The sequence below is a fragment of the Dapis purpurea BLCC-M126 genome, assembly GCF_050015975.1.
Taxonomy (GTDB): Bacteria; Cyanobacteriota; Cyanobacteriia; order Cyanobacteriales; family Microcoleaceae; genus Trichodesmium.
In genome coordinates this window covers 1-57,671 of sequence record NZ_JBNHER010000219.1, presented here as the reverse complement: position 1 = coordinate 57,671, position 57,671 = coordinate 1, and the positions used below count along the sequence as shown (strand labels likewise).

46 protein-coding genes and 1 pseudogene are annotated in these 57,671 nt (G+C 34.7%); 25 read left to right on the top strand and 22 right to left on the bottom strand.

The annotated features are described in order from the left end of the window. Nucleotides 1-192 precede the first annotated feature (192 nt). Nucleotides 193-1,554 (bottom strand): peptidylprolyl isomerase, encoded by a 1,362-nt coding sequence (locus tag ACP6PL_RS19625; protein WP_426546958.1) that lies wholly within the window; start codon nucleotides 1,552-1,554, stop codon nucleotides 193-195. A 648-nt stretch (nucleotides 1,555-2,202) separates the two neighbouring features. On the opposite strand from ACP6PL_RS19625, the gene ACP6PL_RS19620 reads away from it, so the two are divergent. Beyond that, a complete protein-coding gene (locus ACP6PL_RS19620) occupies nucleotides 2,203-2,754 on the top strand; it encodes a peroxiredoxin (RefSeq protein ID WP_426546957.1) in 552 nt (183 codons plus the stop codon). Nucleotides 2,755-3,024: 270 nt separating this feature from the next. Here ACP6PL_RS19620 and ACP6PL_RS19615 read toward each other — a convergent pair whose 3' ends face one another. Continuing rightward, nucleotides 3,025-3,240, bottom strand: coding sequence for a hypothetical protein (locus ACP6PL_RS19615; RefSeq protein ID WP_426546956.1), 216 nt, complete (start codon nucleotides 3,238-3,240; stop codon nucleotides 3,025-3,027). A 195-nt stretch (nucleotides 3,241-3,435) separates the two neighbouring features. After that, complete coding sequence (locus ACP6PL_RS19610) at nucleotides 3,436-3,645, bottom strand: hypothetical protein (RefSeq protein WP_426546955.1); 210 nt, start codon at nucleotides 3,643-3,645, stop codon at nucleotides 3,436-3,438. A gap of 210 nt (nucleotides 3,646-3,855) precedes the next feature. Here ACP6PL_RS19610 and ACP6PL_RS19605 point away from each other — a divergent pair, with 210 nt between their 5' ends. Continuing rightward, entirely contained in the window at nucleotides 3,856-4,893 is a 1,038-nt protein-coding gene (locus ACP6PL_RS19605) for an AI-2E family transporter (protein WP_426546954.1), read from the top strand. Between the two features lie 146 nt (nucleotides 4,894-5,039). On the opposite strand, the gene ACP6PL_RS19600 is transcribed toward ACP6PL_RS19605, so the two are convergent. Beyond that, nucleotides 5,040-5,888: a prephenate/arogenate dehydrogenase gene (locus tag ACP6PL_RS19600; protein ID WP_426546993.1), complete on the bottom strand. Its 849-nt coding sequence runs from the start codon at nucleotides 5,886-5,888 to the stop codon at nucleotides 5,040-5,042. 36 nt (nucleotides 5,889-5,924) lie between these two features. Here ACP6PL_RS19600 and ACP6PL_RS19595 point away from each other — a divergent pair, with 36 nt between their 5' ends. From ACP6PL_RS19595 to ACP6PL_RS19565, 7 genes are all read left to right on the top strand, one after another. After that, nucleotides 5,925-7,478, top strand: coding sequence for a pentapeptide repeat-containing protein (locus ACP6PL_RS19595; protein WP_426546992.1), 1,554 nt, complete (start codon nucleotides 5,925-5,927; stop codon nucleotides 7,476-7,478). 671 nt (nucleotides 7,479-8,149) lie between these two features. Then, nucleotides 8,150-9,703 carry a pentapeptide repeat-containing protein gene (locus tag ACP6PL_RS19590; protein ID WP_426546953.1) on the top strand — a complete coding sequence of 518 codons (1,554 nt, stop codon included), beginning with the start codon at nucleotides 8,150-8,152 and terminating at the stop codon, nucleotides 9,701-9,703. A gap of 1,151 nt (nucleotides 9,704-10,854) precedes the next feature. Continuing rightward, the gene (locus ACP6PL_RS19585; RefSeq protein ID WP_426546952.1) at nucleotides 10,855-12,372 is read left to right on the top strand and encodes a pentapeptide repeat-containing protein; all 1,518 of its coding nucleotides are present in this window, start codon (nucleotides 10,855-10,857) and stop codon (nucleotides 12,370-12,372) included. Nucleotides 12,373-12,377: 5 nt separating this feature from the next. Then, nucleotides 12,378-13,916, top strand: coding sequence for a helicase C-terminal domain-containing protein (locus ACP6PL_RS19580; protein ID WP_426546951.1), 1,539 nt, complete (start codon nucleotides 12,378-12,380; stop codon nucleotides 13,914-13,916). Between the two features lie 529 nt (nucleotides 13,917-14,445). Next, nucleotides 14,446-14,658: a DUF2839 domain-containing protein gene (locus ACP6PL_RS19575; RefSeq protein ID WP_426546950.1), complete on the top strand. Its 213-nt coding sequence runs from the start codon at nucleotides 14,446-14,448 to the stop codon at nucleotides 14,656-14,658. A 905-nt stretch (nucleotides 14,659-15,563) separates the two neighbouring features. Then, nucleotides 15,564-15,929, top strand: coding sequence for a DUF1815 family protein (locus tag ACP6PL_RS19570; RefSeq protein ID WP_426546949.1), 366 nt, complete (start codon nucleotides 15,564-15,566; stop codon nucleotides 15,927-15,929). A 1,143-nt stretch (nucleotides 15,930-17,072) separates the two neighbouring features. Next, a complete protein-coding gene (locus ACP6PL_RS19565) occupies nucleotides 17,073-17,951 on the top strand; it encodes an alpha/beta fold hydrolase (protein WP_426546948.1) in 879 nt (292 codons plus the stop codon). Nucleotides 17,952-18,084: 133 nt separating this feature from the next. On the opposite strand, the gene recA is transcribed toward ACP6PL_RS19565, so the two are convergent. After that, complete coding sequence (gene recA, locus ACP6PL_RS19560) at nucleotides 18,085-19,167, bottom strand: recombinase RecA (protein WP_426546947.1); 1,083 nt, start codon at nucleotides 19,165-19,167, stop codon at nucleotides 18,085-18,087. A 1,156-nt stretch (nucleotides 19,168-20,323) separates the two neighbouring features. On the opposite strand from recA, the gene ACP6PL_RS19555 reads away from it, so the two are divergent. The 5 genes from ACP6PL_RS19555 (at nucleotide 20,324) to ACP6PL_RS19535 (ending at nucleotide 28,826) form a co-directional block, all read left to right on the top strand. Beyond that, on the top strand, nucleotides 20,324-21,490 hold the full coding sequence (locus tag ACP6PL_RS19555; protein WP_426546946.1) for a DegT/DnrJ/EryC1/StrS family aminotransferase: 1,167 nt from the start codon (nucleotides 20,324-20,326) through the stop codon (nucleotides 21,488-21,490). Nucleotides 21,491-22,225: 735 nt separating this feature from the next. Then, a complete protein-coding gene (crtB, locus tag ACP6PL_RS19550) occupies nucleotides 22,226-23,119 on the top strand; it encodes a cyanoexosortase B (RefSeq protein ID WP_426546945.1) in 894 nt (297 codons plus the stop codon). A gap of 389 nt (nucleotides 23,120-23,508) precedes the next feature. Next, nucleotides 23,509-24,228, top strand: coding sequence for a cyanoexosortase B system-associated protein (locus ACP6PL_RS19545; protein WP_426546944.1), 720 nt, complete (start codon nucleotides 23,509-23,511; stop codon nucleotides 24,226-24,228). A gap of 416 nt (nucleotides 24,229-24,644) precedes the next feature. Continuing rightward, nucleotides 24,645-26,162, top strand: coding sequence for an SLBB domain-containing protein (locus ACP6PL_RS19540; RefSeq protein ID WP_426546943.1), 1,518 nt, complete (start codon nucleotides 24,645-24,647; stop codon nucleotides 26,160-26,162). A gap of 459 nt (nucleotides 26,163-26,621) precedes the next feature. Next, nucleotides 26,622-28,826: a GumC family protein gene (locus tag ACP6PL_RS19535; RefSeq protein WP_426546942.1), complete on the top strand. Its 2,205-nt coding sequence runs from the start codon at nucleotides 26,622-26,624 to the stop codon at nucleotides 28,824-28,826. Between the two features lie 152 nt (nucleotides 28,827-28,978). On the opposite strand, the gene psbV2 is transcribed toward ACP6PL_RS19535, so the two are convergent. The 6 genes from psbV2 to ACP6PL_RS19505 form a co-directional block, all read right to left on the bottom strand. Beyond that, on the bottom strand, nucleotides 28,979-29,479 hold the full coding sequence (psbV2, locus tag ACP6PL_RS19530; RefSeq protein ID WP_426546941.1) for a photosystem II cytochrome PsbV2: 501 nt from the start codon (nucleotides 29,477-29,479) through the stop codon (nucleotides 28,979-28,981). A 145-nt stretch (nucleotides 29,480-29,624) separates the two neighbouring features. Then, nucleotides 29,625-30,113, bottom strand: a complete 489-nt coding sequence (psbV, locus tag ACP6PL_RS19525; protein WP_426546940.1) for a photosystem II cytochrome c-550 — start codon at nucleotides 30,111-30,113, stop codon at nucleotides 29,625-29,627. Nucleotides 30,114-30,294: 181 nt separating this feature from the next. Further along, on the bottom strand, nucleotides 30,295-30,483 hold the full coding sequence (locus ACP6PL_RS19520; protein WP_426546939.1) for a translation initiation factor IF-2 N-terminal domain-containing protein: 189 nt from the start codon (nucleotides 30,481-30,483) through the stop codon (nucleotides 30,295-30,297). Nucleotides 30,484-30,555: 72 nt separating this feature from the next. Then, the gene (gene accD / locus ACP6PL_RS19515) at nucleotides 30,556-31,536 is read right to left on the bottom strand and encodes an acetyl-CoA carboxylase, carboxyltransferase subunit beta (protein ID WP_426546938.1); all 981 of its coding nucleotides are present in this window, start codon (nucleotides 31,534-31,536) and stop codon (nucleotides 30,556-30,558) included. A 353-nt stretch (nucleotides 31,537-31,889) separates the two neighbouring features. Next, the gene (locus ACP6PL_RS19510; protein ID WP_426546937.1) at nucleotides 31,890-32,717 is read right to left on the bottom strand and encodes a prepilin peptidase; all 828 of its coding nucleotides are present in this window, start codon (nucleotides 32,715-32,717) and stop codon (nucleotides 31,890-31,892) included. Nucleotides 32,718-32,936: 219 nt separating this feature from the next. Further along, nucleotides 32,937-33,197, bottom strand: coding sequence for a hypothetical protein (locus tag ACP6PL_RS19505; protein WP_426546936.1), 261 nt, complete (start codon nucleotides 33,195-33,197; stop codon nucleotides 32,937-32,939). A gap of 409 nt (nucleotides 33,198-33,606) precedes the next feature. On the opposite strand from ACP6PL_RS19505, the gene uvrB reads away from it, so the two are divergent. The 4 genes from uvrB to ACP6PL_RS19485 all read left to right on the top strand — a co-directional run bounded on the left by uvrB (nucleotide 33,607) and on the right by ACP6PL_RS19485 (nucleotide 36,882). Continuing rightward, nucleotides 33,607-35,604 carry an excinuclease ABC subunit UvrB gene (gene uvrB / locus ACP6PL_RS19500; RefSeq protein WP_426546935.1) on the top strand — a complete coding sequence of 666 codons (1,998 nt, stop codon included), beginning with the start codon at nucleotides 33,607-33,609 and terminating at the stop codon, nucleotides 35,602-35,604. Between the two features lie 154 nt (nucleotides 35,605-35,758). Next, entirely contained in the window at nucleotides 35,759-36,268 is a 510-nt protein-coding gene (locus ACP6PL_RS19495) for a hypothetical protein (protein WP_426546934.1), read from the top strand. Nucleotides 36,269-36,346: 78 nt separating this feature from the next. After that, entirely contained in the window at nucleotides 36,347-36,592 is a 246-nt protein-coding gene (locus ACP6PL_RS19490) for an addiction module protein (protein ID WP_426546933.1), read from the top strand. After that, complete coding sequence (locus tag ACP6PL_RS19485; RefSeq protein WP_426546932.1) at nucleotides 36,589-36,882, top strand: type II toxin-antitoxin system RelE/ParE family toxin; 294 nt, start codon at nucleotides 36,589-36,591, stop codon at nucleotides 36,880-36,882. The genes ACP6PL_RS19490 and ACP6PL_RS19485 overlap by 4 nt, the downstream gene beginning before the upstream one ends. Before the next feature lie 141 nt (nucleotides 36,883-37,023). On the opposite strand, the gene ACP6PL_RS19480 is transcribed toward ACP6PL_RS19485, so the two are convergent. From ACP6PL_RS19480 to ACP6PL_RS19460, 5 genes are all read right to left on the bottom strand, one after another. Next, nucleotides 37,024-37,215 (bottom strand): putative toxin-antitoxin system toxin component, PIN family, encoded by a 192-nt coding sequence (locus ACP6PL_RS19480; protein ID WP_426546931.1) that lies wholly within the window; start codon nucleotides 37,213-37,215, stop codon nucleotides 37,024-37,026. Beyond that, the gene (locus tag ACP6PL_RS19475) at nucleotides 37,169-37,447 is read right to left on the bottom strand and encodes a PIN domain-containing protein (RefSeq protein ID WP_426546930.1); all 279 of its coding nucleotides are present in this window, start codon (nucleotides 37,445-37,447) and stop codon (nucleotides 37,169-37,171) included. Before ACP6PL_RS19475 ends, ACP6PL_RS19480 begins: the two co-directional genes overlap by 47 nt. Continuing rightward, on the bottom strand, nucleotides 37,437-37,646 hold the full coding sequence (locus tag ACP6PL_RS19470; protein WP_426546929.1) for a hypothetical protein: 210 nt from the start codon (nucleotides 37,644-37,646) through the stop codon (nucleotides 37,437-37,439). The genes ACP6PL_RS19475 and ACP6PL_RS19470 overlap by 11 nt, the downstream gene beginning before the upstream one ends. A gap of 140 nt (nucleotides 37,647-37,786) precedes the next feature. After that, a complete protein-coding gene (locus ACP6PL_RS19465; protein ID WP_426546928.1) occupies nucleotides 37,787-38,824 on the bottom strand; it encodes an NADP(H)-dependent aldo-keto reductase in 1,038 nt (345 codons plus the stop codon). A gap of 558 nt (nucleotides 38,825-39,382) precedes the next feature. Continuing rightward, nucleotides 39,383-39,925 (bottom strand): 1,2-dihydroxy-3-keto-5-methylthiopentene dioxygenase, encoded by a 543-nt coding sequence (locus ACP6PL_RS19460; protein WP_426546927.1) that lies wholly within the window; start codon nucleotides 39,923-39,925, stop codon nucleotides 39,383-39,385. A gap of 14 nt (nucleotides 39,926-39,939) precedes the next feature. Between ACP6PL_RS19460 and ACP6PL_RS19455 the strand changes: the two genes are divergently transcribed. Continuing rightward, complete coding sequence (locus ACP6PL_RS19455; RefSeq protein ID WP_426546926.1) at nucleotides 39,940-40,077, top strand: hypothetical protein; 138 nt, start codon at nucleotides 39,940-39,942, stop codon at nucleotides 40,075-40,077. Here ACP6PL_RS19455 and ACP6PL_RS19450 read toward each other — a convergent pair. Continuing rightward, nucleotides 40,056-40,367: pseudogene (locus tag ACP6PL_RS19450) on the bottom strand (class II aldolase/adducin family protein); the annotation flags it as partial. The gene ACP6PL_RS19455 and the pseudogene ACP6PL_RS19450 overlap by 22 nt on opposite strands. 172 nt (nucleotides 40,368-40,539) lie before the next feature. Between ACP6PL_RS19450 and ACP6PL_RS19445 the strand changes: the two are divergent. Both ACP6PL_RS19445 and radC read left to right on the top strand, forming a co-directional pair. Next, entirely contained in the window at nucleotides 40,540-41,040 is a 501-nt protein-coding gene (locus ACP6PL_RS19445) for a tellurite resistance TerB family protein (protein WP_426546925.1), read from the top strand. Between the two features lie 361 nt (nucleotides 41,041-41,401). Further along, nucleotides 41,402-42,133 (top strand): RadC family protein, encoded by a 732-nt coding sequence (gene radC, locus ACP6PL_RS19440; protein ID WP_426546924.1) that lies wholly within the window; start codon nucleotides 41,402-41,404, stop codon nucleotides 42,131-42,133. Nucleotides 42,134-42,313: 180 nt separating this feature from the next. Here radC and ACP6PL_RS19435 read toward each other — a convergent pair whose 3' ends face one another. The 5 genes from ACP6PL_RS19435 to ACP6PL_RS19415 form a co-directional block, all read right to left on the bottom strand. Further along, nucleotides 42,314-44,833 carry an HD family phosphohydrolase gene (locus ACP6PL_RS19435; protein ID WP_426546923.1) on the bottom strand — a complete coding sequence of 840 codons (2,520 nt, stop codon included), beginning with the start codon at nucleotides 44,831-44,833 and terminating at the stop codon, nucleotides 42,314-42,316. A 30-nt stretch (nucleotides 44,834-44,863) separates the two neighbouring features. After that, nucleotides 44,864-46,003 carry an ADP-ribosylglycohydrolase family protein gene (locus tag ACP6PL_RS19430; RefSeq protein WP_426546922.1) on the bottom strand — a complete coding sequence of 380 codons (1,140 nt, stop codon included), beginning with the start codon at nucleotides 46,001-46,003 and terminating at the stop codon, nucleotides 44,864-44,866. A 1,034-nt stretch (nucleotides 46,004-47,037) separates the two neighbouring features. Next, complete coding sequence (gene aroQ, locus ACP6PL_RS19425; protein WP_293098334.1) at nucleotides 47,038-47,487, bottom strand: type II 3-dehydroquinate dehydratase; 450 nt, start codon at nucleotides 47,485-47,487, stop codon at nucleotides 47,038-47,040. A 28-nt stretch (nucleotides 47,488-47,515) separates the two neighbouring features. Next, nucleotides 47,516-47,650 carry a hypothetical protein gene (locus tag ACP6PL_RS19420; protein ID WP_426546921.1) on the bottom strand — a complete coding sequence of 45 codons (135 nt, stop codon included), beginning with the start codon at nucleotides 47,648-47,650 and terminating at the stop codon, nucleotides 47,516-47,518. A 275-nt stretch (nucleotides 47,651-47,925) separates the two neighbouring features. Next, a complete protein-coding gene (locus ACP6PL_RS19415; RefSeq protein WP_426546920.1) occupies nucleotides 47,926-49,203 on the bottom strand; it encodes a competence/damage-inducible protein A in 1,278 nt (425 codons plus the stop codon). Nucleotides 49,204-50,169: 966 nt separating this feature from the next. On the opposite strand from ACP6PL_RS19415, the gene ACP6PL_RS19410 reads away from it, so the two are divergent. From ACP6PL_RS19410 to ACP6PL_RS19395, 4 genes are all read left to right on the top strand, one after another. Continuing rightward, complete coding sequence (locus ACP6PL_RS19410) at nucleotides 50,170-51,756, top strand: helix-turn-helix transcriptional regulator (protein WP_426546919.1); 1,587 nt, start codon at nucleotides 50,170-50,172, stop codon at nucleotides 51,754-51,756. Nucleotides 51,757-51,939: 183 nt separating this feature from the next. Further along, entirely contained in the window at nucleotides 51,940-53,613 is a 1,674-nt protein-coding gene (locus tag ACP6PL_RS19405; RefSeq protein WP_426546918.1) for a protein kinase domain-containing protein, read from the top strand. After that, nucleotides 53,610-54,770: a tetratricopeptide repeat protein gene (locus ACP6PL_RS19400; protein ID WP_426546917.1), complete on the top strand. Its 1,161-nt coding sequence runs from the start codon at nucleotides 53,610-53,612 to the stop codon at nucleotides 54,768-54,770. The genes ACP6PL_RS19405 and ACP6PL_RS19400 overlap by 4 nt, the downstream gene beginning before the upstream one ends. A gap of 265 nt (nucleotides 54,771-55,035) precedes the next feature. Then, a complete protein-coding gene (locus tag ACP6PL_RS19395; RefSeq protein WP_426546916.1) occupies nucleotides 55,036-57,588 on the top strand; it encodes a CHAT domain-containing protein in 2,553 nt (850 codons plus the stop codon). Nucleotides 57,589-57,671: the final 83 nt, after the last annotated feature.

Genomic DNA, 57,671 nt, shown 5'->3' with positions numbered 1-57,671 from the left:
TGTGTTGCGAGCAACAAGCGAAGACCTCTCCCCTAACCGCTCTCCTGCTTTTGATAGGGGATAAATCCCCCCCAAGGGGGTTAGGGGGTTAGGTTTTTAATCCACATTTTCAAGCTTGACGCGCCATTCTACAATTTAAGATGAAACAATCCACTACTGCTATTAAACTTTTCAATTTATAGCTAAAATTAATTATCCAATTCTCAAAGCAGCATCTCCAAAAGGTAGTGCATCAGGGACAGAAATAGTAGTAAAATCAAAAAAGAAAGTCGCACTTCTAACTTCTTCTGCCACTGAATTATTCACAGTACCAAGAATAATATTATTTTCCTCTTCTTCAGCTTCTATTTGAATAATCGTACTATCGCCTTCTTGAATAAAAGAAAGAGTAGATATTTGCTCCGAAACACCAATTCTATCCCCTTCAGAAAAATTAAAATCTTCTATCGTATCAGCATTATCTTCTTCATTGTCAATTACTGCCAAAACAAAAGTATCTGCACCAGCTTCCCCTAGCAAATTATCTGTACCAGCATCACCAATTAAAATATCATTTCCTTCACCACCAGTTAATACATCACTATCTTTACCACCTCGTAAAAAATCATTTCCTTCATCACCAAATAAAGTATCACTATCTAAATTACCATTCAGAAGATCATCATCTAGACCACCAGATAACAAATCTAATCCTTTTCCACCTCGAAGATAATCGGAACTATCTCTACCATCTAAACTATCATCTCCCTGATTACCATTAATAACATCATTAATTATTGAACCTGTAATTTCATCATTTCCTTCCAATCCCAATACACCAAATACTTCTTGAGATAATTCTGTAGAAATTTCAAAAATATCATCTCCTTCTGTTAATACTTGAAAAAAATCAATAGGTAATGGGATATTAGCGCGATTAACAATATTAATAAAATTATTGAGCAGGGATGTATCAGTAATAATTTGTGAAACTCGGCTAGGAATTATTCCTTGTGTAACTCTAGCAGCAGTAATACTATCGCCTAATTCTATTTCTTCTATGACATCTAACCCATCTATTACATTACCAAATATGGCAAATCCACCATCTAATACTGATACATCATTCAAGGGAATATAAAATTGAGAAGATGCTGAATTTAAAACCTGTGTACGAGCCATTCCAATAGCACCTGCTACATTTGGTAATTGTACGGGAGGAGGAACTATTTGATTGTAAAAAATTGGTTGTCCTAGCCCTAAAGGCTTAATTTCTAATGGAATAAATCGAAATTGATTTGTTATTGGATCGATAAAATTACCACTGCCTAAAAGTTCCAAAGGGATATCTGGATTTCTACTAAAAGGATCGCCTCCTTGAACTAATGAAAATTGTGGTTGATTTTCTATACGATGAAATCTCACACCATCATAAAAATTTCGTTCTACTAAATCAACAAAATTACCTCCAGTTATTGGTGCATTGAATCCATCAATCTCGATGGTAACGATTTGATTGTCAATGATCATTAATACTGTTGCTAGACCTGATATTTGCAGTAAATTTTCTTCCATTTTTATTTAATTTAATCGGAAATTTTTTTGTACAAGTTATTTATTTTAGAATAAATTTTAATTCTCTCTCAATACTATCAATAACTAATTCGACTTGTACCTGACAATAATTTAATCACTTTCTGACTAATAGTTGATGGTTGTTTGCGCCGCATTCCGCAGGAAATGCTTAACCATATTTTTCCTGATACCATTTCTCTGTAACAATGTACTTGATAATTCTTATCTAGATCTGAATTTTACTGACAGCTATTATCTTTATATTAAGTGTAACCTTATAGAGAAGTTCCATTAGGCGTTTTGCTGCGAGACATGAAACCCTTAGTGGTAGGTAGCACTATCACTACTCTTACCAATTTATCTAAAATCTAAAAACTGTTGCGCAATAGTTAAATACTGAAGTTGATTTTTTCATCCCCTAGAATTAGGGGAAGCTGGAGACCTTATCTTTTAGTCAATTTTCAAATAATTGGTTAAGACAGTTACTAGAAAGACAGGGGAGAAAATTTAATAGCTTACCCATCAAATCAATCTTGACAAACTATTTAGATCCTCATCTAAATGGGACAATACATAGGCAATTTTCTACATAAAATTTGTTCCCAAATTTATGTAAACTTATATGAAGTAGAGTTTTTATCATAAATTATGACATCTCGTCGGCATTTTAATACCATATTTTTAGCTATTTGTCTAGCTTTGATAACTTGGTTTAACTTTATTCCCAATGTTTGGGCACTTGGAGGTAAACTACCTGAGTTATACCAACCAGCACCAGAATTTACCCTACCGACTAATACAGGAGATGGGGAAATTTCTTTATCAGATTATCGTGGTGAGTGGGTAGTGCTTTATTTTTACCCCAAAGATTTTACTTCTGGTTGCACAATTGAAGCGCGTAGGTTCCAGCAAGATTTACCAAAATATATTTCTAGAAATGCTCAAATTTTAGGCGTTAGTGCAGATGATATAGATTCTCACGCAGACTTTTGTGATTCTGAAGGTTTAAAATTTCCATTGTTAGCTGATACTGACGGAACTGTTAGTAAAGCTTACGGTTCATGGCTAAACTTTTTTTCAATGAGGCATACTTTTATTATCGACCCAGATGGAATGTTGCAGGAAATTTTTCTAGGAGTAAGACCGCCTATTCATAGTCAAGAAGTTTTAGCTAGTTTAGATGAATTGCAGCAGAGTTAATTAATATAGTAGGGAATAGGGAATAGGGAACAGGGAAAAGTTGGAAAAACATTTCCTAGTCTAAGATTTATCATCAGTCTATGTCCTAAACCAATTCTTTCTTAGCTATATCAAATTTTGTAAAATCATAATTAAAGTAGAGATGTTTTATTAAACATCTCTATATTATTACTTCTTAAACTTCTTCGTTAATCCTAACAATAATTATTCATTATTAATGGTTGATAGCTGATAGCTAAGAGCTGTTTCGCACCATCCGGTAGGAAATCCTTACATTACAATTAAATTATCTGGCTGTATTTCACATTGTTTAAAGACAAAATTTACTACAGCAAATAATTTATCTAGTTCATAGATAATACAAGGAGTAATATTTGTAGTAAATTTGTCAAATCCTAATTTGCTAAATTCCCATGTTACACCATTAGAAATAATACTAAAAACAATAATTGTATTTTCTCTATTTAATCTTTGAGCAGCAATCATCTCTGCTAAACATTGTGCCGAATCTGTTTCAAAGTTATCTTGTTTAGCTTCAACTCAAATAAAATATGGTCTATCAAAAAAACTTTACCTAAAGGCGAACTTTTAGGCAAAATATATTCAGGAAATCCTGATAATTGTTCATCACAACTTTAAAGATTGATGACTCCATCAAATAAAATTTTGGCGGTAGATTTTCTAAACTTCCTTGAGAATGGGATAAATAAGATTTTCACAGATAGCAAATTCTGAATTATCAACAACAGAATCCCGTATGGTAAGTTCTAAATCTTCACGGAAGTAATCAGAAATATTAAAGGGTATTTCGCTGATAAAATTTTCTTCAGTGTAAGTAAATTGAAATTTTTTAAGAACTTCACCAATAGTCTTGAAATTACTCAAAGGCATTTTTTACCTCTTCAATAATTGATTTTGTTGCTTGCCAATTTTATAATCAATTCATAAATTCACAACAGAAGTTCTAAACAAATAACTACTTTTGATAAATTTAATTCAGTCAATTTGAACAGGTTTTGACTATTTATAGAACTACAAAAAAGTGTTAGGACATTGATACAATAGTATTTTCTCTTTTCTACTCCCTATAAAAACTAATTTATGCTGAAATTACTTAATAAAAGATTATTTTGGTACTTAGCATTACCAATAATTGTAATAAATGGTTGGGCTTTACTACAAATATTCCAATATTTTAGTCGAATAATTACAATAACTGTATCTGCAACATTACTCTCTTTTCTGCTAGATTACCCAGTACTTTTTTTAGAGAAACATGGAGTTAAAAGACATAGAGCAGTTATTTTAGTATTTTTAGTGGCATTAGTAATAATATTAGTTTTGGGAGTTATTCTAATTCCCTTGCTATTAGAACAACTGACTGGATTAATTGAAAAATTTCCTAGTTGGCTCGAATCAGGAAATCAACAATTAGAATTATTTGACCAATGGGCATCTAAGCGTCAATTACCGATTAATTTCACAGTTTGGACAAACAGATTTACAGAAAGTTTATCTTCTCAGTTGGAATATATTACAGGAGAAATTATTAGTTTTGTTCTGAATACAGTAGGTAGAATTTTTGATATTTTAATCACCATAGTTATTACTTTTTATCTAATGCTACACGGCGATCGTCTTTGGAATGGAATATTTAATTGGTTCCCTAATCACCTAGAGATTCATATCCGCAAATCATTTAGACAAAATTTTGAAAATTATTTTATTGGTCAAGCAACACTAGCTTGTTTGATGGGTGTTTCTATGACCCTAAGTTTGTTATTTCTAGGAACTCCTTTTGGTTTATTATTTGGTATCGGAATTGGGTTTATGACTTTAGTTCCTTTTGGTACTGCTTTGGGTGTAACTCTCGTCAGTTTATTAATAACTTTAGAAAATTTTTGGCTCGGAATAAAAGTTTTAATTGTGATAGTCTTAATCGAACAAGCAATTGAAAATTTTGTTGCCCCTAGAATACTAGGAGGGTTTACAGGTCTCAATCCTGTTTGGATTTTACTAAGTTTATTAGTGGGGGCGCAAGTATGGGGAGTATTAGGTTTATTAATCGCTGTACCTGTGGCAGGTTTTGTCAAAAATACTGTTAATTATCTCCGCTACTATGCAGAATTTAATCCATAGGAAAATCAATAAGTCAATCTACTAGAGGCATAATTAATTTGGAGATTAAAAAAGCTAATTTCATCATCTAATAGTATTTCTCAATGGCTTTGTTGTATCTTAAATCCCAAACTAATTCATTCTTTTTCGTGACTCCTTCTTAAATTTCAAATTTCATGCTGCAAAAAGAGTCTTCTATTTTGCTCTGTGTACCTTAATTTTTCTTCAATAGTCTGCCAATCTTCTTGTTCAAGATCTTGAATAAACCCATCAATTTGGTCACGAAAAGAATAGAGCGATCGCAAAACCTCTAAACGATTATATTGGGCCATCATTCGTCCTAACTCTGGATTGCCTCCTCCCACCCGGCTAGTGTCACGGAAACCAGAACTAGCTAACTCTTGTGCTAACTTAACAACAGTAGCATTACTCTCACTCATACAAGCAGAAATTAAACTAGCACTGGCCATCACAGGCAAATGAGAGATCCAAGCAACAGCTTGATCATGTTCGTGGGGGTTACAAAAATAAACTTGACTCTTGAGCAACCTAGCTATTGCCTCAACTTTCTCCACAGACTCCAGGGGAGTATTTTCATTAGGAGTCAGCACATAAGGTCTATCTTGAAATAAACCCAATTGAGCCACTTCAATCCCACTTTCTGCTTTGCCAGCCATAGGATGTCCACCTACAAAATTAGGCCAAAGTTGAGAAACACCTTCGAGAATAGGTGTCTTAACAGAACCCACATCAGTTAGAATTGCAGAGGGAGAAAGAAAAGGAATAAGCTGTTCTAGAGTAGGAATAATACCTGATATGGGAGTACAGATAAATATTAAATCAGCAATAGATAGTATAGATAGTTCCAAGCTAGCTTCATCAACAGCTCCAAGAGCAATTGCCTTTTGACAAGTTTGTTCTCGACGAGAGACCCCTAGAACACGATAACCCAAGGTTCTTAAATCCAATCCGATTGAGCCACCAATTAAACCTAATCCGACAATACCTATATTAATCATAATGTAATGGGTATGATACAAGGGTGCGCCCTAATGATAATCGAAGAACTTCAAGAAAAATATGCTGCTGGTGAAAGAGATTTTACTGACCTCAATCTTTTTGAGGCCAATTTAACTGGGATTAATCTCAGTGGCGCAAATCTTAGTGGCGTCAACCTCAGTGTTGCCAATCTCAGTGGTGCAAATTTAACTGATTCTAATCTTAGTAAAGCTAAACTTAATATCACTAAACTTAACGGGGCGCATCTTAGTGGCACAAACTTAAATGGCGCTGATTTAAATGTAGCTAATCTAGTTTTAGTTAATTTGAAAAAAGCTCAATTAATTGCTGCTAAATTGATTAGAGCAGAGTTGATTAGGGCAGAATTAAGTGGTGCAAATCTTTCTTTAGCTGACTTAAGTGGAGCTAGTCTTGTTGAAGCTACACTCAGAAAAACTAATCTTAGTGGTGCTAATTTAAAGGGAGCTAACCTGCGTTTTGCTTCTCTTACAGGATCTAATCTAATAGAAGCTAACTTGCAAGGAGCAGATCTTAGTGGTGCAGACCTTAGTGGTGCAGACCTCAGTGGTGCTGAATTGAGACAAACTAATCTGACTGGTGCTAATTTGAATGGGGCTGATTTAAGTGGGGCTAACCTACGTTGGGCTGATTTAAGTGGAGCTAAATTGAAGTCGGCAAGTCTCAGTGATGCTAAACTCAGTGGTGCTGATCTAAGTAGAGCAGATTTATCCCAATCTAACCTTTTAAATGCTAGTCTGGTTCATGCTAATTTATCAAGTGCCTGTTTAATTGAAGTAGATTGGATTGGAGCAGATTTAACGGGGGCAACTTTAACAGGAGCCAAAATTTTTGGCGCCTCTCGTCTCGGAATTAAAACAGAAGCAGTAAGCTGTGAGTGGCTTGATTTAAGTCCTAATGGAGATAAAAGTCAAGTTTATTCTCTTAATTCTGGCAAAATTAAAAGTTTCTTTCATGAAACTCTTCCTCAAGTGAAGATTATTGTTGATAGTTCCTTAGATAGTTCTAGTCATTATGCTCTAGCTGCAACATATTATCAAATCAGTAAGTATTTACCAGAGCTAAATCAACCTCCTTCTATAGAAGTTAATTCTTGCAGAACAATAATTTCGTTTCCAATGAACAGTGATGAAAAGCTATTTGCTATTGCTTATATTGCTATTATACCTTTTCATGATTCTACTAAAACCCAAGAGAATATTATCAGTATTGTGAAAATACTTAAGTCTCAAGATATAAATTATTTAACTCCTGTAGTAGCTCAAACAATTCGGCAGTTAAGTACAGTTTTAACTAAATCAATTAAACAAGTTAATCAAATTAAGAAGGACAAAGCATTGCTGAAATTTTGCAATGGAATTAAATTTTTTCAGACAGCAACAAGAATAACTATAATTAATTCCAGTAGTCAAAAATTTAATGTCTACCATCATCCTACATTTGGTAAGCGAATAGTAAATAAAGTTAGTCAAAATCGTGAAGTAGAAACCATAACTCAAGTACCTCAAACAGAACCATATTCTATTAATACAATTATTGATTTTATTGATGGCTTTCATAAATCATAAATTTAATCTTTAGAGAATAATTTTTGAGTAAATATGGAAATATAAGTATGAATAACTAATTCCTCAGCTATTATTTTTTATCTTTCAAGGCTAATTTGAACTAGTCACTTAATTAATAAAACTAATATTATACAAGCTAATGTGTAAAAAATAATATTAGAAATAATACAGGTAAAGAAGAAGGAAAAAATTAAGTTAGAATCAATTCATAGAGAAGGAATAAAAATTATATAACTGTGTACAAAAAATAATCAGTGATATTCAGAGCAACCCTTAATTTGCAGTCAAGATTAGTAAATTAATTATAAATAGAAAATACTGCATACAGAATCTCTACATAAATTCAATATTTTTTATTATTTCAAATTAAATTAATAGAATATTAAAGTCCATTATGTGGTGTATGACATACAGTGGCAGTAGGTTAAATACAAGTTTTTTTAAGTTTCAAATTAACGATTCATTTTTGTTAGGATAATATACTATAATTACTGTACGATATTTACATATAATAGACTGTATAATGTAAAAAAAATAAAGTCAAACAATATCAAAGATTTTATTTTTTTATTTCCCTAGAAATACAGTAAAGTAAAAATAGTATATTTTAACTATTCAAATCTATGATCAGAGCAAAAAAATCAACTTTCAAATAAATATATTCTAAAAATATGAATCGAGAAGAAATACTTCAACAATACACAAAAGGAGAAAAAAACTTTACAGGTATTATTCTGTGTGAAGCCAATCTTAGCAAAGTTAATCTCAACCAGATTAATTTAAGTCAAGCAGTATTAAATCTGACTAATTTCAGTGAAGCTAATCTTAGTGAAGCCAACCTAAATGGAGCCAAACTAAATGTATCCAGACTTACTAAAATTAATCTAACTAATGCCAAACTTAACGGTGCAAATCTCAATCTTGCTAACCTAATTCAAGCTGATTTAAGCAATGCTGAATTAATTGAAGCTAAGTTAATTAGAGCAGAATTAATTCGGGTAAATATGAGTAATGCTAATCTCAAAGGTGCTAATTTAGCAGAGGCTGATTTAAGAGAAGCTATTTTAAAACAAGCTAACCTACAATTAGTAGACTTACATTCTGCTCGTTTACGAAGTTCTTGCCTAGCTGATGCTAACCTAGAAAGAGCTAATTTACATAAAGCAAATCTTGGTAAAGCTGATTTGAGAGGAGTGAACTTTAATAATGCTGAACTTAGACAAGCTAATCTCTCTCTCTCTAATTTAAGTCAGGCTAATTTTAAAGGAGCTAACTTAACAGAGGCTGATTTAACAGGAGCTAATTTGAGTGGAGCTAATCTTGATTCAGCTATACTCAATAGCGTAAATTTACATGGGGCAAACTTGCATAATTCTAATTTGTCTAATGCTGTTTTAGTTAATGCTGATTTAACCAAAAGTAATTTAATTCATGTTAGTTGCGAAGGAGTAGATTTAACATCAGCAACCCTAACAGGTAGTAAGCTCTATGGAGTATCACGATTTAGGATAACTGCGGAAAATATTACTTGTAATTGGGTTGATATGAGTTTCAATGGTGATGGTAGCAAAATTATCAACTTGACTCCAGAACAATCTAAGCTTTTTTTTAATGCTAGTCAACCCACTATAAAAGTTAAAGTTGATGCACCTTTAGATCCTGATTCTCATTTAGCTTTAGCTGCTATCTATCGTCAAATTTATAAACAGTATAATCTCTTGGGATTACCTCCTAATATTGAAGTAAATTATAAAAAAACTATATTATCAATTCGAGTAGATAAAGATGAGCAATTATTTCCTACTGCATATCTAATGATTTATCCATTTAAAGTATCTACATTAACTCAAAATTATTTTTTCAAATTAATCGATCAAGTTTCCCAATACTACTCTAGAAATTTAGATGTTAGAACATCCAATCGTTTTGCGAAGATTAGGGTAAGCCTTAATAAAATGAAAAGAATAATTGATGAACTAAAAGCTAATAATACTCAACCTCCTCAAATACAAAATTTAAAGTTTTTTAGTTCCCTTCTTAAAATTAAGATAGTTAATTCAATAGGAGAAGATTTTTGTCTAACAAATAGTTTAGGTTATAGCGAAGCCATCTCTAATTTTTTCATCAAAAAAGACATAAATCAAGAATACTTAGTTAACTCTTTTATAGATAATCAAGAATTTTATAAAAGCTTAGTATTATTTGTCAAAAATCTTGCTGAATAATTGAATTTCAAGGTATAGAGTTTGGAGCTAATTAAGGCGAAAAACTAATTTGAAAAAATTTCTAATACCAAATATCAAAAATTTTGCTACATTCTCCTGAGAGTAGGAAGTATAGTTCAAGCGAATAATACCAATTTCCATGCATTAATCCTATGTTTTATTAGTTTTAAAGAAGGTATTGCATTATTTTTGGGAATTGGTATAATACCAAATATCAAAAGTTTTACTAAATATTTTTTGTCGTCAGGAGTGATAAGTTAACATTTTTAAATACCAAGTAATAAAGAAAACATAGTCAAAATCAGTAATGTTTGGTATTAGGTTTTGGCTAAAAGTACCTGAATCATTTTTTTATATAGGTTTTCAGGTAGATGAATTATATAGTCAAAACGATAACCCTTGTAGGGACGTTCAATGGAACGTCCCTACTTTGTTCTACTAGAATGAAAACTGCTGTAATTTATCATACTGATAGTAATAAATCTGTAAAAGAGCCAAATCCCGAAATAATTTAATAGCAATTTGATAAAAGAATGTTAAAAAACTTTGTTTATAGGAAATAGAGAATAGGGTATGTCAGTAGATATTTATTAAATCACGAAGTTAAAAACCCTTGATTTCTACCTTGACCGAATAATTAATAATTATTAATTAAATACCTTGGTTAAAAGACTCTCATTGGATAGAGGAAAAAGCAGTTGTTTCGGAGCATTCCGAAGGATGGGATGGCGAGGTTTCCCCCTCTTCATAGAGCCGCTCCGCTTTTCATGTCAGCGACAGCCGAAGTGCGTTTGCGCTAGCATTCCGATAGGAAAGTTGTGCGCTAGCTAAACGCCATATCCAATCAACCAAGAGAAAAGTGCTAGGATATTTCCTTATATTCAATTCCGTTACGGTTTTAACCAGAGGTAATTATCTATTATCCATTAATGAACCAGCTTATACACAGGTTTAATTTTTTATTGACAAATACGCTCTAATTATAGTCATCTTAAAACAATTGAAAAAGCTATAGGGTTTCGCAGGAAGCGTGAAGTAAACTTTTCTTTTTTATTTTCTTTTCCCTATTCCCTATTCCCTAACACCTAGAATTTTGTACATCACCAGTATAAGAATTATTATATTTAGTAAACTTGACTACTCAATAACAAATGTCAGAAGAAATATTAAAAAGATACGAATTAGTCAAAAAATATGCACAAGGAAAAAGAAATTTTGCTGCCATCAACTTGACAGAAGTTAATCTGAGTCAGATGAACTTGAGCAAAACTAATCTCAGTAATGCTATTTTATTTGTCTGTAATCTCAGTGGTGCAAATCTTAGTGAAGCCAATCTTACGAAAGCTAATCTCAATATAGCCCGCCTCAGTAGTGCCAATATGAAAAAGGCTATATTAAATCAAGCAACTCTCAATGTGGCCAATCTAGTCCGAGCTAATCTGAGTGAAGCTCAATTAGTAGAAGCTACCTTAGTTAAAGGAGAATTAGTTAGAGTAGAATTAACTCTAGCTAATCTTACCCAAGCCAATCTCAGTGGTGCCGACATGAGAGAGGCGAATATCACAGAAGCTAACTTAAGTGAAGCCAACCTAAGTGGCGTGAACCTCAGATTTGCTTTAGGACAAAAAAGTAATCTAGAAAAAGCTGACCTTCATAATGCGGATCTAACAAAAGCAAATCTAGAAGGGGCTAATTTTACTAATTCTGAATTGAGACAAGCCCATCTAAGTATGGCTAATCTCACGAATACTACATTTAATGGGGCTAATCTGAGATGGGCTATTCTCAATGGAGCTGACTTAACTGATGCTGACCTCAGTAATGTTAAATTAAGTGGAGCTAATCTTCGTGGAGCGAATTTAACTAATACAAAATTAACGAATGCTAGCCTAGTTCATGCTGATTTAACTGAAGCCAATTTAGTCAGAGCTGATTTAGTGGGAGTAGATTTATCGGGAGCAATTTTAACCGGAGCAAAACTTTATGAAGTTCCTAGATTAAATCTTAAGGCCGAAGACATTGTTTGTGAATGGATTGATGTTAGTCCTGATGGAGATCGTAGTCAAGTTTATCACTTTAAATCATCAGCAGAATCTAAAAGATTTTTTAATCACAAATCCCCAATAGTTCAAATTATTGTTGATTCAACTTTAGACCTGAAAGCTAATGTGGCTCTTACTACAACTTACTATCACTTGGCTAAGGATTACGATTTTATTAACCGTCCTCCCAGTATTGAAGTTCACTATCAAAGAACTATTTTGAGTTTTAGAGTAGACAGTGATGAACTATTATTTATACTAGCATTTATAGCTATATTACCTTTTGCTGATGCTAAAAAAGCTCAAGTTAACATTATAGAAATTGTCAAAAATAACCCTTTACAAAAAATCAATGCCAAAATTTTAGAATTAGAAATCGGTATGGAACAAGTCATCCAAAAAAATCAGAGAATTAAAAAAATTATTGACTCTGTTAGACGCAAGATTACTTTTTTTTCAGCCCCTACTCAGTTAATTTTAAATAATTCAAGTGGTAAGAGTTTAGTAGTAAGTAGCAATCCAGATTTTGGGAAAAAAATCTGTAAAAATATAGATGAACAAAAATTCTCTTTACCCCCTGATAATAAGGTAGCTGATTTTATTAATAGCTTTTATCACTTTGGTTAAAATCTGTGATCGAAGTAGAAGTCCATCAATCCCTGTTGAATTTCCTGCAATCGCAAAATCAACCTTACTGGCCTCATAATTTAACTATGGCACGGCTAGTAGCAAGAGCTTTGCGACTTGGGCGTAGTGCTTTAATTCAAACAGCTTCTCCACCAGGTAGCCATAATCAACAATATCAATTAAGTTATCTGCTACCAATCTTAATGTGGCCAAGAAAAACAATATTAGTCGCTCCTCAGCCAGTACAAGAACATTTACTCACTGTCGAAATTCCTAGATTACTAGCAAATCACTCTCAGATTAGTTCATCAATCCCTAATAAAGCAATCCAAACCTATCCGCCACAAGACCCCGATTTTAATGGACTACTACTAATGACCCCCGAAGCTTGGTTAGTTAGCCAATGGCAGGATAACCAGTTTTCTAAAGGTATTCCGACAATTATTGATTGGGCAGATAATCTAGAAACTTGGGTACAAAATTATTTAACCACTAGCTTTTTACCTACTGACTGGAATCAACTGATGGAAGTTTATTCTGCTCAAACTGACTTAATTCGTCAGACAAGGATCAACTTAACGCGATCGCTCTTCCAACATCCAGCTAACCCCTACAGTTGCTACTTAATTGAACAACATGAGCAAGAGATTTTACAAAATCTCATCGAAAGTTTGTCATTGCCTTCAGAAAATGAGGAATTACAGACTAATCATTTGAATCATGATTTTTGGTTTCAGTGGCAAAGCAATGGACAACTAAGGTGGGCAGAAATTCATCGCCAAAGGGGATCATTTTCTTTGTACTGCACTCCTTATGATTTAGCTGAAGCTCTCAATAATATTTGGACTAAACAACCTATTGTAATTATTGGAGGAGCATTAGACTTAGAAACACAAGCTTATAGCTACAGACAGATGATGGGGCTAGGGGATCTAACCTGCGTTAAATTTTCCCCTGATCGTCGCAATGAGATGATTCAACTATATTTGCCCAATGGCTTACCAATGCCGAATACACCTCAATTCCAAGCAGCATTAATTGCAGAGATTCAGACTTTACTGTATATCAGTTCCAGTGCTATTGATGGATTAATAGCGATCCTCATCGGAGATGTACCACTTAAAAATCAAGTGGGTGCTATTTTGGCCTCTGAATTTGGTTCCCGAGTTCAAGTGGAAACTGTTTCTCCTGAAGAAAATGGAATCTTAATTACTGGTTGGGAGTTTTGGCAACAACATCAAAGAGAACTCAAAGCACCTAAATTATTAATAATTACTACTTTGCCCCTTCCATCTTTGGAACATCCGTTAGTATCTGGACGAGTAAATTTTTATAAGCAACGGGGTTTAGATTGGTTTAGATTATACCTTTTACCAAAGGCACTACAAGAGTTGCAACGTGCTATTGCCTCTGTGCGAGAATCTCAAGGTGTCGTTGCTGTGTTGGATAGTCGTGTGATTCATCGTAGTTATGGCAAGCAAGTTTTAGCAGCTTTTAGTCCCTTTGCCAAAATTGATTACTTAGATACTACATGGTTAAGTTGAAGAAGGGAATAGGGACTAGGATTAATGATTATGGGGATTGAACTACAAGAAAATTATTGTATCATTTAGACCTTTGGATCTGAAACCCAAGGGTGGACTGGTCTGATTCAAAGGTTCCCTGGCCTCGCCCTACCTACGAATCCCCTACAAGAAGTCCTTAACTGAAGGTAGATAACCTTAACGAAGTCAGAAGTCAGAAGCGAGTGTGTAATTCTGAGGTCCCCGTTTCCTGCGGAAACGCTTCGCGAACAGAATGTAAGACACACTCAAGACAGTCATTTTTGTAACGGGGATTAGAGCAACCCTCCAAAAACATTTTGCCTTAAAAGGCGGGGTTGAGCGACCCAATTATTTTGATAACTATAAATTTAGTTAGTACTGCTTGATTAATCAATAGATTAAGAACTAATTCTTAAAGTAAACTTTTTTGATACTATTTTTAAATAGATTTAACAAACTGACTTTATTTTTACTAATAATTATTGTTATGATCTAGATAGAAATTACAGAATAAAGGTTGAGATAATCTATGGGTGAAGCAAAGCGTCGTAAAGAAGCACTAGGAGAAGATTACGGTCAAGAAGAACGGTTTATTTCTTGGTTGCCAATTACTAAAAGTCAAAGTCAACAATTTATACAGTTAACTACAACTGGTGCATGGATTGGTATTGGATTCCTTATTTTTGGCTGGTTAACAGTTAGATTCATTGGTCCTGCTTTTGGATGGTGGCAAGTTGAATAAGTTTTGATCTACCTTAGTAGATCAAAGTTAGAAAAAAATCTTAACTAATTCCTGATTTTTAATTGGGTAAGAATTAATAAAATTAGTTCTATTGCTAAGATACTTAAAAATATTATATTCTCCGGGATATTGGTTTGATGAAATTAATGAATATCTACTTATAATTAAGCAAAAATTAGTATTAATACTTGCTAAAATTATTGATATTTATTAATCTTGAAAATCAAGAGAAAATTTGTGACAAAATCTTATCAAGAATGATAATTTTGACCCCAGATTAATTTCTCATGAATACGTATTAAAAAAAACAACTGACAAAATCAAATATTCAATAGTTGGTTACTAAACTAAACATTTGCTATTTATAACTTGAAGTAACTAGATCGGACTGAAATTAGCAAAATTAATAAGCATCAACATGATTTTATCTTCCTAAATCCTGATTGAATCTAAATATTTTGTTTATACCAAAGTCTTCAATAATTGCAAATGCAAAAATAATTAACCCCTAGGAAAACTTAGATTTGATTTAGTTAAATAAAACTACGATTGGATTCCGATTAATAACTCTTGCTTATAGCTATTAATTTGTCTAGATAGTATTTGACTTATAGCGATAATTAATTATTTATATAATTTCCGAATTTGAGTTTCTCAATCCCTGATTTGAGAAGTTAAATTTAATAGCTTGAGTCTAGAAAATACAAGCATTTAGCTGAATGTTGTGGTTGATACTTTGCTTAAAAATCCTATCAGTTAAGTTAAGAGATATAGTATTAAAGGCCATTTCATAGGTATGCGATAAAAGATAATTAGGTTTATACTATTTCAGAAGTTAAACAGCAAAATTTTATAAAAACTTAACAAAGTATAAAATCTAGGGTTGTGGTGATAGGAGGATCATTGTGTTTCAGAGACTTGCAGAACAACATCGTCAATTTGTACAAGACCTGGTAATGAATTTACAAGCTCTGGCAATTGTGCTAGAAAATAGAGGATATTTGGCATCCTGTTACACTTGTGGAGGTCAAATGAATAGTGCATCATTTATGGTCAGCCTGGGAGAAAATCATCTGATCCGTTTCCTTGTATCAGATTATGGAATTACATGGACAGAGATGCGAGATGACCGTGAATTAATGAAATTAGAAGGAGCTGAAGCAATTAGCCAGTTACAAGAACTAGCTAATTTGGTGAAAAATCAGATTCAGCCTTGTCAAAAGCCTAATCAACTTAGAGAGGAAGACTTAAGTCTCAATAAGGCCATTTAGTCTAATAGTTATTCTGGTTTAGATATTGTGGTCATAATACTAAATTTAAACCAGATAGTTAAATTAGAATAGATGCAAAACTTATAACAGACTTCCTGCCAACTATAAACCTGTAATTAAAACTATATAATTGGCAGAATAAAGAATTTATTAAACTTATGGGACTGTTTTTACTCCATTAGTGGGAGTTTAACTTTAAATCACGAAAAATGTTGTGAATCCATAATTCCTGAATCTATCATTCTGAATCCTGACTCCTTTCAAGCAAATACTGTGTAGTAGTATTTTTTGAAACTCATATAACCCAGATTTTACACTTCCAGAAATTTACTGTATCTATAATATACATTATCTAAAAGAAAAACCAAAAATCAATTAAGGCTAATGGATGATTTTTTACGCCTTTCAGAATTAATGGAATAATTTGTAGCTATACCCAATTCAAGTGTTTAAAATTGGCACAAGCTGAAAAGCTATTTTAGTAAACTTTTTTACAAATATAAGTTCCTGACTCATAGGGAATTTGCAGGAAACCTCATCTCTACCTACTCTGCTTCAGGTAATCACAGGAGGATTAAACCTAGACATTTCATCACACTTATTGATAGATGATGCCATTATTATTACATATCTGGGCAATACTCCTAAGTAAATCAGGAATTACTGATGGGAATCTAGAAACCCATTTCTTTAATATATATATAGAACCCCTAAGCGTATCTTTTGAGGAAAAGTAAAGCCTTCAGGAAAGCCGTTTGAAGTAGCTTAATAACTGTAGGGGTTCAGGAGACCAAAAAATTACGAAAAATGGCTGCTAGAATCATCAAACCCCGATGGCTGTTGGACTTGCAACTTGTTAAATAGATACCAAATGGCTTCTATAAATTGAAATTGTTCAAACAAGCAATTTCTCCAAGCAACCGGGTTTCTTTTGATAAGTCCTATAAGTATAAAAATTGGCAACCTAATAATTGCTCTAACCCAGAGAGTAAAAGCTACTTGTCTATCAATATTACAATGTGGCTTAACCAGATGTTAGTATTATAGATATAGATAAGTTAAAAATTTAACATTAGCTGGACACAAATTACTACTAACAAAGTATACAGAGGTCTGGCAAGATAGGAGAGTTGATTGCAAACTATGAGTCTTCTGGAATCTCAATGGCAACATTTCTTTGTAGACACCAATAATATTCGCCTACATTGTGTTACTCAAGGTGAGGGAGAATTAGTCATACTCCTTCATGGTTTCCCAGAATTCTGGTATTCTTGGCGCTATCAAATGCCGGCATTAGCACGTCATTTCAAGGTTGTAGTTCCCGATTTACGAGGCTACAATGATTCGGACAAACCAGATAGTGGTTATGACTTAGATACTTTAGCTGCTGACATTCGAGGACTAATTGAACGTTTGGGTTATGTCAAAGCACATATTGTTGGCCATGATTGGGGAGGAGCGATCGCATGGCACCTAGCTCAAAAATTTCCTCAATACTTAAACCGTCTAGCAATCTTGAATGCAGCACATCCACAAAAACTGATTCAAGAACTGGCAGGAAATGTAGATCAAATACGCAGAAGTTGGTATATATTAGCTTTTCAAGTTCCAGGAATTCCTGAATGGCTAATTCAGCAAAACTTAAGAGAATTTATCAAAGGAGTTTTCCAAGGACAAGCCATTCGTAAAAGCGCCTTTACTGCTGAAATTACTCAGATATACCAAGCAGCATTAGAAAAACCAGGAGCTTTAGTCGCTGCAATTAATCACTATCGTCAATTTCTTTTGCCTCAAAACTGGCTAAAAAACTTCAACCCTAAGCAACAACAAGTTACAGCACCTACTTTAATTTTATGGGGTAAAGAAGATTATTTTTTAAGTCAAAAACTTACAGAAGGTTTAGACAAATTAATTGCTGCTCCTTTCTGGTTAAAAGTTATTCCTGACTGTGGTCATTGGATTCAGCAAGAAGTACCCCATACAGTAAATCGAGAGTTGCTGAATTTTTTCGGGAAAAAATAATCAAATATTCTATAGGCACATTCTATAGAATGTGCCTATTCTTCGACATTTTTAAATTAATATAGTTTAATGCTGACATCTCATACCATAATCTGTGATTTGGGGTGAGATGACACAAAGCTCCAGCTAAAATTTACTCTTCCTCTAGAGTTTCATCCTCATCTTCGTCGTCTTCTATTTCATCAACCCGCGCTACAGAATTAGCAGAAACCACAGCACCGTCACTTAACTGCTCCCGAACTTTATCTTCAATTTTTCTGGCAAAGTCAATATTTTCTTCCATATAAGCAATAGCTTTTTCTCGACCTTGAGCAAAATTACTTCCTTCGTAGCTGTACCAAGCACCTCTACGTTTTATTACATCTGTCTCTTCTGCTAAGTCAATAATACAACCGACATTAGAAATTCCTTTACCAAAAATAATATCAAATTCAGCAATGCGGAATGGAGGAGCAACCTTATTTTTAGCAACTTTTACCTTAGCATGAATACCATATTCCTCTGAAGATTTCTTCAGAGTTTGTGTACGACGAATATCAAGTCTGACCGAAGCATAGAATTTAAGAGCATTACCACCAGTAGTGGTTTCTGGGTTACCATAAACAACACCTATTTTTTGACGAAGTTGGTTAAGGAAAACTACCGTACAACCAGATTTACCAATATTACCTGTAATTTTCCGTAGGGCTTGACTCATTAAACGAGCCTGGAGACCCATGTGAGAATCTCCCATATCTCCCTCAATTTCAGCTCTAGGTACCAATGCTGCTACTGAGTCAACAACTACAATATCAACAGCTACAGAACGAACAAGGTGATCCACTACTTCCAAGGCCATCTCACCAGTATCAGGTTGAGAGACCAATAAATTTTCAATATCTACTCCTAATGCAGCAGCATAAGTAGGATCTAGAGCGTGTTCCGCATCTACAAAAGCGGCAATACCTCCAGTTTTCTGAGTTTCAGCGATCGCGTGTAAAGCAAGAGTTGTTTTACCCGAACTTTCTGGCCCATAAATTTCAATAACTCTGCCCTTGGGTAAGCCTCCTCCCAATGCTAAATCTAAGGTCAGTGCTCCACTAGGGATTGTTTCTACCTTCATGCGGGTAGCATCTCCCAAACGGACAATTGACCCTTTACCAAAACTTTTTTCTATCGTTTTCAGGACTGAATCTAAAGCTTTTTGTTTTTCTTTATTATCTGTAGCTGAAGCCATTTGTTTTTTTTCCCAACTTACACTAGATAATGGCTACCCATAAGGGTATATGTAGTTTTTCATACTGCATAATCGTAACATTTTTAAAATTCTATTATTCGATAATACATATAAAATATTATTAAGATTATATAACTTAGGCGAAGAGACCTGATTGAGAAGATAAATATAGAAAAAAATGGACTTTATAGAACCCATTTGGGATCTATTGAAAAATAGATGGTGTGATAGAGAGATGGGGTGTATTGGAATATTTTTCCATCTTTTTGGTGTATTTGCTATATGCTACAGATGACTCCGTGCCTCAAAAATTTAGTCCCAAGCAAAGATACCAAATGGCTTCTATAGGTTATCCTTGGTAATTTCTAGTAGTCCACGAAGGCAACTTGAGGGACTTAGAGATGTTTGAGGTCATTTCAGTTATCAATTAATAGTTCAAAGTACCTAATCGAATACGGAGCCAAGAAAATTCTGTACTATCTTTTTCTATCCCCTTCAAAGGTCGAGCTTGAGACTTTATTTTCTTGCGATCAAAACTATAACCAGTGTCGATCCCTGATAAATTATTGTGGTGAAGCACCAGATTATCATTGATGATTATTTTATAAACGCATAAGCAAAATTAATTACTGGTGGATAATTGATAATTAATCAATTCAGTTTTAAGTCTCTCTTTTCCAATGGATAATTGATAATTAGAGATAGTTTTCATTATCGACTATACATTATCAATTAAAAAGATTTCCTGATCTTCAATCCTCTCGGTTTTAACTAGAGGTAATTATCCATTATTCAATTAATGAAACATCCTACTAACTCGCTGTTGCCTCTCTTAACTAGGAAATTCCTAAAAGCAAGACTACTTAGCAGTCATCAGGGCACTTAGGACATTCTCACGCCTCTCAAATTTAGTCACAGTAAAAATTTAACTTCTAACTTAAGCTATACATATCAGACTTATTTGTAGCAATATTTTATAGATTACTAGAATATAATCTTATGCCCCGATCGTTTCCAAGACTTATTTGTGCTATCTTATACGTACCAACTAAGCCAACTTAATGTATAAAAAAATACCCAAAAACAGGAATCCTTCGCCCCTTAAGGAGAATGTGACAGAAGTCGCCGATGGTTTTTCAGACCATAGCTAAATCTGATGGGTTTCCAAACAACCGATAGATATTATAAGAGTATGCCAAAAAATATTCCTTTCGTTGACCTAAAACTCCAGCATCAACCACTTAAAAGTGAATTAGAAAATTCGATTCACACAGTATTAGAAAGAGGAGATTTTATACTTGGTCAAGCAGTAGAAAAATTTGAGTCCTCATTCGCTAAAGCTTGTGGAGTTGAAAATGCCATTGGAGTTGCTTGTGGCACAGATGCTATAACACTTGGACTGCAAGCTTGTGGTATTGGTCCAGGAGATGAAGTAATTTTACCAGCTAACACATTTATTGCTACTTTAATAGGTGTACTTCACGCTGGTGCTACCCCAGTTTTAGTAGACTGCAATCTTGAAACTGCCTTAATTGACCTAGAAGCAGCTCAAAAAGCTGTTTCATCGAACACCAAGGTAATATTGCCAGTACACCTTTATGGTCAAATGGTAGCTCCTAGAGAACTTAAAGATTTTGCTCAAGCTAACAACCTAATTATATTTGAAGATGCAGCCCAAGCTCATTTGGCTGAAAGAGAAGGATACCGTGGTGGCAGTATTGGTACTGCTGCTGCTTTTAGCTTTTATCCCAGTAAAAATTTAGGTTGTTTTGGGGATGGAGGAATAGTTATTACTAATGACTCAGAGGTGGCAAGTAAAATGCGAAGCCTCCGTAATTATGGGGCACCTAAAAAATATGTCCATGAGGAGCCAGGTACTAATAGTAGGCTAGATACTTTACAAGCTGCCATACTAAATGTCAAGCTTCCTTATTTAGAAGGTTGGAATAGCGATCGCAATCAAGCAGCGCAAAAATATGAGACCCTCCTCAGCCCCATCCAAGAGAAAGGTATTATTCCCATACACAATTTGAGTGGTAGTGGTCATATTTATCATTTATATGTGATTCGAGTCACTGACAAATCTCCTGTTGAGCGCGATACCTTGAAAGAGAAATTAGGAGCGTCGGGAATTTCTGTTGGTGTTCATTACCCTATACCTTGTCATCTCCAACCAGCTTACCAAAACTTAGGCTATAAACAAGGAGACTTTCCTAACAGTGAAACTTTGAGTAAACAGATTCTATCTTTACCAATGTATCCTGTAATTAGTGAAGAACAAATTAATCACGTTGTTGAGACAATTAGTCAAATTATCAATTAGTCACTATTAGTTTAATTGATTTTCAAGCTCAGGGTGTTTTCTCAAAAATATCATCTATACCATTTCACCGAAGTAAAAAGTCAAAAATCAAAAAAATAGATACTATTGGCTTCAACTTTTAACTAGCTATTAGCTATCAGCCTAAAAATTTGTGCATATAATTAGGTATCTGTTTGCGTTTCACGGAGCGACATGAAAAGCGTTTCAAAGCTACTTTGTAAGAAGCAGCATTCCGGAACAGAAAAGCTTAGATCTAAATCCCCGACTTCTAGCTTATCGCCTAATTGACTTCTATAAGTCGTCTAATTTTAAGAGGTATTTAACCTATTAGCATTAGTGCAGCTCCTCTGAAAGAGGCGACTCTTCCGTACGAGGTTTACTGAATTGCTAAACGCTTTTTAACTCACAAGTATTGCTAGGAATTATTTTACACTCCAGGTTCTGAAACTATTTCTGAGTTATGGAGAGTGAAATGGTATAAAATCAATGAATTTGAGTTATACAATTAGGATAAGTAGAAAAATAGAATATTTTTTTCATCATCTACCTAGTTCAAAAATTCTGAATTTACAGCATATTTGATATAAGTAAAGTATAGATAGTTGGGCAAGGCTTACACAATAGTTTTAACATTAATATCTGTACTTAATTAACCTCCAATATGTTGTATATCTTTTAAAAAGATATAGTCTAAATTGTTAACTGTTTTAATTAGCATCAATATAACTAAAAAATATGCAAAGCCGTCAAAAATTCCCTATTGCTATTGAACAAAATTTACTGACAATAGCCATCTTTGCCCTAATCTTCTTGATGTATGTTCCATTAATAATCTATTGGTATGATGGGTGGCTCAATAAAAGTATCAGTATAGAACATGAATATTTTAGTCATGGAATAATAGGTATACCTTTTGCTGGTTATATTGTTTGGAATAATCGCCATCAATGGCAAAACTTACCAAATATTTCTCATCCTCTGGGAGCAGTATTATTAGGAATTGCAGGAGTATGGTATATCAGTGGTATTCCAGACTTAATAAACTTATCTTTTCCCATAATATTGGCAGCCATTTGCCTTTGGTTTAAAGGAATACCTGGTTTCAAATTAATGGGTATGCCATTACTATTTATTTTGCTTGCTAGTCCTAATCATATTCCCTACTTAATTGAACCTTATGCCTTACCTCTACAGAAATTTATTGCTGCAGTTGCTGGGTTTATTTTAACTCAGTTGAACATGGAGGTTACTGTTGAACAAATATACTTATATGTCGGGGATAGAATTGTCGAAGTTGCGCCCCATTGTGCAGGTTTAAAAATGTTATTTACCAGTATCTATGTTTCTCTAATGTTACTTTATTGGACTGGGGCTATAGGAAGTCGTGCCAAGACAACTTTTTTACTAGTTAGTACAGTATCAATTAGTGTCACTGCAAATATTTTGAGAAATACTTTACTAACAATTTTTCATGGTACAGGTCAGGATGAAGCTTTTCATTGGTTACATGATGGATGGGGTGGAGATATGTATTCTGCCTGTATGTTAGGCTTATTAATTCTGATTATGAACTGGGTAGATAGTTATTTCACAAAATCAGTCGATTCTCCAAATGAGTCTAATATATAGAAATTGTCATCTGAATTGAGGTACAAAGTTTGAGTATTTTAGGGAACAGTTAACAGAGAAAAGAAAAAACAATTGTACTTCAGTAACTTGAGAAGCATTATATTATATAGAAATATAATTCATAAATAGTCGTGCAATTATTTCTGGTGATTCAGATAATCTCATAGCCAAATTAAATTATTGTAAGCATTCAGCCATCAGCTATTACTTAGAACAGGAGGTAAAATAAATTGAGAAATTGAGAGAGAATTAAAAGTTACTGGTAAAGTACTCTCCTTTAAACTTAGAAGGAATTATTCATTATTTACTGACAATCAATAAAGCATTTATTCTATAAGAGGATAGCTGAGTACTAAGATTTGAATGTTTACAAATTATCATTATTTTTTATGGTTTACAGTTTTAAATTATTTCACAAATATCAACTTTCCAAAGTGATATTACTCGTGTTTTTGTTAATTGTTTTAGTAGTAGGTGCTGTTCCTGGTTATATCACAGGAAAATTACCATGGAAAAATACAGCCCAAATGACTAATTTCAAAAACTTAAGACAAATAAGAGAAGACGGATTAACTATTTCTGATTTGCCAACTATATCTCATCAAAAACTGATGATTGCTGACCATAAATGGTTGCTGCAAAAAGTTAAACAGGATAATAAATCTGTAGTTTTGTTACTTTTAACTCCGAATGGACCTAGAGACAAACCCCAAGTAGAATGGATGGATATAAACGGATTTAATCGCTGGAAAACAGATTTTCACCAGCGAGTGAAATTTACCTTGGAAATAGCAGGGAATGGGAATGAAACTACAGACTCACAAAAGCAATCTTCTAATATAGAAGCTAGATTCTTTCGAGGCTGGACAAATAAACAAACTTATGCAGTTATGCAATGGTATGCTTGGCCTGGAGGAGGTAGTCCAGAAACTGGTGATTGGTTTTGGAAGGATAGATTAGCGATGATATCCAAAAAGCGAGTAACTTGGGTAGCAGTTAATATTTTACTACCTATTGAACCTTTAGCAGATATAGACCCCTATCTGCCACAACTGATATCTATCGGGCAAAAAATTCAAGCATCACTGATGACAGAAGTATTTAAATAAGCTTGAAATATCACGAACAGAATTAGTTATATCATTGTCACGAAATTCAAAACTCAAAAGTCAGAAGTTAAAATTATATTGGCTGAAAAGTTTAAATAACAAAAATTTTTGCGATTATTTCTGATAATTAAAGTCAAATTATTGAATTGAATTGGCATAACTGATGGAAATTTATTAAAATTTAAGTAGTAGCACATTTAGCTGAAGAATATTAGTAAATTTCAGCAGATTAATACCTTTTATTCAACCTCTGTCCTACAAATATAAGGGAGATTTATCCCCCCTTATCCTAGAAGGGAACAAAGTTAAGTATTTAGGTTTTTTCCCACAGTTTCAGCTTAGACTCCCGATTAGGGTGAGTAAATATTTGTCAACTCTACAACAAAACTTAATCAAAAAAAGCAACTTCAAAGCTTATGATTAACCACCATTCTCGAAAGTTAATTTCTTTATCCTTAGCCAACTTTTACTCTAGTGTCATAATATTATCCTTAGCTGGGTTGGTTTTTCCCAAAACTGCTTATGGGCAACTCCAATTACCTAATAACTCTAAAAAAAATATTGCACAAACTAATATAAAATCCCCGTCCATAGGTTCTCCACCCTTGGATCCCAATTTCGACTCAGACCCAGATTTACGATTAAGACGTTACTTACTCGGACCGGGAGACCAACTTTCGATTCAAGTTCAAAGATTTGCTGACCTAAATGTAGCGACAACTATAGGTCCAGAAGGTACAATTCAAATGCCTCTGATAGGAACTGTGTTATTACAAGATTTAACCATATTAGAAGCAATAGCAAAAATTACCTCTGAGCTAAATAAATTTATCATTAATCCAGAAGTATCCATATCCTTAGTTGTCCAACGTCCAGTCCGAATCACAATTGCCGGAGAAATTACGAGACCTGGTTATTATCCAGTAGGAGGAAATTATCAAATTTCAGATGCTTTAGCAGCAGCAGGTGGGACAACTTTTACAGCAGACCTGCGGAATGTAGAAGTGCGTCGGACCTTAGCTGATGGTTCTGTAGTTAGTCAGATAGTAAATATTTTAACCCCACTACAAGAAGGTGGTTCTCCCCCAGATTTACGTTTAGAAGATGGAGATGTAGTAATTATACCTTCTCAGAAGTCTATTATACCTCAAGAAAAAGACAGAGAGTTACTCACTAATTATAGTCAGGCAGGAGCGGTAGCTACTGGAATTGTTACTGTAAATGGGGAAGTAACTCGACCTGGTTATTACCCTGCAAATCAGGTATCTTCTGCTTTATTAGCTGCTGGTGGTGCTTCCCTGACTGCCGATCTGCGACGGATTTTAGTCCGCCGGACCTTAGGCGATGGTACTGTGATTGAAGAAACAATTGATTTATATACTCCTTTGCAAAATTCTACTGACTTGCCCAATATTCCCTTAAAGGATGGGGATGCTGTGATTGTACCCACACTAGAACCAGGGTCAGACTTTGGTTATGACCGGGAACTAGTTGGTAAATCGACTTTGAGTCAACAACAAATTACTATTCGTATTTTTAGTAATCCTAATGACACTTTAGCTACTACTAATCTCCCGAATGGTAGCAGATTAATAGATATTCTCAATGGCATAGCAGTAGAGTCAGCAGATTTGAAAGCAATTAATTTAATTCGATTTGACAAAGAAAAAAGGAAAATAATTAGGCGGGAGCTGGATGGGACAAAAGCAATATTTGGCGATAGTTCTCAAAATATTTTACTTCAGAATGAGGATATAGTTGTTATTGATCGTACTTGGATTAATCAACTTAATTATCTATTTGAGAAATATACACTTCCTATCAGAAGTTCACTGGAATTTGTACTGTTTTTCCGGTCTTTACAACAAGATACCTCTAACGTATTCTTTGGTGGTGGCAGTGGTAATAACCGTAGAAATAATAATAATAATTAATGAAAATTCATAATTAGGAATAGGCAAATAATTAGAGCTAATTGATAAAGATGCTAGAAAGAAAATCATATTTTGTCCGAAGTAAGGTAATAATAAAATAAGTTAAGCTCATATAATATATTCTCAGCTAAGGCAATCTCTCAATTTGACTATTATGCCAAAGATTGCTACAGAAAGTAATAATTCGGTGAACCTCATTGCTTTCTAAATCCCCCTTCCTGTGGACAGTAATAAGCAACAGACTAAGTTTAAGATTTAGTTGATCGCTCAGCTATTAAATTTAATTAACTCAGTATAATAATTAGCTAATCAAGTCAATTTAAAATTAAATATGATTATCTATTGAAGGTAAGGATGTTGGCGAAAAATGTAGATATATAATCGAATAAAATATTCAATGGCTCGAATACCTAAAAACTAAATTCTCAATATATTCTATTTATCAATAAAAACTGGATTATGGCTATACCAATTGTTAAACGTTATTTAATTGCTTTAGGACTATACAAGTGGGTGGGAGTAGCAACTTTCGCAGTAGCAGTAGGTGTTTCAGGAATAGTTGCTTTGCAGCCAGTTCCTGAACCAAAACATACAATTCTAGGTACATTGAGGAGTATTAGTCCTCCTATATTATTTTCTAATACTGGTAGTACAATCCAAGAAAGAGCTGCGACAGTTACCCCAGATATGCTGCTAAATGATGAAGTTAGACAGGCAGCAGCAGAAAAGGTTTTGGTAGACCCCAGAAAGCTGAAGGGGGCAAAATTAGTTGTAAAAGCAGGTATATACTATTTATCTTATGAAGATACCGATGCCGAAAAAGCTGTAGAAGCAGTAGATGCACTGATGGCAGAAATCGTCAAGCAAAGCAGAAAAATTAATGCTACTTATCAAACAACAATTATTGATGAAGTTAAAAAACGTTTGCCTGCAGCAATTGAAGACTTGAGAAACGCTCAACAAGAACTACAAAAATTTGAAAGAGACGAAGAAGCTTTGTTGATCACATCAAGAGCAGCCGCTTTACCAGCAGCAATCGCAGGCAGCAGACAACAACAAACTCAGATTAAGTTAGAGTTAGAAGGAGTAGAAGCTCAAATTAATAGTTTAGAGGAACAGTTAGGGTTAACTGCAGATCAAGCTTATGTAGCGCGAGCACTCGCAGCCGATCCAATTATAGCAAATCTCCGAGTGCAGTTGTATCAAGTAGAAAATGAATTAGATAAGTTATTATTAGATTTTACAGAAGAATATCCACCTGTAGTTGAGTTGCGTAGGCAAAAACAAGTTGCAGAAAAACAGCTACAACAACGTGCGGCAGAAGTTTTAGGAGGTAATGGTATTGCAGCACCATTGAGACAGGTAGATCAAATTCGGGTTGATGCTTCTTTAGATCCTACCAGACAACAGTTGTCAGAAACTCTAATTGCTCTGAAAGCTCAAAAAGAGCAGTTAGAGCGACAGCTACAAACAACTATTGAAACTGAGAAGGAATTGGAATTTGAGTATAAGACTATCCCCGATAAGCAATTAGAATTAGCTAATTTACAAGAAGAAGTTGCTGTGAAGAAGTCTCGTCTTGATAGTATGCAAACTACTTTAGAAGATGCTGAAGCAGCGGAGGCAGAGATAACTAGCAGTTTAGCTATTGCTCAAAAAGCTGGTGTGGCTAAAAAGGGTGAGGCAGCAGAAAAAAGTTTGCCTTTAATGATGGCAATGGGAGGACTGGCAGGTATAGTTCTTGGTGGAGGCTTAATTTTTGTATTGGGAATGCTTTCTGGCAAGTTCTATTCTTGGGAGGAAATCAAAACAGCTTTAAAGGAAAAAGATGTGCCTTTATTGGGTTTGTTGCCTGATGTGATGCTTTTTGACCCAGATATAGATGTGGAGGAAATGCCTTTGTTACTAGAGCGTAATTCACCTTATCTAGAATTCTATGAAAAGTTGCGGACAAATTTGCATCGTCAGGGAAGTAAAGCCCCAAAAGTTTTGCTTTTGAGTAGTGGAGCTAAAGGAGAAGGGAAAACATTTTGTGCTTACAATTTGGCGATCGCTGCTGCACGAGCAGGTAAACGAACACTGGTTATTGAAACAGACTTCAGGTCTCCATCAAAAGCTGAGTCTCTCAACATTGTTCCTCATCCCCATAGCTATGCTGAACCACTTCGTTATTATGGGGATGTTAATGATTGTATTCGACAAGTGCCAGAGATAGAAAATCTTTATGTGATACCTAGTCCTGGTGTTTTCAAACAACCAGGAGCTATCATTGAATCCAGTGAAATGCGAAGGATACTTTCAGACTCGCGACATCGTTTTGACTTTGTGCTCCTTGATGCTCCTTGTATGACTCAGAATAATGATGCTTTCATTCTAGAGCCATATACTGATGGGATGATTATTGTGACTCGACCAAAGTATACTCTATCAGGCATGCTGACAGAAGTTATAGAACAGCTAACAAATGATGAAGAGGATGAATCTAGTAAGTCTGGTCCTAAGTTTTTAGGAGTTGTGGTCAACGGGGCTGATCTTCCTGTAGAATTTCCATTGGAACCATTGGATGATTTGGATATCTCTGAACCACAGATCGCTGATTCACCTAGAACTAGTATTGGAGCTACAGCATCTACAGCAGGAGTAGTAACAGAGGTTCATAGTTGATAATATTTTTATAACTGTAGAGACTTTGGTTTCAAGGTCTCTACTACACCTTAAATTTAAGATAATTCAATTGAAAATCGTATTGTTGATCGCTATTGGCTCTTTCTTCTTTTCAAATCAATTATTTAATGATTATTTTTTTCCAGCTGAATTTATTGTTCAATCCCTTCTACTCCCCAAGCAGGAGCTTTTTCTGCTGCTCTTAAAATAAATGCACCCATTTTTTCTACTGTCTCTTGAGACATCCAATTTTCAGTAACTTGACGACAGAAAAATGTATAATCACTGCCATCATATATCATTGGGTTTCTGAAAAAAGCAACTAGATTATCAAGATTGTCTCGTGGTGGTGTTGCTCCCTTTAAGTTATTTAAGGATAGAGATATTGGAGGGTTGACTAAATTTGCTCCTCCTACATGGCAGTTAAGGCAATTCTTAGCAAAAATCTGTTTGCCCTCAGAGAAATCTTCAGCAGAAAATTTCTTTGTTTCACCTTGTTGATTTAGTTTGATTTCTACTGGTGTTTGTGCATCTAAAAATCTTTTGACATAGGAATCTACTGCAGCTTGAGCTGATTGAGTATCAAAAATTATTACCTGAAAAATAATCAATATTATTAGTAAAAAACGAAGCAGTAATGATTTATTAAACATAATACTTTTATTACTTTGGTAACTACAAATATCAAATATAAATAATTGATTTTAGATTAGGGTTTAATGAAGAGAAAACTAGATTTTTTTCCCATCAAAAAAACAATAATCTAAAACCATCAATCAATGTTTAAAAAAAAGAATTTTAACGGAAGATTTTACCACCGCCCCATCCTTTGCCTAAAACTTTAGGCTGTACAAGAATGTAACCAGCGATCGCGTATAAATCATCCTCTGTGAGATTTCTCATTTCTGGGTAAATATCGGCACTCTTAATACTGGGATGAAACTCAGATATTTCGACAAACCCATCATAAGTAGTAGGATTTTCCATATAGTCTATAAGACCTTCTATGTTATCTCGTGGCGGATAGGCCAATGATAAAACTTCTGGATCTAGAGAAACATCAGGATTAGTTTTGGTAATTCCTCCTACATGACACTGAGAACAAACATTATTAAATACACGTCTCCCCCTTGTGTATTCCTTAATACTTAGTACAACTTCTTGACCTTCATCATTGAGAGGTAAAGTCCGATCGTTATCAGTTAATTCGGCTGCAGTAGCACTATTAATGAACGTTTGAAACGTCAAGAATAGTATGGCAACTACAGCTATGAAAAATTTTTTCAAGTTTCTTCTCCTTAAAACTGGCAAGTTAATCAACCAACACAGGTATGTTCATTACTGGAAATATTTCCGTGAAATAACTGAAATATTTCCGTGAAATAACTGGACTTCACGTTTACTGAACTTTGATCTAATTTTTATTTATCAGTGTTCAGGTGTCAATTAGTCAAGTATTTAGACCCCTCTATTCGGAATCAGATTTTTGTTGTTGGGCCAATATATGAGACATGATTGCTTTGGCATCCTCTAAGGCCAAACGGGTTTGAGAATGCTTATAAGATATCCCCATTTGGTCACAAAGATGAAGCACCTCATTTACATGGACATTAAAGTCTTCTGCTATTTCTTGGATTGATATATCAGCGAAACCCATAATATTCTCACTCTATTTATAATCTTAGATAAAGCCATTTAAATAAAAAAATTCCTTTACAGTAGCCAGAATTTAATTCTGAGGTGTAGGTTGAATCTTATTATCAGTTGTTGATAGATGATGTTGCTCTGCTGGAAAGGGTAAATGACAGTATGGTCCTGCTTCTAAGGATTCAACAGAACTCAAAGTAACAGAATGAGGTTTATGTAGGCAGATTAACTGAACCAGAGTTTTCTTTAATTGGGTACGAGGTACAATGGCATCTACAAAACCATGTTCCAATAGATATTCAGAGGTCTGAAAGTTTTCAGGTAATTTTTCACGGACTGTTTGTTCAATGACTCGTCTTCCAGCAAAACCTATTGTTGCCTTTGGTTCAGCGATAATAATATCTCCAAGCATGGCAAAACTTGCAGTTACACCTCCTGTAGTTGGATGAGTTAAAACTGGAATGTATAGCAGTTTAGCTTCTCGGTGCTGTTCTAGGGCACCAGATATCTTGGCCATTTGCATCAGGCTTAACATTCCTTCTTGCATTCTGGCTCCACCAGAAGCACAAATAATTACTACAGGTAAACTTTCTTGAGTAGCCTTTTCAATTAATCGGGTCAGTTTTTCTCCAACTACTGAACCCATACTTCCTCCCATAAATCTGAAGTCCATAACTCCCAAGGCCACAGGTTCAGCTTCAATGTTACCGATACCTGTTTGTACAGCATCTAGAAGTCCAGTTTTTCTTTGATATTCTTGGAGCCGATCGCTATATGGTTTGCGATCGCGGAATTTCAAGGGGTCTGTTCCTCTAACTTGTTCGTTAATTGGCATCCAGGTGTTACTATCTATCAACTGCTGAATCCGCTCTTCGCTAGATACTCGTATATGGTGTCCACATTCTAGGCAAACCATTTGATTTGCTTGGAGGTCTTTTGTGTAAGTTAGAGCCCCACAAGCTTCACATTTAAGCCAAAGTCCATCAGCAATTTCTCGTTCAGGTCTTTGTTGAGAGTTCTGGGCTGGTTTTTGTCGATTTGCAAACCAATCAAATAGAGACATTAAAATATTTTTGAATTAATTATTCAGTGATTAAATTTTTGGTAAAGCTCAGTATTTTATACCTATCCGGATAATTTGTCTAACAACAGAGCTATAGTAGTACAGGTTAAGGTTAGAGCGATAGTTTAAAGTCTCGATTAATATACTGACTAAATACTTTGCTATACTACCGCAATTCTATATCCTAAACTTCTGTTCGTTGACTATAAATTAAAAAAAATTTCTGTAATGTTTGGCAAAGTTTGGCTTGATGAGTGTTGATTTAGCCTATTGTTTATATGGAAATATTATTAGTTTTGGTTTTGACGTCTATAAACTTGGAAACTATGGCCAAAATCCACTGTTTCTTAAAATCAGGATGAGAACCCTGGGAAAAAAAGATTAAAGTAAACGGATAATATATCACTACCCCAGATCGCCGTCAAACCAGCTCCTATTGCTAAAAAAGGTCCGAATGGCATTGGTTGTCGTCGATCTAGTAAACCTATGGCGATCGCTGCTCCACCTATAAATGCTCCCATACCACAGGCAAGAAAACAAGTTAATAGTAAATATTTCCAGCCTAACCAAGCTCCTATCATGGCGGCTAGTTTAGCATCTCCTCCACCCATAACTGTTTGCCCAAAAGCTATAGAACCAAATATAGATATTAAGTCAAGCAGCCATAGACCCACTACTGCCCCAATAATGCCTATCATTAAATAATTGACTAGATTATTTACTTGAAAATTTGTTTCTAATGTGGTAAAGATTTGAAAGCCTAAACCTAAGATTAATCCTGATTGGGTGAGAGGATTAGGCAAGGTCATGGTGTCTAAGTCAATTATAGATAAAGCTAGTAGCCAACTAAAAAAAGCCCAATAGCCTAGGGTTGAGATAGTAATTCCAAATTTCCAGAAAACAACTAAAAATAGTAAGGCAGTGATTAATTCTACTACCGGATAGCGAATAGAAATAAGATTTCTACAATGCCCACAACGTCCATGCAACAATAGCCAACCAAATATCGGGATATTTTCTGTGGCTTTTAATCGACTATGACATTGGGGACAGTGGGATGGAGGCCAAAGTATAGATAATCCTGCGGGTATCCGATAAATAACAACGTTGAGAAAGCTACCGATGGATGCACCTAGGACAAATACAATTAGAGCTAGAGGCCATATTCTGAGTAAGTCCATATATTGCAAGTTAAAAGTCAAAAGTCAAAAGTAATCTTTGACTGAGTTTTCAGTAAGGCATAATATAGCTATTCGTGCATAAGTTGTAATATTTGATTTTTTTCATAAATCATTGCTATATCAAAACTAATAGACGTCTCCAAGAATAAACAATAAAATCAATTATCGTACATAAATTATCAATTATTTCTACCCTACTCCCTACTCCCTACTGCCTCTTTAATAAATTTTTGATTCAATTAAATCTACAGGTACAAAAAATTCACCTGGTAATAAAATTGGCTGTTGAGAGAATATTAGACCAGCTCGATAAGTAACGGGACTAATGGCAACACCCAGGGGACATCTAACTTGGTCAGGATGAGTCTCCAGATAAGTGCGATATAGTAGTTTTGCTAATTTTTGTAGGGATGGAGTCAGTAATAGAGCAATATTTGAATCTGCGTAGTTTACTGGTCTTTTTTGTGTAGCGTTTACCACGAGAAATCCTGATAGGTATTATAGATTTATTTGCTACTTTTTGGTACAGGGGATTTCATCTCCATGAGGTACAAATGTGGCGGATAAAATGCCGGGACTACAAAGGTTTTATTTAAACCCCGCCGGATTGGGCGAAGTCTTCTTTAATATTTGTACTTCATACTTCATATACTTGAAATCTGCTATATTTTGTTTTAATTTGTTTCATTGTTCTTGCTGGGCGACATAAATACACTCTATTCTATATAACTTTTAATTCTCTTTGGAGAACAATTCCTCCTTCCCAGATAATGAGTTAATAACTCATAGCTGTATGCTTATTTTAAATTTACCTTTTTCCCTCTTTTAATCCTGATTCGATGAATTAAAGTATACCATTAACAATGATACAATTGATTATGAGATTATTATGGGAAAATTCTATTTACAAGCTCCCTTTAAACCTACGGGCGACCAACCTCAAGCGATCGCTCAATTAACTACTAATATTCAAACTGGACATAATTTTCAAACATTACTAGGAGCTACTGGTACTGGTAAGACTTTTTCTATCGCTTCTGTAATTAAAAATGTTGGCAGACCGACGTTAGTTTTGGCTCATAATAAAACATTGGCTGCTCAATTATGTAATGAGTTAAGGGATTTTTTTCCTGATAATTCTGTGGAATATTTTATTAGTTATTACGACTATTATCAACCGGAAGCTTATATTCCGGTGACGGATACATATATAGAAAAAACTGCTTCTGTTAATGATGAAATTGATATGTTGCGTCACTCGGCAACTCGGTCACTTTTTGAACGCCGGGATGTAATTGTTGTGGCTTCTATTAGTTGTATTTATGGTTTGGGAATGCCTGCTGAATATTTAAAAGCTGCTATTTCTTTGCAAGTGGGAGAAGAAATTAATCAACGACAAATTCTGAGAGATTTAGCGACAGTTCAATATACTAGAAATGATTTAGATTTAGGTCGAGGAAAGTTTAGAGTTAAGGGCGATGTTTTGGAAATCGGACCTGCTTATGAGGATAGAATTATTCGGGTAGAATTTTTTGGGGATGAAATAGATGCTATTCGTTATGTTGACCCTGTAACTGGAAAAATTCTTCAAAGTTTGGAGTCTTTGAATGTGTATCCGGCGCGTCACTTTGTTACTCCTGAAGAAAGATTAGAAGAGGCTTGTAATGATATTGAAGCAGAATTAAATGAGCAATTAGAGGAATTAGAAAAAGCAGGAAAATTGTTAGAAGCTCAACGTTTGGAACAGCGTTGTAGATATGATATAGAAATGTTGCGGGAGGTGGGATATTGTAATGGAGTGGAAAATTATTCTCGGCATTTAGCAGGTAGAAAAGCGGGGGAAGCGCCGGAATGTTTGATTGATTATTTTCCGAAAGATTGGTTATTAATTATTGATGAATCTCATGTGACTGTTCCACAAATTCGTGGAATGTATAATGGCGACCAAGCTAGGAAAAGAGTTTTAATTGAGCATGGGTTTCGTTTGCCTAGTGCTGCAGATAATCGACCTTTAAAATCTGATGAATTTTGGCAAAAGGTTAATCAATGTATTTTGGTTTCTGCTACTCCTGGAGATTGGGAAATCGAAAAGTCTGAGGATAGAATTGTTGAGCAAATTATTCGTCCGACTGGTGTTGTTGACCCGGAAATTTTTGTACGTCCGACTGAAGGTCAGGTTGACGATCTATTAGGGGAAATTAGGGAAAGAGTTAAGCTGGAAGAGAGGGTTTTAATTACTACTTTAACTAAGCGGATGGCTGAAGATTTAACTGAATATTTGCAGGAGCAAAATGTGAAGGTTCGTTATTTGCATTCTGATATTAATTCTATTCAGAGGATTGAGATTTTGCAGGCGTTGCGAGAGGGAGAGTTTGATGTATTAATTGGGGTGAATTTATTACGGGAAGGTTTGGATTTGCCAGAGGTTTCTTTAGTAGCTATTTTAGATGCGGATAAAGAGGGATTTTTGCGGGCAGAACGTTCTTTAATTCAGACTATTGGGAGGGCGGCGCGTCATGTCCGGGGTCAGGCTATTTTATATGCAGATAATTTGACGGATAGTATGATTAAAGCGATAGATGAAACTGAAAGAAGGCGAGGAATTCAGTTGGGATATAATAAGATGAATAATATTACACCGAAGCCTATTGTTAAAAAACAAAGTAATTCTATTTTGGCGTTTTTAGATGTGTCACGTCGTTTAAATTCTAAACAGTTGGAAGAGGTTTATGAACAGGTAGATGAGTTGTCTTTGGAGGAGCTTCCAGAGTGGATTAAAAAGTTAGAAAATCAGATGAAAGAAGCAGCGAAAAATTTAGAATTTGAAGAGGCAGCTAAATTGCGCGATCGGATTAAGTATTTGCGGGATAAATTAGTAGGTAATTAGGTGAAATAGATTTCTGTACTAGGAAAATTCTTAATTAAGGAAAGAAGATTAGTAATATGGTAGTTATCAGGTTAGTCAGATATTTAAGTCTTTTCTTAAAAAAAATTATTGTCTTAGTTGTTGTATAATGTTCAGTTTTTAATGGAGAATTTTCATGTTAAAACTTTTGAATGATATTTTAAGTGACTATAAATTTTTCCTAGGATTATTTCTTTCTGTTCCATTTGCCATATTTGCCAATTTGTTAACTCCCAAAATTGAGAAATTTCTCTCATCTCGCACAATTGAAAAATTTATCTCAAAATTTATCTCATCTTACAGTTCTAAATTAAAACAAAAGACAATTAGAAAAATCAAGCAAGAGTATCAACAAGTAAAACAATATTATGAAAATAGAATTATGTTGGTTGAGTATCTTTTAATTAATATATTAAAGACTATAGCTTTAGGTTTTTTAATAATCTTCTTTGTTACTTGGTTTGATTCTGCTTTTTTCTCTAGTATATTAGAATTGGGGATAATAGCAAATTCTCTATCAAAAACATTAGTAATGTTGAGTTCACTCACTATTATAAATTGGACTACAAATGCACTTAATATTTATGCAAAAGTGAAACACTATAACGATTATCAAAAAGAAGTATCAGATATTATTCAGGAATAAGATACTTTTATTATTATTTTACGAACAAGTTGGATGAGTAATGCTATAATTTATGCTAAAATTTAAGTATTTATAATCTTGAAAGTAATAATCATGCTGTCTATTGATGAACTAATGAGAGAAGCTTTATCTTTATCAAATACACAGAGAGCTTTTTTAGCAGAAAAATTGGTAGAGAGTCTAGAGTTTGATATAGATGAAGAGACTCAAAAAGCTTGGATGAGTGAAGCTAAAAAACGTCGAGATGAAATTTATAATGGTAATGTTTTGCCCATATCAGGAGAAGAAGCATTAGCTGAAGTCAGGAAAATTTTAGAGCAATGAAATATGTGTTTCATCCTGCTGCTTTGAGTGAATATGCTGCAGCAGTTGAATTTTATGCAGAGCGTCGAGTTGTACTTGCAGAGGCATTCATTCAAGCGGTGGAAGATGCGATTTTCAAAATAATTAAGTATCCTACTCGTTGGCCTATCGTTGATGAAAATATTCGTCGATGCTTGACCAAGAAATTTCCTTATGGTGTTTTGTATACTATTGAAGATGATTATATTCTGATTCTAGCAGTTATGCACTGTAGTCGAGAACCTGGATATTGGAAAAGTAGGGTGAATTAAAAGCGATTGCTTTTTTAGCTTTATTGAAGCTAACAAAAATGATTTGTAGGTTTGCTCAATTATCTAAATATTATGACTATTTTACTAAAATTTAAGGCTTTGTTACATGAATGTTGCGATCGATTTTCAAGTTAAATTCAACTAAAATTTTTTACTTATAAAATCTGCTGGATTAAGAATTTCTGTCTGATGATAATTTTCCAAAACTAGCAAGTCTTTATCTCCTGTTATTAAATAACTTGCATTGCCAGAAAATGCTAATTCCAAAAATTTATTATCATCAGCATCAACACAAATAGTTGTTCGATGTTTGACATCTATAAATATACTCAAATATAATCTGTATTTTAATAGCGTCCAAAAAAATTAATCTCTCAGAAGAAGAAATATATCGATCAAATTTAGATTTACCGAGCCGTGTACTTAATTCTAAATATGTTTCCTCATTCTGCAACATATCAAATTTCTCTATAGCTAAATTAAGCGCCATTCTCAGACTACCTTTAGGGTTAAGTACGGCACTAATAAAAACATTAGTATCAATGATAATTCTTTTACGATTCATATTCAATAAGTTCTGCTAATTGTTCTTCATTTATACCTTTTTCTTGGGCTGTTTTACCAATTCTATCCATAATAGATAGCAAATCATCATCTGCTGATTCTATAGTTAGATTTACTGTTTTTTCTGGGGATAAATTAAGTTGAATAATCAAACTAGGAATATCTTTAATTTTGATATTTTTCATGATTTTCTTAGTCATTTTGCCAATATTTATAAAGTGGTATTTTTTCAATAAAATATAATGATAATGCTTCAATATAGGAATAGATATTCTATCCCTATATTTGCTAGCTAAAACCTAAGCTTAAGAATTTTAACTTTACCCTTGATTCTTTGATTCTAAGGTGTAGGATTCGGATATTTAGCATGAATCTCATCAATTTCAGCAATAATTTCTTCAGTCAAACTTATTTCCACACTACTAATATTTTCCTTCAATTGTTCCATAGTTGTTGCCCCAATAATTGTACTAGCTACGAACCATCGGGAACGCACATAAGCTAATGCTAATTGTGCCGGAGTCATATTATTTTTATGGGCAATTTCTACATAAGCTGTTATTGCTTCAGTCAAATTTGTTTTACGATAACGTTGTTCAAATCCAGGAAACAAAGCTACACGAGAATTTTCAGGAACTCCATGCAAATATTTACCCGTTAAAAGACCAAAAGCTAGAGGACTATAAGCTAATAATCCCACATTATTAAACCGACAAGCTTCCGCTATATTGATATGAAAAATACGGTTGACTAAACTAAAAGCATTTTGAATCGAAACTATTTTTGGTAAGCCTAATTTTTCTGCCAGATGAGAAAATTTACATACTCCCCAAGCTGTCTCATTACTTACCCCTAAATAACGAATTTTTCCAGCTTTAATCAATTCAGCAAATACTTCTAATTGTTCCGCAATAGGTGTCGTATCTCGCTCATTATTTGGGTCATAATCTGGGGCGCCAAATAGAGGCACATAACGGTCAGGCCAATGTATTTGATAGAGGTCAATATAGTCAGTTTGAAGACGGCGCAAACTATCTTCTATTGCTTGCTGAATATTAGGGAGGTTAACTTGATTATTTCCACCACGAATCCAAGTCATTTTAGGATTTGGTCCGGCAATTTTTGTCGCAATAATTAATTTATCTCGCTGTTTTTTAACTAACCATTCACCAATATATTCTTCAGTTTTTCCTTGAGTTTCAGCCTTAGTTGGAACTGGATACATTTCTGCTGCATCAATAAAATTAATACCTTCAGCAACAGCATAATTAAGTTGTTGATGAGCTTCTTCAATAGTGTTTTGCTGCCCATAAGTCATGGTGCCTAAACAAATTTCTGATACATTAAGGTTACTATCGCCCAGTTTGTTGTATTTCATTGGTTTGTTTTTTAGTAAATTCTCTAATTTGATCTTAGCATTAATAGGAATAATGAAAATTTTTAAAGTTTTTTTTGAGATGGGAAACAAAAAATATGAGATTTATTTAGATATACTTAGTAGGTCTTATTGAGCAATCAAATCAACAATTTTACTACTTTTTTTATTAAATTTACTCAAGTAAAAGCCTCCCTATATTTATGATTAAAAGTTAATTTATTATTGCCTATAGTAATCCTAAATGATTGAAAAAAAATATCTTGCTTGTGAATTTATGGGTTAGTTATACTATCTCTTTTAATAGTTTATTAGTTATATCATCTCCGGATAATCAGTGGTAAAAAAGTTTTTGTTTGTAGTAGGGCTTCAGCCCGATCTATACTTAGGGCTGAAGCCCTACTACAAACTTTAATTATAACTATTTAACCGGATATGATATTAGCTCAAATTTTTAATAAGGGTTGGGTTTCCAAACCTCTACAATAGCTTATCTGTGAATTTATGAGTTTGTTTGTCTACTATCTTTTTTAGTAGTTTATAGTTATCTCAATTAATGCTCTATTTGTTAAAACGAATTTCTGTACTAGTATAATGAGGAACCCAACCTTCTGTTGAAACGAAATATCGCACAGCTTTAACTTGCTTTTTTGCTGTCAAATAAAACCAATGTTCTGTATTGGCAGGTACATTAATATATTCTTGTGGTTGTACAGTTAATTCTACTTGACTATTATCAGGACGTACAAAGCCAAAAATACCTTCTCCTGCTACAATATAACGCACTTCATCATCTGCATGGGTATGACATTTATCAAACTTTGATAACATTGCATCAAGATTAGGAATTTCTGGATGTATTGCCACTAAGTCTCGTGACTGATAACCAGCAGTTTCTTTTAGTTCCTCAAAATAGTTATCCAAACTTTGCAATAATTGTTCTTTTTCATCATCGCTGAGTTTATCTTTTGCTAGTAGATTATGAACTTCTGGATTGTCTCCTACAGGCCAATGATTCAGTTGCACATTTAAGGGTTCAAGTTCACGAGAAATATCGTTGATTTCAGTGTAAATTTCACCGTTTTCTAGTTTGAGTATTGCCATATTTTACCTATTAATTGGTATTGATTCAGGTTTCTGGCAAGTATGGTTCTCGACAGGAGGAAGCCCAACGCTTAGGACGAATTCTGCGCCCTAAGTCAGATGGGAGATCGGACAAAAAGTGTTGTGACAAGATAGTATTAAAAACTGAATGAGTATGTAGAACGGCTCCTGTTCCTGTTTCCCAGACAATTGTGAGGTGGAGTAAAGTCTCTGCTGAAGCTTTTCCCGTCCCTTTGACAACTGCTCCAGTTTCGTTGATTTCAACTAAGTCCTGCGCTCGCACCAAGCCCTTGTCTATCCCACTAGAACTCATCAGCAAAGTCAGAGGTTCTCTCTGGAGGACTGCACTGAAGTTCCCTGCCGTGCCGGTAGACCAACCCTTGCTATGAATATCTTCAATCACCCACAGTAGGGCTTCCTGTAAATTTGGTGAATGTAGCATTAAGATTTTCCTTAGCTATTTTAGAGCCATGCCATTATGGTTATGATACCAAATGGGTTCTACAGAGGAGACAACAGAAAAAGAGTTTGCCCTATTTGGGCTTAAAAGTTGTGTAAGTCCCGTTAGATGTGCTAAATTTATCTAGAATATTTTTCAAGGAGAGAAAAGCAAGATGGATAATGAAAATACGTTAAGAGCTTCGCGTTGGGCTAACAAAGAACAATGGGGATGGTCTTATGACACCTATATAGAGCTGGTAGATGCAGTAGATTTTTTAAAGGCGATTTTGCTTTGTACTAAGGGAGATGGTGTAATTAGCCCAAAAGAGCGGGAATGGGTACTTGGCTTTGCCGCTTCTCGGGAAATGCCTACTTCAGTAATTGAAGAAGTGGAATCCTATAGTGGTGATGAAGATATTGCTGATGTTCTATCACGTAGCGGAATAGTAGAAAGCGGGAAAAAAGGCACGATTTATTGGGCAATAAAAGCCTGTAGTGCAGATGGAGAATATCCGGAAGCGGAAAAAAATGCCGTTCGTAAAATGGCAGTTTTGATGGGCATTTCGGAGCAGGTGGTCAAGGAAATTGAGGAAGTAATTATTGAAGAGCAGAAACTGAGAGATAAACGAAATTCTCTGGTCTATGATAACAAGATATTTTGGCAGGATAACTAAATACTTCCTTGGACTAATTTCAAGAAATTACATAACTCCAGTGTAACCTCTTAAAAGGGGAAGCTTTGGACCTCATTTTTTGGTAATTATTTAATTAGGGTTTGCCCTCAAAAGTCTTTTTGCTCTTTGTAGGGAATAGGGAATAGGGAATAGGGAATAGTTAAGAGTCAGAAGAAACGGGAGTTATAGATAAGTTGGTCTTCATAGTAGCAAGAGTGATTTTTCTGCCCCCCTTACCCCAAAATCCGCTACAAAATAAGGTCTTCAACCTTCCCTTTTAAGGAATGAAAAAAATTAACTTCAGTATTTCAAAGATCTGACTTTAGCCAGATGTACTGATAACTGATAACTGATAACTGAAATGACGTACAGTCTCAGAATTGCAGACTTACCTAGTAATGAACGACCACGGGAAAGGTTAATTGCCTCTGGTCCTAAAAGTCTTTCTACTGCAGAATTAATTGCTATTCTACTAGGTACAGGTCAAGGAAAAGGAAAACTTTCTGCTGTTGGTCTTGGACAATACATATTAAATCAATTAAGTCAATATCAGCGTGACCCCCTTTCAGTTCTCCGCAATATTACAGTTCAAGAATTAACTCAAATTCATGGTATTGGTACAGCTAAAGCAACAACTATTCTTGCTGCCATTGAATTAGGCAAAAGAGTTTTTCAATCTCGCCCTCCAGAATTAGCAGTTGTTGACAGTCCCCAAGCTGCTGCGGATGCTTTGAGTCAAGATTTAATGTGGCAAACCCAAGAAAAATTTGCTGTGTTACTTTTGGATGTTAATAACCGCTTACTGGGAACTCAGGTAATTACTATTGGTACAGCGACAGAAACATTAGCTCATCCCCGCGAAATCTTTCGAGAAGTGATTCGTCAAGGTGCAAGCAGAGTAATTATTTCTCATAATCATCCTTCTGGAAATGTCGAACCTAGTCCTGAAGATATCAATTTAACTAAGCAACTCTTAGCAGGAGCGCAAATTTTAGCTATTCCTCTACTCGATCACATCATTATGGGTAATGGAGAACATTCCAGTCTGCGCCAAACAACTAATTTATGGGAAGAATATCCTCAAGGAGATTAATTTAGAGAATGTTTTCAAAGTATAGGATGAAACCGATCCCCCTTTACAAGAGGTTAGAGGTTAAAAGCCTCTTCTCCTTTTAAGGAGAAAGAGAAACAATATTTTCCTTTATGCAATCCTCTTGGTTTTAACCAGAGGTAATTATCCATTATCAATTAATGAAAACTATCATCTCACAATCTAGTTAGAATTAACAACTGATTTGGTAGTTTTTACCTGATTTGGATTCATTGCTGCTTTAGGATAAGCAATACGTTTGTGATTATACTGCTCCCATACCTGTACAAAAATTTCTGCAATACTCGACATCTCTCCCCTCGTTAAACCAGAATCAACTAATTGATTATCCTGCCAACGTGCCCGCAAAATTTTCTTCACCATTTGTAGTGCATCCTTATGAGTCGCATCTTTAAGCGATCGCAAGGCAGCTTCACAAGAATCAGCCAACATCACAATAGCTGTTTCCCGTGACTGGGGAGTTGGCCCTGCATAGCGAAAAAGTTCTTCCTTAATCGTCTTTGCTTCCTTTTCAGCTCTTTGCTTGGCTTGATAATAGAAAAAAGCAATTAACATTGTACCCTGATGTTCTGGAATAAACGCCCTAATAGCCTTTGGTAATCTATGTCTGCGAGCCATAACTAATCCTTCAGTAACGTGCTTTCTGATAATTTCTACACTCACCCACGGATCATTAATTTCATCATGTTTATTCGGTCCACCCATTTGATTTTCAATAAAACCTAATGGATCGTGCATTTTACCAATATCATGATACAAAGTACCAGTTCTGACCAATTCTACATTGCAACCAATTTCTCGTGCTGCTGCTTCCGCCAAACTTGCTACAAACAGAGTATGCTGAAAAGTACCAGGTGCTTCCGATGCCAAACGTTTCAACAGAGGGCGATTAGGATTAGCCAACTCAGACAGACGAATCGGAGTAATCAAATCAAATAAATGCTCTAAATATGGACTCAAACCCAAAGCAACAATACTCCAAACCAGACCTGTTAGTGCTTGCAAACCTACCGGGCCTACGATCGCATACCATAATAATCCAGGAGTAGCGCGAACAATCAAATTTGTCAACAAATACACCGTACCTTGAGTCAGCCCAACCCCTACACCTAAAAGCGCCTGTTCCTCACGCGATCGCATTTTTTCTGCTACCAAACTACCAACAATACCACCAGCAGCACTAGCAAACCAATCTATTTTATCAACATCCATACCTATAGGCAGTATCACAGATATCAATCCTACCACTGTTACTCCCATAGTTGAACCGTAGAAGTTTCCCACCAACAAACCAATTGCTGGTAAACTACTACTCCAAGGCACTCTCAACGCCACTAGTAATGGCGCACTCAAACTCAACAACAATAAAAGTATATTATCTCTACGCCTAAAACAGGGTTTAAATTGCCTTTCTACTATAACTACTATACCTACAGCTCCACCCACAATACAAACAAATACCACCAAGCTTCGCCAATTCACTCTACGGCCACTAAGCTTAAATTCATCTAATAGCATAAATGCCTTACGGTCAATTGTTTCTCCAGCTTTGACAATAATTTCATCCTTTCGGACTTTATACTCCACTCGTGGCACATTTTGTGCTGCCTGTTCCACTAATTTCTTAGTTCCTTCTGGATCTTTTGCTAAATTAGCCTTCAAAACATTCTGCAAAATTTTGATTGCTAAATCTTCAGTTTCTAGTGGGAGTACACCTATAACTTGCACTCTTAGTGACTTAACCCATTCTTGTTTGGGGAAATTTGGCGATATTCCTTGAGCCAACATCCGCTCTTTTACGGTTTCAATACCTATTTTAGTTTTTTCCCAAGCAGCATCAGACAACTCTAGTAAAGTACGATCATATACTTCATAACCTTCATTTTTTTTCTCTTGAGTCACAATTTTCGTTGCGTTTTCGTACAAACTTCGAGCTTGGGATACATCATCTAAAACTCTAGAGTAATTAGCATATAAACTCTTCTTGCGATAATCTAATAGTTCTGAAATTGCTTTTTGATCTCTACTACTAATAACTATGGGACTATTTTTTTGATTGTCTTTTGGTATTGATGTTCTACCAGACAACCCCTCCCCTCTTAAAGTTGGAATTGTCAAATTATTGTTTTTAGCTGTAACTTTTTCTGAATCTTGAGTTAATTTAGAAGAAGTATTTGTTTCTGATTCAGGCCCAGGAGGTTTTTCTTGCAACTGCTCCTCAATTATTTTTTGAATAGCCTGCCACTTTTGTTCAGAAACTTGACGTAGGTGTCCCTGAGTAGTTGTTGATAATATGCCTGTGTTTATAAAAGGAAAATTAGCAACTATTTCTCTAGCTTGATTACCGAGTATCAGTATTTCTGTTAATTCTTTGTCCACTCTTTGATTCACTGATTCATTAATCATAAACACAGTGATATCCCCAAGTCTAGCTGACTTACGCTTCTCATCAGTCAGTCTATCATCAGAAACTGTAGCATTATCTGGAGCCTGGATAGTTTTAGGGGCGACAGTTCCCTCTTTTAATTCTGGCTGGTGATAATAACGTTGACCCATAGTAGCTGTTAGAGATGCTATTACTAGTACCACCAACATTGGCGAGGTTGCCAGAGTTGACCAACTGGAGGTTTGTTGTTTTTTCTGGGGTTTCAATAATTTCCCAATTAAACGTGTCAGATACATATTTCTTGATGTCTAAACATCATAGAGTTTTCAAGAGCCACTAGCTGGGTGAGGGCGAGGACGAATCACATTACTGGCAGCAACTGCTGGTACTATACTTTGTGTAATATTGTTTGGGTCATAAACTCCACACCAAACTGCCCAAAGACTTTTTGCCAACTTCATAATCTCCATCTGATCCTTCATTCCCAAAAGTTCAACCCCCATTTTTTGTCGCCATTCTACAGGAACTCCAACACTACTGTTATAAGCTCCTGATAAAATACCTACTATAGTACAGGTCTGAGTTGCCCATCCTGTTCTTGCAGAACGTAATACTGCTAAACCAAAATTTTCTGGGGTACTTAGAAAGCAGTATAAGGCCAAAGAAATAGGTATGAAAAAAGCAGAAGATAGGGATCTTTGTTGACCTTCAGAAAATCTTTGCTGTTTCTCAAGAGATTTAACATTTTTTGACAAATGATTTATTGCTGCATCTAAATTTGCTCCCTGGTTAATCAATTTTTCTACTTGTCTAAGTTGCCCTACTAATGGTTCTTTTTCTCCAATATAGTCGATAATTTTGGGTATGATAGTCAAAGGATCTAATCTATCTGTCAAAGTTTGGGCTATTATATATCCCACAGCTAAGTTGCCGAGGTTTACTTCTAAGTAATTTTCCCAAACTTTTCCCCATTGCTGCAATTTTTGTTGCAGTTTAAATTCATCTTCATGGTATATCAAGGAAACTGGTAAACTAGTAATAATGGCATTACTGGCTGTCGGATTCCCAAAATCATCATTTATGTAGTTAAAATTAGGTTGCTTATTTTTAACTATCCCTACTAATTTTTCTAATTCTATTGAAGAGTCTTTTATTTTGTTTAGCTCGCAAATATCATCTTTTTTATTCTTCCACTTATTTTGCCATTCTCTATAAACTTTCTGCCAATCATCTTCATCAAACTCTTGTTTCTTAATTAAGCTGTTTGCACAATTAACTGTAATTTCTCCCCATTTTTGTAAGTAGTTTTCCTCTAGCTTTGATAGGTAAAATTTATGCTGATTGATAAATAATTTATAATTTTGCCGATTTGTTTCTACCTGATGTTCAAAGTGAGAACCTACATAATTTCCTAAAGCCAATCCTAGTAAAGCACCTTCAAATCTACTTAAGAGAGAATACTGCATTATTTTTTCATTTATTCTATACTTTATCTAGTCTTTATTATTTAATTTTCTGATACTATCTACAAATATATTGATATTACTACTTCAGTAAAAAAAATAGTTAGTCCTATACAGTAATGATTGATCGAAGCTAAAATAAAAACTCTAAAGATTGCCAAAATAATTAAAATCTACCACGACAAGAAAAAATTATAAATCCAGAATAATTTAATTCTTACTAGGAAAATTTAACTACATATTAATTTATTTATAAACTGTTGTTACAAAATATATTATTAAAAATAATAGTTTTCCCCAATAAATTGCTTTTAAAGGCTTCCTCTTTTACGGGGATTTTGTGTCTTAGTGGAATAAGTAATAAAGGCTATGATAACCTAGCTATGGCTTAAATAGCCTTAGTATTTTCCAAATTGGAGTTGTGTAGTTTTAGACAGCAATAATTGTTCATAGAATAGCTTTTCAGCACATCTACATTAAGAGAAAGCATAGGATTTGAACTGTACCTTAAGGCATAAGTCCACAGACTCCTGTGAAAGTTTCGCTACACGAAATGAAAAGCGCAGTTCCTCTGTTGGCCTTAGATCAGATACAGAAGGCAAGAGCCAATGCAGTGTTTGAGATACAAGCAAAGCTATAGAGTGAGGATAATCTCACGAATTAGATATTGGCAGATATTTAATTTAACTGTACTTAGTCAACCATAATTTCTGGTTGCAGGATAATCTCCGTGCTTTTAAACCGGAGACTATGTCAAATATTGCTTATGATATAGTAAAGTTATAAAGCTACTATCTACTTTTTTGTTTCCTTAGATTAAGCTCATACTTAGGTCTGCTTACTCTAATTCATCAATATGAAAAACACTATAGCTTTTCTTGCCTAAGTAAATGTACATAGGAAACAATAATTTTCCATAATGTTCATCTTTGAGTATTGAGGACACAAATGCTTGATTAGGCATTCAAGTTATTGCATAATTTTAGATAATTTGTACCAGAAAATTTTGAGCTATATATTATAAATTGGGTAATTATTTAACTACCACTTTTTTGAAGATAATTAACTATTGCTTTTAGCCCCAATATATAGCTTTCTGAACCAAAACCACTAATTTGACCAATAGCTACTGGTGCAATAAAAGAATGATGTCGAAATTCTTCTCGACGATAAATATTACTTAGATGAACTTCTACTGTGGGAATATTTACCCCTGAAATAGCATCTCTAATGGCCACACTGGTATGGGTATATGCTCCCGCATTAATAACTATGCCTTGGTGTTGCTCACTACTAGCTGAGTGAATTGCATCCACCAAGACACCTTCATGGTTAGACTGTAATACAGAGATTTTTACTCCAAGAGTTTCCGCTTCTTGCTGTAACAGTCGATTTATATTATCCAAAGTTTCAGAGCCATATATTCCTGGTTCCCGCAGACCCAGGAGATTCAAATTCGGCCCATGTAAAACTAAAATGCTAAACAAATAATTTAAAAGTTGAATGATAAAGTTATCAACGACGGGAGCGGTCGTTTACTGGAATGGGAATAGGTTCTGGTTCTGGTTCTGCCTGTGGACCTAATAAAGCCTCAACTAGCTTGCGAGTCCATTCCTTTAATTTTTCTAGTACCTTGTCAATGTAATCCATTAATATCGCATTCCCGCTGGGTACTCTCACCATAGGTATTTTTTTATAGTGAGGGGTAAGCGGGGCGGGATCTGCCGCTTCCCTTTTCATACAAATTTATTGGAAGATTCTAACAATTTAGCCAGAATAAATAGTAATAATGGCTTTTTTTTGTTTATCTTTACTTTTATATTAACACTTTCTTTGCTGTTGGTTTAAATGGCCATTTAGCAATGATAAGCTAATTTATTTTATGAAAGTATGGACTAAAGTCTAGACCTTAATATTAATTATAATCAAGTTTTCTCATATTGTTGTCTTTCATTAGACCAATATAACTTTCTTCTCAACAGGTCAAGAGCTGTACAAGCACTTACTCTTCTAATCCAATCACGATTGCGCAAAGGACTGAAGCGGTATTCAAAACTTTCTACTTCATCTTTACATCTGGCTATGCCAATATAAACTAAACCCACAGGTTTAGTATCAGTTCCTCCTCCAGGTCCAGCAATACCAGTAATACTAATTCCCCAGTTAGTTCCTAGCTTCTTGACTACTCCACTTGCCATTTGCTTTGCTACTGCATGACTCACAGCACCTTCAACCATTAAATCTTCCTGATTAACATCTAGCAAAGTAATTTTTACTTGATTTTCATAAGCGATAACTCCACCATGAAAATATTGTGAACTGCCTGGAGTAGAAGTCAACATACTACCCAAGCTGCCACCTGTACAAGATTCTGCTACAGCTAAAGTTTCGCCCTGATCCAACAATAATTTTCCTACCACTGCAGCAAGAGACTCATCATTAATGCCATAACAATCAATTCCGGCAATATCTCGTATTTGTTGTTCTACAGGAACAATTAATTTATCTGCTGATTCTTGGGACTCAGCACGGGCAGAAATTCGTAATTTTACTTCTCCAAAATTAGCGTATGGAGCAACTGTAGGATTTTTCATTTCTAGTAATGGGGCCACTTTTTCTGCCAAAGTTGACTCCGAAATACCCCAAAATTTCAACGTGTGACTATAGATAGTTTCTCCACACCAACCCTGATTGTGGAAATAAGGTACAGCAGTTTCTTGCCACATCATTTTCATTTCAGTGGGAACTCCAGGAAAAGTCATGATTGTTACATTTGCTACTGGCTGCCAAATAATTCCAGGAGCGCTACCTATAGGATTAGGTAAAATATTTGCACCTTGGGGAATTAAAGCTTGTTTTCGGTTACTGACAGCCATGGGGCGACCCCGATGGGCAAATTTTTTGGTAATATCTTCTATTATTTCGGGTCTTTCTATCAGTGGGGTATTAAAAAAGTCTGCGATAGTGGCCACCGTCAAATCATCTGGGGTCGGGCCTAAACCTCCTGTGAAAATTAATATTTGGGAGCGTTGGGAGGCGATCGCTAATACCTGTTTTATTCTGTCTGGATTATCCCCTACTACATTTTGATAGTAATGGGCTATTCCTAATCTTGCAAGTTCTTGGGCTAAAAATTGAGCATTACTATTTAGGATATCCCCTAATAGTAGTTCTGTTCCAACACATATAATTTCTGCAATCATTTAAGTAGAGCGTGGTAAATTGTGTAACTTAATATATCAAATTTTAAATTAGCTCGGAACTTAATTATATCCTTAATATAAGGAGTTTAATGGCTAAATATGCAACGTCTTTTTCTAGCTTAATCTAACCTAGTAATTCTGATTTAATTTTTCATACATTTTATATAATTATATTTTTGTAGATTATTTGTAGCTGATAATTATTACAACATTCCTAATTGTAGTTGTTGATAGAAGACAAATTCTTTGCTCGAAAACCATCAGTACAATATAGATATTGGACTAACACTAGTAAAGCTTCTCATATTTTTTTTGACTGTTTATTTTTATGCACTTTTCCCTAATCTGACTAGCAAAAATTATTGTTTTTTTAGCTAGATTTTTCCTACATTTGGCAATTTTTTCTGATTTTACAGAATTTAAATTTCCTATAGATAAAGATTCAGCAATTTATTCACCAAACCCTATTTATAGCACTACACATTTACAGCGCTTTTCTGATACATGACCTCACCTCATAACCAAAATCTTGCAAGAAGTTCAATAAAACATTCCGACAAGATTATCCACATCCAAAGCTCTGTAAGATACGAATATTATTGATCGATGGGGATTCGACCCCGCCCTGTCCCACAAAGCAAGATAACACGCACCAAGAAGCTAAAACTTAGTCAGAGATTTCCTTTGACTAATGACTTCTCCATAGCGCTATAGTTAATGGATTGTCCATAAATCACATAAGTGTATATTTATAGCTATTATTACCAAGAAAATCTCACTTATTCCCAAAATTGGTGTACAATATATAAGAGAATTTCTATTTTGGAATGCAAAGTATGACCGAAAAATTTTGGTCTCAAGTCTCCTCTTTTAAGGGGATAAAAGCGGTCGTTTTGCTGACATGAATGCGGAGCATTCCATAGGATAGCTCCTCTGTAATAGGCTAACTGATAACTGATAACTGAAATGACCTTGATTCCTCAAAATTTTCTTAAACAAGTTGCAAGTGGCTATGGTGTCTCAGATACAGAACTTGAAGTATTATCTAAGGCTTTACTGGAAGGAGAGTCGATCGCCACAATTGCCACACAACTAAAACTTAAGCCAGAAACTGTTCGTAAACGACTGGGTGAAACTTATCGTAAGTTTCAAATTTCAGGTAAAGGGCCGGGAAAAATGGCTAAGTTACAACAATTATTGGTAGCTCTTTATCAAGAGCAAAGCCAATCTGAAGAATTTTCATCTCAGACTGCCGAGCCTAAAACTTCTAGCTTAATTTCTCAACAAGATTGGAATGCTGCTCCAGATGTCGAAACATTCTATGGGCGGACTGAAGAATTGTCTCAGTTGAGTCAATGGATTTTAACTGATCGCTGTCGGTTAGTAGCTCTATTAGGGATGGGAGGAATGGGAAAAACCACCCTGGCGGTTAAATTTGCCAAACAAAATGCAGGTAAATTTGATTTTGTGATTTGGCGATCGCTACGTCAAGGAATGCCACTTTGTTCTATTTTGAGTGATTTGATCCAATTTTTATCCCCTCAATCTTTGAGCAACTTTGAGGAGATTGAAACTGGAATTTCTCAACTGATGGAGATTTTACGCACCCATCGTTGTTTGTTAGTTATTGATGATGTGGAGATGATTTTAAGTTGTCAGAATTTAGCAGGTTACTATGGTGATGGTTTTGCAGAATACGGACAATTAATTCAACGAATTGCTGAAGAACCTCATCAAAGTTGTTTGATTTTAGCAAGTTCTGAAAAGTTGAAAGATTTAGGTCAATTAGAAGGGCAAAAAGTTCACTCATTACAGGTAGTTGGCTCTGAAGAAATTTCCCAAAAAATTTTGGCAGAACGAGGATTTGTTGTGAGTCAAGATTGGGTAAGTCTGATTGAACGCTATGGTTGTAATCCTTTAGCTGTCAAGATTATCTCAGGAATGGTTCAAGAATTATATGCTGGTCAAGTTGGAGATTTTATTAAAAATACGCTTTTAATGGGAGATGTTCGCTCTTTACTAGATCAACCTTTTCAACGATTATCTGTAGCTGAGAAGGAACTGATGTATTGGTTGGCTCTTGAGCAACAAGCTATAAATTTATCTCAACTGCAAGAAAAATTTTTATTGCCTCTGTCCGCATCTGAATTATTAGAAACAGTCGGTTCCCTTGGACGACGTTCATTGATAGAAAAAAGTCAGAAACAGGGTGAAACTTATTTTAGTCTTCAACCTGTGGTGATGAAATATGCCATTGAACAATTTGTTTGTCAAGTGGATGAAGAGTTAGTGGGATTGATTAAAAATCAAGATTTGGAAGGTATTCGTTTGTTGAAACTTTATCCCCTAAAAACTTCTGAGAATAGTAAAAAACATTATTCTATTCTAGATTTAGTTATGAATCGATTGAAGTCGAGATTATTTACCAATACTAGAGGTTTAAATCTAGCAATTAAACGTTTAGAAGAAAGTTTATCAAATTTACAAGAACAATTTTTTCAGGGAGAATATATCACCCAAAATCTGGAAAATATTATTAGTGCAATTCAATAAAGAAGGAGGAAGAAGCAAGAAGTAAGAAGCAAGAAGAAGGAAGCAAGAAGGAAATATATTAAGTCCTCTTGTATTATTTTTGAGACCTGACTCCTGACTCTTAACTACCACCAAAATATTACAACTGAAATAGGATTGCTATATTTTCTATACCCTACTCCCTACTACCTATTCCCTTATATTATGAATTACTGTATCAATCCTCAATGTCAGAATCGTCAAAATCCAGAAGAGCTTGATTTTTGTCAAGCTTGTGGCACTGAATTGTTGATTGAAAATCGCTATAGGATTGTTCGACCTTTGCGGCAACCACAACCTGCACATCCTACAGAAATTTTTGAAGTAGAAGATTGGGGAACTGGTTTAGAAGATTGGGGAAGTTTGAAAGTTTTAAAAGTTTTGAAATATAACAATAATCCTGATTTAGTTCGATTATTCAAACAAGAAGCAAGGGTATTAATGTGGTTGCGTCATCCTGGCATTCCTCGGGTTGAACCAGATGGTTATTTTACAGTTTCAGCTCATAAAAGTTCTAAACAACTCCATTGTTTAGTGATGGAAAAAATTGAAGGAGAAAATTTAGAGGAGTGGTTAATTAATCATGGGAAAATTTATCAAGATGAAGCTTTAGATTGGTTACAACAAATTACAGAAATTTTAGATCAGCTTCACAGTCAAAACTTACTTCATCGAGATTTAAAACCTTCTAATTTAATTTTGAGACCAAACGGACAATTAACTGTTATTGATTTTGGCACAGTTGGAGTAGGAGATTGGGGAACAACAAAGATCGGTTCTTTAGGATATGCTGCACCAGAACAAATGACTGGAGAAGCTGTTTTACAATCTGATTTTTTTGCATTAGGTCGTACTTTTGTTCATTTACTTACAGGCCAGTCTCCCATGAATTTTCCAACTGAGAGAAAAACTGGCAAAATTATTTGGAGAAATTATGCTCCTCAAATTTCACCTCTACTGGCTGATTTTATTGATGAATTAATGAATCCTGTTTCACAACGGCGACCTAAACATACACGATTTATTCTGAAAAAATCCAAAGAATTATCACAAATAATTTCCGAACAAACTAGATCGCCAACACAAATTACAGCTTATTTGCAGTTTTTCCTTCTGATGTTCATGGGATTTATGGGATTAGGTTTTCTTTTGCCAAAAATTCCTGTTTTAATCCAAACCTATATTTTTCCAACCATTGATAAAAATCTGACAAATATAGGATTTGAACAGTATCAAAATAGTAATTTAGGCAGAGCTGAATTTTATTATCAACTTGCTCTACAATTTAACCATAAAAATGCAGCTTCTTATCTACAGTTGGGATTGATTTGTGAAACTAGACAAGATTTTGGTTGTGCTAAAACTGAATATCAACAGGCAATAAATTCTGCTGTTTACCGAAATAATAATTATGTACAAGTTTCAGCAATTAATAATTTATCCCGTCTCCAAATTTGGCTAGATGGAAATAGTAAAATAGCAATTAAAAATCTGACTCTTGGCTTGCAAATCATGTCTGAACTACGGCAAAAATATCCTGATAATTTAACTCAAGGGATAGAATCAAATTTACATAAAAATCTTGGTTGGGCTTATTTTCAGAAATTAAATTACTCCCAAGCTCAATCTCATTTAAAAAAAGCAATTAAATTCAATGCTGAAAATGTTCCTGCACAATGTTTATTGGCACAGGTATTAGAGAAAGTTCCCACAGATATAGACAGTTTAACAAAAGTTAGGCAAAATTGTATTAATCTTAAATCTACTCAAAATCCTGAAACTAATACATGGAAAAATTTAGTCCGCCAACGTTTACAAATGGAAGGAGAAAAACTATGAAATTTAAAATATTTTTTGCTCTACTAAGTATCATGTTTTTGATTTCAGTTGATGGTGTAATAAATTTTAAAAATAAGATTGCAATTAAACCAGCTAATGCTACGACAAAAGTTAATCAATCTCCAGTTGGGCGAATTATTGAAGCAGATGGAAAAGTATTTTTAAAGCGTCATAATTGGTCAGAATATTACCCAGTTTTTGTCGGAACAGAACTATATGCAAAAGATAGAATAAAACTTACATCTCAAGCAAATTTAAGAGCAATTTGTTATGCAAATTGGAAAACATGGAACGTACCCAAAAATACAATATCTCAAACAATTGATGGCTGTTTACAGGCTAAATCACAATGTATTGAAACTCCAGATGGATGTGTCCCTTTTGATGCTACTCGTGGAATTAATCAAGTAGCAATTACTGATAAAATCCCCTATCTTATTAGTCCACGCCACACTTTATTATTACCAGATAAACCTTTGATTTTAGCTTGGAATCCTGTGCCAGATGCAACTCGTTATAGTGTGATAATTAAAAGTCCGTCAGAATATATTTGGGAAACAGAAGTTAGTGAAAATCAAGTGCTTTATTCAGGGAAAATTCCTTTAAAAACAGGTGTTAGATATACAGTTATTATTCATAGTGACACAGAAGTTTCTTCTATTGATGAAGAGTCGCCTTTTTCTAAACAAGATGATTTGGGAATAGGATTTGCTGTAATGTCACAATCTCAACAGCAAGAAATTATAGCAAAAAGTGAGGAACTAACTCAAAAATTAGATGGTGAAGGACGGGTATTAACTCTCGCAGAATTTTACCAACAAAAGCGTTTGAATGTAGAAGCGATCGCCATTTTAAAATCTTTTATAGAGTCAGGAAATTCTACCTCAGCCATTTATCAAATGTTAGGTGAAATATATCAGCAGATTCAATTACCTCAGTTAGCCAAAGATTACTACTTACAGTCAGCAAAATTGATAGGAGTTGATGATGTTGGAGGAAAGGCGGAAGTTGAGGCTGCTTTAGGAGAAGTTTATGCGACTTTAGGCAGTAAGGAAGATGCTATTTACTGGTTAAATTTGGCTTATAATCGTTATGAAAAGTTAGGCGAATCCGAACGTGGAAAAGAGTTAAAGTCGTTGGTAGAAAAGTTAAATTAGTAATACCAATTCACTTTAGAGATGTCACAAATAGTTTCAAACTTTAGATGTGAAATACAGCAGATTTGGGACAAATGAAGTACAAGTTGGAATAGTAAAACTCTTGTGGTGTCGGAATATTGCCTGCTAAACGTGTATCTCATAAGAGTGGGAAGTGCTGTAATTTCCTGAAATTACTATAGTGTTAAAGTTTTGAGCCTTTAAAATCTTACTTTTGACTTTTGACTTCCGTGAACGTGAAATGGTATAACTTATTCATAATTTGATGATGAATCAATTATCAAAAATAGCTGCTTTGACTGGAGTAACTATTTTAATTTTCCCATTAATGACTGTTGCCCAAATTATCCCGTCTGTAGATGGAACAGGAACAGTTGTTACTCCCACATCTCAAACTCCAAATTCACAAACTTTTGATATTCGGGGAGGGAGTCGTTCGGCAGATCGAGCTAATTTATTCCACAGTTTTGAACAGTTTAACTTGAATACTGGACAAAGTGTTAATTTTATTTCAACGCCAGAAACACAGAATATTTTGACAAGGGTTAGGGGAGGAAATATTTCTCAAATTGATGGGATGATTCGGGTTACAGGAAGTAATGCTAATTTATTTTTGATGAATCCTGCGGGAATAATCTTTGGCTCCAATGCTCGTTTAGATGTACCTGCTTCATTTTTCGCGACAACATCAACTGGAATTGGTTTCGGAAATAATATCAATGGCATTCCTTTCTCTCGCTTTGATACTTTTGCACCAAACAACTACTCACAATTAGTAGGCTCTCCTAGTGGGTTTGTTTTCTCAGGAGCATCAGGCACAATCATTAATCAAGGAAATCTAAGAGTAAGAGACGGACAAACCATTGGGTTAGCAGGAAAGTATGTTGTCAATTTAGGAAGGCTTGATGCTCCCAAGGGTAATGTGGATACAGTAATAGCACCGGAAAATGGTTGGGTTCAGATTAGGCAAAATGGAAATCTGTTGAATTTAGAAGTACCAGCTCAGACAATTTTGCAAAATCCAGCTTTACCCATCGTAGCTTTGCCACAAATTCTCACGGGTGGAACTCAAGAACACGCAACAAATGTTCAGATCACAGAAAACGGCACAATTGAACTTACCAATTCAGAAAATTTTAACAGAGATATACACCGAGGCAAAATTGCTTCTGAAACTGTAGAAACTTATAACAATAATAATAGAGTTTCCTTTCTACCCCATATTTATCAGGAAACCTTATCTAGAGAATCTCTTTCTTCAGACAAGTCTAAGAATCAGTCTAATAATAGGATTGATATTCCAGAAACTGAGTCTATTGCTCTAGAAGTTCCAGAACGATTTGGAACGAAATACTCTAGTCGTCGCTCAGGACGAAAAAAAGATGGCAGGGAAAGTTGGTCATTAGAAAGTTCTAGCTTTGAGTTGGAACCTTCTTCATTGAGACAAGTTTCTCCATCAGATACAGCTAATATTCTAGAAATTAGACCTGTTCCAGTTGCACCTTTTAATGATCGTGAAATTAGATTATCTGCGGAATCAGAACTATCCTTACCAAGACTATCTGGTGCTGAAACTGACTCTGAGTCAATCGGGAATTATCCAGTTGTGCAGTCTCTTTTATCTACTAATACTGAACTTCCAACAGCACAAATTTTAACCGAAGCTAGTATTCGAGAAAGTTTTAGTCAAATTGAAGCTCAAACCAAACAAAAACCTGCTGCGATTTATGTGATTACTCATCCAAACCAATTAACTGAACAAATTGAAGGTGTCGAACTAAATAATTTTACAAGCGGACTAACTCTAATGTTGGTTTTGCCAGATGGTAAACCAATTGTCAAAAGTATTCGAGATGTAGAAGCGAACAAACTGCGTCGAATTGCAAAAGAATTTTATATGGAAGTGAGCGATCCCAGAACAACAGGATGGCCAGCAGCTCGCCAACTATATAATTGGTTAATTGCTCCCCTAGAAGCTGACTTAAAAGAGGCTGGTATCAATACTCTCTTATTTTATTTAGATGAAGAGTTACGTTCAATTCCTTTAGCTGCCTTGTATGACGGACAAAATTTTTTGATTGAGAATTATAATTTTAGTCTAATTCCTAGTTTGAGTCTAACCAATGCCAGTTATGAGGGGCTTGAAAATGCTGAAGTTTTGGCAATGGGAATGTCGGAATTTGTAGACAAACCTACTCTACCTAGTGTTCCAACTGAAATTTTAACTATTACAGAGAAATTATGGTCAGGGGAAGTTTTACTCAATCAATCTTTTACCTTAGAGAATATTCAGAAAAAGCGGAACCAACAAAAATTTAAAATTATTCATATAGCTACTCATGCCAATTTCTCTGCCGAAAATCCTCCGTACATTCAGTTTTGGGATCGAAAGTTACCTCTGAAAGAACTCCGAGATTTAGAGTGGTACAAACAACCCCAGGTAGAGTTGTTGGTTTTGAGTGCCTGTGAAACAGGTTTGGGAAATACATTAGACACTGAAATGGGATTTGCTGGGTTAGCTCATCAAGCTGGAGTCAAGTCAGCCTTAGCAAGTTTGTGGCAAGTTAGCGATGTGGGAACTTTGAGGTTAATGATTGAGTTTTACCGTAACTTAAAGTCAAGTTCGATTAAAGCAGAAGCTTTGAGAAAGGCGCAGTTGGCTTTGTTGCGTGGGAAGGTTGAGATTGAAGCAGGTTTGCTACACTCCACTCGTGGAGATAGTTCGGTATCAAAGACCTTAGCACTTCGTTTAAAGACAGAGGATTTATCTCATCCTTATTATTGGGCTAGTTTTACAATGATTGGTAGTCCGTGGTAAGCGATCGCCTAATTCTTCCTAACTTTTGTATAGAACCCCTAAGCGTATCTTTATAAATATGCGCGTTAGCTAGGAGTTAGGAG

Coding starts and splice junctions, on each gene's coding strand:
- psbV2 (WP_426546941.1), bottom strand. CDS start 29,479: ATGTTTAATAAATCATTACTGCTTCGTTTTTTACTAATAATATTGATT.
- ACP6PL_RS19625 (WP_426546958.1), bottom strand. CDS start 1,554: ATGGAAGAAAATTTACTGCAAATATCAGGTCTAGCAACAGTATTAATG.
- ACP6PL_RS19420 (WP_426546921.1), bottom strand. CDS start 47,650: ATGGATTACATTGACAAGGTACTAGAAAAATTAAAGGAATGGACTCGC.
- ACP6PL_RS19535 (WP_426546942.1), top strand. CDS start 26,622: ATGGCTATACCAATTGTTAAACGTTATTTAATTGCTTTAGGACTATAC.
- ACP6PL_RS19465 (WP_426546928.1), bottom strand. CDS start 38,824: ATGAAATACAACAAACTGGGCGATAGTAACCTTAATGTATCAGAAATT.
- uvrB (WP_426546935.1), top strand. CDS start 33,607: ATGGGAAAATTCTATTTACAAGCTCCCTTTAAACCTACGGGCGACCAA.
- ACP6PL_RS19460 (WP_426546927.1), bottom strand. CDS start 39,925: ATGGCAATACTCAAACTAGAAAACGGTGAAATTTACACTGAAATCAAC.
- ACP6PL_RS19470 (WP_426546929.1), bottom strand. CDS start 37,646: ATGACTAAGAAAATCATGAAAAATATCAAAATTAAAGATATTCCTAGT.
- ACP6PL_RS19475 (WP_426546930.1), bottom strand. CDS start 37,447: ATGAATCGTAAAAGAATTATCATTGATACTAATGTTTTTATTAGTGCC.
- ACP6PL_RS19585 (WP_426546952.1), top strand. CDS start 10,855: ATGTCAGAAGAAATATTAAAAAGATACGAATTAGTCAAAAAATATGCA.
- ACP6PL_RS19615 (WP_426546956.1), bottom strand. CDS start 3,240: ATGATTGCTGCTCAAAGATTAAATAGAGAAAATACAATTATTGTTTTT.
- ACP6PL_RS19555 (WP_426546946.1), top strand. CDS start 20,324: ATGGGTTTCCAAACAACCGATAGATATTATAAGAGTATGCCAAAAAAT.
- ACP6PL_RS19605 (WP_426546954.1), top strand. CDS start 3,856: ATGCTGAAATTACTTAATAAAAGATTATTTTGGTACTTAGCATTACCA.
- accD (WP_426546938.1), bottom strand. CDS start 31,536: ATGTCTCTATTTGATTGGTTTGCAAATCGACAAAAACCAGCCCAGAAC.
- ACP6PL_RS19595 (WP_426546992.1), top strand. CDS start 5,925: ATGATAATCGAAGAACTTCAAGAAAAATATGCTGCTGGTGAAAGAGAT.
- ACP6PL_RS19430 (WP_426546922.1), bottom strand. CDS start 46,003: ATGCAGTATTCTCTCTTAAGTAGATTTGAAGGTGCTTTACTAGGATTG.
- ACP6PL_RS19540 (WP_426546943.1), top strand. CDS start 24,645: ATGATTAACCACCATTCTCGAAAGTTAATTTCTTTATCCTTAGCCAAC.
- recA (WP_426546947.1), bottom strand. CDS start 19,167: ATGGCTTCAGCTACAGATAATAAAGAAAAACAAAAAGCTTTAGATTCA.
- ACP6PL_RS19545 (WP_426546944.1), top strand. CDS start 23,509: ATGGTTTACAGTTTTAAATTATTTCACAAATATCAACTTTCCAAAGTG.
- ACP6PL_RS19495 (WP_426546934.1), top strand. CDS start 35,759: ATGTTAAAACTTTTGAATGATATTTTAAGTGACTATAAATTTTTCCTA.
- ACP6PL_RS19575 (WP_426546950.1), top strand. CDS start 14,446: ATGGGTGAAGCAAAGCGTCGTAAAGAAGCACTAGGAGAAGATTACGGT.
- ACP6PL_RS19590 (WP_426546953.1), top strand. CDS start 8,150: ATGAATCGAGAAGAAATACTTCAACAATACACAAAAGGAGAAAAAAAC.
- ACP6PL_RS19520 (WP_426546939.1), bottom strand. CDS start 30,483: ATGGGTTTCGCTGATATATCAATCCAAGAAATAGCAGAAGACTTTAAT.
- radC (WP_426546924.1), top strand. CDS start 41,402: ATGACGTACAGTCTCAGAATTGCAGACTTACCTAGTAATGAACGACCA.
- ACP6PL_RS19485 (WP_426546932.1), top strand. CDS start 36,589: ATGAAATATGTGTTTCATCCTGCTGCTTTGAGTGAATATGCTGCAGCA.
- ACP6PL_RS19445 (WP_426546925.1), top strand. CDS start 40,540: ATGGATAATGAAAATACGTTAAGAGCTTCGCGTTGGGCTAACAAAGAA.
- ACP6PL_RS19620 (WP_426546957.1), top strand. CDS start 2,203: ATGACATCTCGTCGGCATTTTAATACCATATTTTTAGCTATTTGTCTA.
- crtB (WP_426546945.1), top strand. CDS start 22,226: ATGCAAAGCCGTCAAAAATTCCCTATTGCTATTGAACAAAATTTACTG.
- ACP6PL_RS19410 (WP_426546919.1), top strand. CDS start 50,170: ATGACCTTGATTCCTCAAAATTTTCTTAAACAAGTTGCAAGTGGCTAT.
- ACP6PL_RS19400 (WP_426546917.1), top strand. CDS start 53,610: ATGAAATTTAAAATATTTTTTGCTCTACTAAGTATCATGTTTTTGATT.
- ACP6PL_RS19395 (WP_426546916.1), top strand. CDS start 55,036: ATGATGAATCAATTATCAAAAATAGCTGCTTTGACTGGAGTAACTATT.
- ACP6PL_RS19565 (WP_426546948.1), top strand. CDS start 17,073: ATGAGTCTTCTGGAATCTCAATGGCAACATTTCTTTGTAGACACCAAT.
- ACP6PL_RS19435 (WP_426546923.1), bottom strand. CDS start 44,833: ATGTATCTGACACGTTTAATTGGGAAATTATTGAAACCCCAGAAAAAA.
- ACP6PL_RS19510 (WP_426546937.1), bottom strand. CDS start 32,717: ATGGACTTACTCAGAATATGGCCTCTAGCTCTAATTGTATTTGTCCTA.
- ACP6PL_RS19405 (WP_426546918.1), top strand. CDS start 51,940: ATGAATTACTGTATCAATCCTCAATGTCAGAATCGTCAAAATCCAGAA.
- ACP6PL_RS19415 (WP_426546920.1), bottom strand. CDS start 49,203: ATGATTGCAGAAATTATATGTGTTGGAACAGAACTACTATTAGGGGAT.
- ACP6PL_RS19610 (WP_426546955.1), bottom strand. CDS start 3,645: ATGCCTTTGAGTAATTTCAAGACTATTGGTGAAGTTCTTAAAAAATTT.